Source organism: Blastococcus sp. SYSU DS0828 (genome assembly GCF_054050975.1).
Map to the genome: position 1 here is coordinate 110,876 of NZ_JBJHAK010000009.1, position 52,253 is coordinate 163,128.

At 73.0% G+C, this 52,253-nt stretch carries 38 protein-coding genes and 1 pseudogene (1 of these 39 cut by a window edge); 12 read left to right on the forward strand and 27 right to left on the reverse strand.

All coding sequences use genetic code 11. From position 1 onward, the window contains the following. Positions 1-1,101: the 5' portion of an Asp-tRNA(Asn)/Glu-tRNA(Gln) amidotransferase subunit GatA gene (gatA, locus tag ACI79Q_RS09790; protein WP_456597980.1), read on the reverse strand. Its footprint begins 408 nt before the window's first position; the window shows 1,101 of its 1,509 coding nt (coding positions 1-1,101); its start codon is at positions 1,099-1,101; the stop codon falls past the left edge of the window. Then, complete coding sequence (gene gatC / locus ACI79Q_RS09795) at positions 1,098-1,415, reverse strand: Asp-tRNA(Asn)/Glu-tRNA(Gln) amidotransferase subunit GatC (RefSeq protein WP_456588867.1); 318 nt, start codon at positions 1,413-1,415, stop codon at positions 1,098-1,100. The genes gatA and gatC overlap by 4 nt, the downstream gene beginning before the upstream one ends. 220 nt (positions 1,416-1,635) lie before the next feature. On the opposite strand from gatC, the gene ACI79Q_RS09800 reads away from it, so the two are divergent. After that, on the forward strand, positions 1,636-2,310 hold the full coding sequence (locus ACI79Q_RS09800) for an ACT domain-containing protein (protein WP_456588868.1): 675 nt from the start codon (positions 1,636-1,638) through the stop codon (positions 2,308-2,310). A gap of 66 nt (positions 2,311-2,376) precedes the next feature. Here the strand turns inward: ACI79Q_RS09800 and ACI79Q_RS09805 are convergent, their stop codons facing one another. Beyond that, positions 2,377-3,021, reverse strand: a complete 645-nt coding sequence (locus ACI79Q_RS09805; protein ID WP_456599665.1) for a glyoxalase superfamily protein — start codon at positions 3,019-3,021, stop codon at positions 2,377-2,379. A 515-nt stretch (positions 3,022-3,536) separates the two neighbouring features. Between ACI79Q_RS09805 and ACI79Q_RS09810 the strand changes: the two are divergent. Further along, positions 3,537-4,187: pseudogene (locus ACI79Q_RS09810) on the forward strand (DUF222 domain-containing protein); the annotation flags it as partial. A 512-nt stretch (positions 4,188-4,699) separates the two neighbouring features. Further along, the gene (locus ACI79Q_RS09815; protein WP_456614618.1) at positions 4,700-5,455 is read left to right on the forward strand and encodes an HNH endonuclease signature motif containing protein; all 756 of its coding nucleotides are present in this window, start codon (positions 4,700-4,702) and stop codon (positions 5,453-5,455) included. 33 nt (positions 5,456-5,488) lie between these two features. On the opposite strand, the gene ligA is transcribed toward ACI79Q_RS09815, so the two are convergent. The 15 genes from ligA to ACI79Q_RS09890 all read right to left on the reverse strand — a co-directional run bounded on the left by ligA (position 5,489) and on the right by ACI79Q_RS09890 (position 26,082). After that, positions 5,489-7,627 (reverse strand): NAD-dependent DNA ligase LigA, encoded by a 2,139-nt coding sequence (gene ligA, locus ACI79Q_RS09820; RefSeq protein WP_456614619.1) that lies wholly within the window; start codon positions 7,625-7,627, stop codon positions 5,489-5,491. Between the two features lie 84 nt (positions 7,628-7,711). After that, on the reverse strand, positions 7,712-8,752 hold the full coding sequence (locus ACI79Q_RS09825; protein WP_456588872.1) for a methionine synthase: 1,041 nt from the start codon (positions 8,750-8,752) through the stop codon (positions 7,712-7,714). A 35-nt stretch (positions 8,753-8,787) separates the two neighbouring features. Further along, positions 8,788-10,650 (reverse strand): bifunctional metallophosphatase/5'-nucleotidase, encoded by a 1,863-nt coding sequence (locus tag ACI79Q_RS09830; protein ID WP_456614620.1) that lies wholly within the window; start codon positions 10,648-10,650, stop codon positions 8,788-8,790. 167 nt (positions 10,651-10,817) lie between these two features. After that, positions 10,818-13,067, reverse strand: a complete 2,250-nt coding sequence (locus tag ACI79Q_RS09835) for a 5'-nucleotidase C-terminal domain-containing protein (RefSeq protein ID WP_456613433.1) — start codon at positions 13,065-13,067, stop codon at positions 10,818-10,820. Between the two features lie 131 nt (positions 13,068-13,198). Further along, complete coding sequence (mnmA, locus tag ACI79Q_RS09840; RefSeq protein ID WP_456588875.1) at positions 13,199-14,308, reverse strand: tRNA 2-thiouridine(34) synthase MnmA; 1,110 nt, start codon at positions 14,306-14,308, stop codon at positions 13,199-13,201. Then, positions 14,305-15,510, reverse strand: a complete 1,206-nt coding sequence (locus tag ACI79Q_RS09845) for a cysteine desulfurase family protein (protein WP_456588876.1) — start codon at positions 15,508-15,510, stop codon at positions 14,305-14,307. Before ACI79Q_RS09845 ends, mnmA begins: the two co-directional genes overlap by 4 nt. Further along, entirely contained in the window at positions 15,507-16,907 is a 1,401-nt protein-coding gene (locus tag ACI79Q_RS09850; protein WP_456599660.1) for an MFS transporter, read from the reverse strand. The genes ACI79Q_RS09845 and ACI79Q_RS09850 overlap by 4 nt, the downstream gene beginning before the upstream one ends. 179 nt (positions 16,908-17,086) lie before the next feature. Beyond that, positions 17,087-18,049 (reverse strand): electron transfer flavoprotein subunit alpha/FixB family protein, encoded by a 963-nt coding sequence (locus tag ACI79Q_RS09855; protein ID WP_456588878.1) that lies wholly within the window; start codon positions 18,047-18,049, stop codon positions 17,087-17,089. 33 nt (positions 18,050-18,082) lie between these two features. Next, a complete protein-coding gene (locus ACI79Q_RS09860; protein ID WP_456614621.1) occupies positions 18,083-18,862 on the reverse strand; it encodes an electron transfer flavoprotein subunit beta/FixA family protein in 780 nt (259 codons plus the stop codon). A 171-nt stretch (positions 18,863-19,033) separates the two neighbouring features. Continuing rightward, the gene (locus ACI79Q_RS09865; protein ID WP_456599659.1) at positions 19,034-20,053 is read right to left on the reverse strand and encodes a CNNM domain-containing protein; all 1,020 of its coding nucleotides are present in this window, start codon (positions 20,051-20,053) and stop codon (positions 19,034-19,036) included. Then, complete coding sequence (locus ACI79Q_RS09870) at positions 20,050-21,438, reverse strand: hemolysin family protein (protein ID WP_456614622.1); 1,389 nt, start codon at positions 21,436-21,438, stop codon at positions 20,050-20,052. The genes ACI79Q_RS09865 and ACI79Q_RS09870 overlap by 4 nt, the downstream gene beginning before the upstream one ends. A gap of 150 nt (positions 21,439-21,588) precedes the next feature. Continuing rightward, positions 21,589-22,686: an L-cysteine desulfhydrase Cds1 gene (gene cds1, locus ACI79Q_RS09875; RefSeq protein WP_456588882.1), complete on the reverse strand. Its 1,098-nt coding sequence runs from the start codon at positions 22,684-22,686 to the stop codon at positions 21,589-21,591. Positions 22,687-22,691: 5 nt separating this feature from the next. Continuing rightward, positions 22,692-23,477, reverse strand: coding sequence for an enoyl-CoA hydratase/isomerase family protein (locus ACI79Q_RS09880; RefSeq protein WP_456614623.1), 786 nt, complete (start codon positions 23,475-23,477; stop codon positions 22,692-22,694). Positions 23,478-23,574: 97 nt separating this feature from the next. Continuing rightward, positions 23,575-25,134 (reverse strand): ATP-dependent nuclease, encoded by a 1,560-nt coding sequence (locus tag ACI79Q_RS09885; protein ID WP_456614624.1) that lies wholly within the window; start codon positions 25,132-25,134, stop codon positions 23,575-23,577. Positions 25,135-25,275: 141 nt separating this feature from the next. Then, positions 25,276-26,082 carry an ABC transporter ATP-binding protein gene (locus tag ACI79Q_RS09890; RefSeq protein WP_456614625.1) on the reverse strand — a complete coding sequence of 269 codons (807 nt, stop codon included), beginning with the start codon at positions 26,080-26,082 and terminating at the stop codon, positions 25,276-25,278. A gap of 70 nt (positions 26,083-26,152) precedes the next feature. Here ACI79Q_RS09890 and glgX point away from each other — a divergent pair, with 70 nt between their 5' ends. Continuing rightward, on the forward strand, positions 26,153-28,303 hold the full coding sequence (gene glgX, locus ACI79Q_RS09895) for a glycogen debranching protein GlgX (RefSeq protein ID WP_456588885.1): 2,151 nt from the start codon (positions 26,153-26,155) through the stop codon (positions 28,301-28,303). 142 nt (positions 28,304-28,445) lie between these two features. Here glgX and ACI79Q_RS09900 read toward each other — a convergent pair whose 3' ends face one another. Continuing rightward, positions 28,446-29,402: an FHA domain-containing protein gene (locus tag ACI79Q_RS09900; RefSeq protein WP_456588886.1), complete on the reverse strand. Its 957-nt coding sequence runs from the start codon at positions 29,400-29,402 to the stop codon at positions 28,446-28,448. A gap of 121 nt (positions 29,403-29,523) precedes the next feature. Beyond that, positions 29,524-32,073, reverse strand: a complete 2,550-nt coding sequence (glgP, locus tag ACI79Q_RS09905; RefSeq protein WP_456588887.1) for an alpha-glucan family phosphorylase — start codon at positions 32,071-32,073, stop codon at positions 29,524-29,526. A 159-nt stretch (positions 32,074-32,232) separates the two neighbouring features. Here glgP and ACI79Q_RS09910 point away from each other — a divergent pair, with 159 nt between their 5' ends. From ACI79Q_RS09910 to ACI79Q_RS09930, 5 genes are all read left to right on the forward strand, one after another. Further along, complete coding sequence (locus ACI79Q_RS09910; protein WP_456588888.1) at positions 32,233-34,266, forward strand: alpha-1,4-glucan--maltose-1-phosphate maltosyltransferase; 2,034 nt, start codon at positions 32,233-32,235, stop codon at positions 34,264-34,266. A 111-nt stretch (positions 34,267-34,377) separates the two neighbouring features. Next, positions 34,378-36,195 (forward strand): maltose alpha-D-glucosyltransferase, encoded by a 1,818-nt coding sequence (treS, locus tag ACI79Q_RS09915; protein WP_456599656.1) that lies wholly within the window; start codon positions 34,378-34,380, stop codon positions 36,193-36,195. Next, positions 36,192-37,559 (forward strand): maltokinase N-terminal cap-like domain-containing protein, encoded by a 1,368-nt coding sequence (locus ACI79Q_RS09920; RefSeq protein WP_456614626.1) that lies wholly within the window; start codon positions 36,192-36,194, stop codon positions 37,557-37,559. The genes treS and ACI79Q_RS09920 overlap by 4 nt, the downstream gene beginning before the upstream one ends. 52 nt (positions 37,560-37,611) lie before the next feature. Then, positions 37,612-40,488, forward strand: a complete 2,877-nt coding sequence (glgB, locus tag ACI79Q_RS09925) for a 1,4-alpha-glucan branching protein GlgB (protein ID WP_456614627.1) — start codon at positions 37,612-37,614, stop codon at positions 40,486-40,488. Between the two features lie 133 nt (positions 40,489-40,621). Further along, entirely contained in the window at positions 40,622-42,007 is a 1,386-nt protein-coding gene (locus ACI79Q_RS09930) for a neutral zinc metallopeptidase (RefSeq protein ID WP_456614628.1), read from the forward strand. A gap of 52 nt (positions 42,008-42,059) precedes the next feature. On the opposite strand, the gene ACI79Q_RS09935 is transcribed toward ACI79Q_RS09930, so the two are convergent. The 4 genes from ACI79Q_RS09935 to ACI79Q_RS09950 form a co-directional block, all read right to left on the reverse strand. After that, the gene (locus ACI79Q_RS09935) at positions 42,060-43,019 is read right to left on the reverse strand and encodes a tetratricopeptide repeat protein (protein ID WP_456614629.1); all 960 of its coding nucleotides are present in this window, start codon (positions 43,017-43,019) and stop codon (positions 42,060-42,062) included. Between the two features lie 92 nt (positions 43,020-43,111). Beyond that, on the reverse strand, positions 43,112-43,471 hold the full coding sequence (locus tag ACI79Q_RS09940; protein WP_456588894.1) for a VOC family protein: 360 nt from the start codon (positions 43,469-43,471) through the stop codon (positions 43,112-43,114). Between the two features lie 26 nt (positions 43,472-43,497). Beyond that, the gene (locus tag ACI79Q_RS09945; RefSeq protein ID WP_456588895.1) at positions 43,498-45,177 is read right to left on the reverse strand and encodes an acyl-CoA mutase large subunit family protein; all 1,680 of its coding nucleotides are present in this window, start codon (positions 45,175-45,177) and stop codon (positions 43,498-43,500) included. Between the two features lie 39 nt (positions 45,178-45,216). Continuing rightward, a complete protein-coding gene (locus tag ACI79Q_RS09950; RefSeq protein ID WP_456588896.1) occupies positions 45,217-45,723 on the reverse strand; it encodes a MarR family winged helix-turn-helix transcriptional regulator in 507 nt (168 codons plus the stop codon). A gap of 194 nt (positions 45,724-45,917) precedes the next feature. On the opposite strand from ACI79Q_RS09950, the gene ACI79Q_RS09955 reads away from it, so the two are divergent. Then, complete coding sequence (locus tag ACI79Q_RS09955; RefSeq protein ID WP_456588897.1) at positions 45,918-46,064, forward strand: hypothetical protein; 147 nt, start codon at positions 45,918-45,920, stop codon at positions 46,062-46,064. A gap of 64 nt (positions 46,065-46,128) precedes the next feature. On the opposite strand, the gene ACI79Q_RS09960 is transcribed toward ACI79Q_RS09955, so the two are convergent. The 3 genes from ACI79Q_RS09960 to ACI79Q_RS09970 form a co-directional block, all read right to left on the reverse strand. Continuing rightward, positions 46,129-47,598, reverse strand: coding sequence for a phytoene desaturase family protein (locus ACI79Q_RS09960; protein WP_456613444.1), 1,470 nt, complete (start codon positions 47,596-47,598; stop codon positions 46,129-46,131). A gap of 61 nt (positions 47,599-47,659) precedes the next feature. Continuing rightward, entirely contained in the window at positions 47,660-48,682 is a 1,023-nt protein-coding gene (meaB, locus tag ACI79Q_RS09965) for a methylmalonyl Co-A mutase-associated GTPase MeaB (RefSeq protein WP_456597957.1), read from the reverse strand. Between the two features lie 73 nt (positions 48,683-48,755). Then, positions 48,756-49,946, reverse strand: a complete 1,191-nt coding sequence (locus ACI79Q_RS09970) for an acetyl-CoA C-acetyltransferase (RefSeq protein ID WP_456614630.1) — start codon at positions 49,944-49,946, stop codon at positions 48,756-48,758. A 203-nt stretch (positions 49,947-50,149) separates the two neighbouring features. Here ACI79Q_RS09970 and mce point away from each other — a divergent pair, with 203 nt between their 5' ends. Then, positions 50,150-50,608 carry a methylmalonyl-CoA epimerase gene (gene mce, locus ACI79Q_RS09975; RefSeq protein WP_456588901.1) on the forward strand — a complete coding sequence of 153 codons (459 nt, stop codon included), beginning with the start codon at positions 50,150-50,152 and terminating at the stop codon, positions 50,606-50,608. 99 nt (positions 50,609-50,707) lie between these two features. Then, positions 50,708-52,039, forward strand: coding sequence for a crotonyl-CoA carboxylase/reductase (ccrA, locus tag ACI79Q_RS09980; protein WP_456588902.1), 1,332 nt, complete (start codon positions 50,708-50,710; stop codon positions 52,037-52,039). Positions 52,040-52,253 lie beyond the last annotated feature (214 nt).

Here is a 52,253-nt window from a genome sequence, read left to right on the forward strand (position 1 = left end):
GCGCTTCACCTCCGGGCCGAAGCCCTGCTCGCGGGTCAGCGCCATGACCTCGTCGAGGTCGCGGCTGCCGTCGTCACCGACCCGCAGGCCGTACCGGACGCCGTCGAAGCGGGCCAGGTTGGACGACGCCTCGCTGGGCGCGATCAGGTAGTACGCCGGCAGGGCGAGGTCGAACGCCGGGCAGGAGACCTCGCGGACCTCCGCGCCCATGCTCTCCAGCAGGGCCACCGTCTCGCGGAAGCGAGCGAGGACGCCGTCCTCGTAGCCGTCGGTGTGCCCCTCCCCGCCCAGCTCGCGGACGACGCCGACCTTCAGCCCGGCCAGCTCCCCCTGGGCGCCGCGGCGCGCGGCCTCGGCCAGCACGGGCACCGGCGCGTCGATGCTCGTGGAGTCCAGCGGGTCGTGCCCGGCGATGGCCTCGTGCAGCAGTGCGGCGTCCAGCACCGTCCGCGTCATGGGGCCGGCCTGGTCGAGGCTCGAGGAGAAGGCGATCAGCCCGTAGCGGGAGACCGAGCCGTAGGTGGGCTTGTGGCCGACCAGCCCGGTGACGGCGGCCGGCTGGCGGATGGACCCGCCGGTGTCGGTGCCGATGGCCCACGGGGCCAGCCCCGCGGCGACCGCGGCCGAGGAGCCACCCGAGGAGCCACCCGGGATGCGGTCGGTGTCCCAGGGGTTGCGGGTGACCTGGTAGGCGGAGTTCTCGGTGGACGAGCCCATCGCGAACTCGTCCATGTTGGTCTTGCCGAGCAGCACCGTGCCGGCGGCCTTCAGCCGTGCGGCGACGGTCGCGTCGTAGGGCGGCCGCCAGCCCTCGAGGATCCTGGAGCCGCTGGTGGTGGGCACGCCCTCGGTGACGACGACGTCCTTGAGGGCGAGAGGAACGCCGGCCAGCGGGCCGAGCTCGGCCCCGGCGGCGCGGGCGGCGTCGACCTCGCCGGCGGCCTGGAGCGCGGCCTCGGCGTCGACGTGCAGGTAGGCGCCGATGACGGCGTCCTGGTCGCTGATCCGGTCGAGGTACGCGCGCGTCACCTCGACCGCGCTCACCTCGCCGGCCTGCAGCGCCTCGCTGAGCGCGGCGGCGCTCGTGGTCGGGATGGTCACGCCTCCTCCCCGAGGATTCGCGGGACCCGGAAGCGGTCGTCCTCCGCGGCCGGGGCGCCGGCGAGGACGACGTCGCGGGGCAGGCTCGGGCGGGCGGCGTCGGGGCGCATGACGTTGGTCATGGGCACGGCGTGCGTGGTCGGGGCGACCTCGGCGACGTCGGCCTTGCCGACCTGCGCCACGGCGTCCAGCACGGCGGCGAGCTGGCCGGCGAAGAGATCCAGCTCTTCGTCGCTCACGGCGAGCCGGGACAGGTGTGCCAGGTGGGCCACCTCGTCACGGGTCAGTCGACCCTTCGGGGAGGGGGTGCTCATGCTGCGGCGGAACTCCACTTCGGCGGTGCCCGGCGGCCCGCTCTCGGCCCGGGGCGTGACCGGGCCACTCTACGTGGGGCCCTCCGGACGCCGGTCAGCGTGAGAGGCTCACCCCGATCGCGATCGACGGAGATCGAACGAGGCCCCCCTCCTCCCCACCGCTCGCAGGCTCGCGGCGGGCCCCGGAAGGGGGCCATGGGGCCCATGACCCGGAGGAACCGTGTCCTATCTCCTGCGCCTGGTGCTGCCCGACCGCCCGGGCATCCTCGGTGCGGTGGCGACCGCACTGGGCACCGCAGGCATCGACATCGTCTCGGTGGACGTGCTCGAGCGGGGCAACGGGATCGCGGTCGACGACGTCGTCGTGGACCTGCCGGGCGACCGGCTGCCCGACAGCCTCATCACGGTGGCGCAGGCGGTCGACGGCGTGCGGGTGGAGTCGCTGCGCCCCTTCGCCGGCCCGCTGGACACCCACCGCGAACTGGACCTGCTGGATGCGCTCGCCCGCGGCGATCGCCCGCCGACCGAGCTGCTGACCGCGTCGTTGCCGCGGGTCTTCCACAGCGGCTGGGCGGTGATCCTCGACGACTCGGGGCAACCGGCCCCGCTGACCGAGGGCGCGGTGCTCGCGGCCTCGGACGCGGCGCCGGCCTTTCCCGGCCTCACCTTGCCGTGGCTGCCGCTGAGCGGCCCGCGGCTGCTGCCCAGCGACGACCCCTGGCTGCCGGAGCGGTGGCAGGAGATGGCCATCGAGATGATGGCCGTGCCCTACGGCGCCGGCCGGGCCATCGTGCTCGGCCGCTCCGGCGGCCCGGCATTCCGCCGGTCGGAGCTCCTCCGCCTGGCCCACTTCACCGGGATCGCGACGACGGTCGCCCACCTGCCGCCGCCCTGACCGGCATTCGGCGACCGCCACCAGCGGCCGGCACCCCGCTCGGGCGCCACCAGGACCGCTCGCCGCTCAACCGGAGGAACCCACCGCTCCCCACGCGGGCAGCAAGCGCCGAGCCTCCGCATCGGTGGGCTCGTTGAGGTGGAGATGGTTGCCGAACGGGTCGGCAAGGGTCAGCACGCGAGCTCCCCACGGCGCCTCCTCGATCTCGGGCACCCAGACCGCCGGGCCCCATACCGGCACCTCCGCCCGGCGGGCGTTCAGCTCCTCCCGGAGGGAGTCCAACCCCGCGATCCAGACCAGCACCGTGGCTCCGGCGCCGGGCGTGTAGGCGACCTCGGTCAGGTGCAACGTGGTGGACGCCTGGGTGACCTGCCCGTAGAAGGGCGTCCCCTCTCCGCCCGACGGGCCCCCGAAATCCAGGCGGAACCCGAGGAAGTCGACGTAGAACTGCAGCGCGACGTCGACGGAGAAGATTCGCAACACCGGGATGGTGGTGCCCGACCCACCCCACGGCACCCGCACCGGGGACGGCGCGAGCCTGGCGTTGAGGGTGTTCCAGTCCGCCGCGCCCAACTGGCGCGCCACCAGCTCCAGGCACTGGCCGTGCGTCAGCTCGAGCCCCTGCCGCTCGCGCAGCGCGGCGCGGAGCCGCCTGGCCATCTGCTTGGCGGACCGGCTGTCCGGATCGCGCCTCGACTCGGCGTCCGACATGGATCCTCCGATCGGCGAACCCGTCGATGCACGCCAGTGCTCGCGTTGCTGACTGGTTCGCCGTGGTGGACCGGTGGACAGGTCAGTGAAGTCACGATGCGTTCACCACACCCCCGGGGGCGCGAGCGGCCGGCCGCATCAGCCGAGCAGGAACCTAGGCAGCCGCAGCAGGTCGGTCAACCCCCTTCCGGACGCCTCGAGGCCTGGTCGCTGAGCCCCTGACCTGCGCCTTCTTCGTGCTTCGCTTGCACCGACGTTCCTTCGAACACATGATCGAAGGCATGACCGGGACGACGTCAGGGACGACGCTCCCTCCGTCCGCGTCGGGTCGTCCGGCATCGGGCGCCTCCGCTGCCTCGGCGCCCGCCGCCGGCTGGGCCACCGGTCCGCTGGGTGCTGTGCAGGCGGCGGACCGGGAGATCGCCCGGCAGACCGCGCTGCGCGCCCGGGCGGTCGCCGAGTTCGCCGCCACCCGTCCCGCCTCGGCCGATCGCCCGGCGGGCCAGCCGGGGGCCATGAGCGAGGAGCGCCGCGCCGCCCGGCCGGAGGTGCTGGCCGACGTCAGCGAGTGGGCAGCGCAGGAGCTGGTGGTGGCCCTGTCGATCTCCACCCAGGCGGCCGAGCAGCTGCTGACGCGATCGCTGACGCTGGTGCACCGTCTCCCGGGAACGCTGGCCGCACTGGAACGCGGAGATCTCCACCCGGGACACCTCTGGCCGATGCTCGAGCGGGTGGCGCCGATCGCCGACGCGGCGAAGCGGGCCGCCGTCGAACGGGAGCTGCTCCGGTGGATGTCCGGCCGGGTGACCACACCTGCGCAGCTCGGCGCCAAGGCGCGCCGGCTCGGCCTGGCCCGTGACGCACGCGACGAAGCCGCCCGGCTGGCTGCGGCCCTCCGCGAGCGAGGCGTCTCCGTCCGGCCCGATCGCCGCGAGGGCATGGCGGTCCTCGGCGCGCTGCTCACGGTGCCCGAAGCGCAGGCGCTGCTGGATGCGCTGGGGCGCTACGCCGACAATCTGGACGACCCGGACGACCGCAGGACGCGCGGCCAGAAGATGGCCGACTGCCTGCTCGACCTGGTGCTCCGGCCGGAGCAGAACGAACTGCCCGCCGTGCAGGCGCAGCTGACCGTGGTCGCGGGGGTGCGAACCCTGCTCGGCGGCGACCAGCCGGGTGAGATCGGCGGTGAACCCGTACCGGCCGAGGTCGTCCGCGCGCTCGCCCGCGCCCTGGGCCTGCTGCCCGGGCCGGCGCCGGATCCCTGCGAGGAGGGCGCCACGACGGCCGCGGACGGCCACTCGCCGACAGGAGATGGCCGGGCCGACAGCCGGCCGGAGGACGCCCACGGCACCGACTCCTCGCCCGACGACGTCTGCCCCACCGATGCCTGGCCGCTGCACACCCGGGCCACGGAGTGGCGGGAGGCCGACGAGCGGTGGTGGGCGGAGGTCGAGGCCCGCGCTCTCCGGGGCGAATGGGGCGGCGCGGACTACACCCCGGAGGACGAGCTCCTCCGGGGTGGGCCGAGGAGGCCCGCTTCGAGGCCTGGCTCGAAGCAGCCGGGGCGTTCTCCGAGCCGGCGCCGGACCCCGAAGCGGAAGGATCCCCCGATCCCGGGCTGGAACCGCAACACGGCCCCGGCCCTGACCCGGAACCCGACCCCGGGTCCGGCACCGAGGTGGAACCAGGGACAGACGACGGCGACAGCTCCTCTCACTGGGCCAACGCGCACGGGTCGCTGCAGGCCGCCGCAGACGCCCTGCTCGGCCTGGACCGGGCGATCGGTCGCGCCCGGAAGATGGTGGCCGACGCCCAGCGCGCCGACCGCCAGGACGAGAGCGCGTGGCTGCGCAGCGCCGCCGGCCGGGTCACTCGTGCGCCGAGCGATCTCGACGCCTGCGCCGACGCCGGGGAGTCCCGCCGGGCAGCCCTCGCCGCGCTGCTCGATGCGAGCAGCGGCGGGACGCTGGTCGACCGACCGCGGATCGCGGTGGTCGACGAACTCACCGGCGCGCTGCTCGCGCTCACCGACAGCCGCGAACTCCGCCGCCTGGCCCACTGCGGCGACGCCGCCTGCCGCCGCGCGCCGACCCGGTGCAGGCACGACCTCACCGGCCGTCCGGGGCTCGACCCGCCCGGCCCGACCGACGGGTATCGACCCGGGGCCGCGCTCGACCGGTACATCCGCGCCCGCGACCGCCGCTGCCGCTTCCCGAGCTGCCGCCGGCGCGTCCCGCTGGGCGGGGAGCTCGACCACGACCGCCCCTACCCCGAGGGACCGACGAGTGCGGAGAACCTCACCGGCTTCTGCACCCGCCACCACCGGGGCAAGCACCAGGCGCCCGGCTGGGCCTACGACCTCGCGCCCGACGGCACGCTCACCGTCACCACACCGACCGGCATGGTGGCGAGCACGACTCCCCCGCCCTACTGACCCAGGTGATCGTTGGCGCACCCGGCCGCGGGGCTACTCGCTGCCGTCGCCGATCGACGCGACCTCGCGGGCGGCGTCCGGCCCCTGCTCCAGCAGCACCCGGAAGCCGTCGTCGTCCAGGATCGGTGCCTTCACCTGCACCGCCTTGTCGTACTTGCTGCCCGGGTCGGCGCCCACGACGACGAAGCCGGTCTTCTTCGACACCGAACCGGTCACCTTGCCGCCCCGCTCCTGGATCGCCGCGATCGCCTGGTCGCGGCTGAAGTCGCGCAGCGACCCGGTGACGACCACGGTGACGCCGGTCAGCGGTCCCGGGGGTGCGTCCTCGGCCGCGTCGGCCATGCGCACCCCGGCCTGCCGCCACTTCTCCACGACGTCGCGGTGCCAGTCGACGGCGAACCAGTCGCGCACCGACCTCGCGATCGTCGGACCCACGCCGTCCGCGGCGGCCAGCTCATCCTCCGTGGCGGCGATGATGCGGTCCATCGACCGGAAGTCGCGAGCCAGCGCCTGCGCGGCGGTCGGCCCCACGTGCCGGATCGACAGCGCGACGAGCACCCGCCACAGCGGCACGTCCTTGCGGGCCTGCAGGTTGGTCAGCAGCTTGGCGCCGTTGGCCGACAGGGTGCCGTTCTTCCGCGTGAAGAACGGTGAGCGCTGCAGCTGCTCCTCGTCGAGGAAGAACAGATCGCCCTCGTCGGTGAGCAGCCGGCTCTGCAGCAGTGCGACCGCAGCCTCGTAGCCGAGGTTCTCGATGTCGAAGGCGCCACGCCCCGCCACGTGGAAGACCCGTTCCCGCAGCTGCGCCGGGCAGGACCGGGCGTTGGGGCAGCGGATGTCGGCGTCCCCCTCCTTCTCCGGCCGCAGCTCCGTGCCGCACTCGGGGCAGTGGGTCGGCATGACGAACTCGCGCTCGTCGCCGGTCCGGGCCGCGACGACCGGGCCCAGCACCTCGGGGATCACGTCACCGGCCTTGCGGATGACGACCGTGTCGCCGATCAGCACGCCCTTGCGCTTCACCTCGCTGGCGTTGTGCAGGGTGGCCAGCTGCACCGTCGACCCGGCCACCTTCACCGGCTCCATGAAGGCGAACGGCGTCACCCGGCCGGTGCGCCCGACGTTGACCCGGATGTCCAGGAGCTTCGTCGTCGCCTCCTCCGGCGGGTACTTGAACGCGATCGCCCACCGCGGCGCCCGGGAGGTCGACCCCAGCCGACGCTGCAGCGCGACCTGGTCCACCTTCACCACGACACCGTCGATCTCGTGCTCCACCGCGTGGCGCTGCTCGCGGTAGCGCTCGATGTAGGCCCACACGCCCTCGAGATCGGGGACGATCTCGAAGCGGTCGCTCACCGGCAGCCCCAGCGCCCGCAGGCCCTCGTAGGCCGCCGACTGCCGCTCCGGCTCGAAGCCCGTGCGGGCGCCCAGCCCGTGGACGACCATCCGCAGCGGGCGGGACGCGGTGACCTTCGGGTCCTTCTGCCGCAGCGAGCCGGCCGCGGCGTTGCGCGGGTTGGCGAACGGCGGCTTGCCCTGCTCCACCATGGCGGCGTTCACGTCGGCGAACGCGGCGACGGGGAAGTAGATCTCGCCGCGGACCTCCAGCAACTCCGGGACGTCGTCGCCGGTGAGCTGCTGGGGGACGTCGTCCATCGTGCGCACGTTGGCGGTGACGTCCTCGCCGGTCACCCCGTCGCCCCGGGTGGCGGCCCGGACCAGGCGGCCCCGCTCGTAGACCAGGTCGACGGCCACCCCGTCGACCTTCAGCTCGCACAGGTAGCTGGCCTCCGCCGCGCCCTCCCGCTCGGCGCGCGCCGCCCAGGCCGACAGCTCGTCGCTGCTGAAGGCGTTGTCCAGGCTCTGCATGCGCTCCAGGTGCTGCACGGGGGCGAAGGTCGCGGTGAAGCCACCGTTGACCTTCTGGCTGGGCGAGTCCGGGGTGACCAGGGCCGGGTGCGCGGACTCGATCGCCTTCAGCTCGGCCATCAGCTCGTCGTACTGGCCGTCGCTGATCAGCGGCTCGTCGCGCACGTAGTACGCGAAGGCGTACCGGTCCAGCTCCTCGGAGAGGTCGCGGTGGCGCGTGCGGACGTCGTCGGGGACCTCGGTGAGGTCCTCCCGGTCGGCCACCGGGGTGACGGACGGTTCGACGAGGTCGGCGTCGGTGCTCACGGGCGAACGGTATCCGGCGGGTACGACGGTCAACCGGGGCTCACCCGCTCGTGGCGCGGTGCTCCCGGCGGCAGGTCCCTCGCGCTACCCGGGCAGCAGGTACTTCGCGGCCTCGCGCACCTGGCGCATCGCGGCGCGGGCGTAGGACGGCGTCGCCCCCGCGAGTCCACAGGCGGGGGTGAGCGTCACCGCCCCGGGCAGCCGTTCAGCGGCGAACCCCAGCTCGCTCCACCAGGCCTGCACCCGCGACGCCGTCGCCTTCGGAGCCGGCAGTGCGGTGTCGGTGCCCGGCACGACGCCCGGCAGCAGGTGCACCCCGGCGTCGACCGCCTCACCCACCGCGTCGAGGTCCTGGACCAGGCCCAGGTCGAACGAGAGTCCGGCCGCGCCGGCTGCACGGAACAGGGTGAGCGGCATGCGCGGCGCGCAGCAGTGCACCACCACGGGGCCGGGCAGCGCCCGCAGGACGGCGGCCAGCTCCTGCTCGACGACGTCGGCGGCGACCGCCGGCAGCTTCCCGAAACCGCTGATCGTCGGCAGCCCGCCCTGGAGCACCGCGGGAACCGACGGCTCGTCGAGCTGGACCACGATCCGCGCGCCGGGGAGCCGGTTCTGCACGGCCGCCACGTGCGCGGAGAGCCCCTCGGCCAGCGACTGACCCAGATCGCGCCGCGCCCCGGGATCGACCACCGCCCGGTCCCCCCGGGTGCGCTCCAGCCCCGCGGCGAGGGTCCACGGCCCGGTGGCCTGCACCTTGAACGGCCCCGTCCAGTCCTCGGCCACGTCGTGCAGCGCGTCGAGGTCCCGGGCGAGGAACTCCTCGGCCCGCTGCTGGTCCATCCCGGGCCGCGGCACCAGCCGCCAGCCCGAGGGGGTGAGGTCGACCGCGAGGCCGACCAGCAGCGCCGCGGTGCGCCCGAGCATGTCGGCCCCGGGGCCCCGGCCGGGCAGCTCGGGGAGGTGGGCGAACCCCGGCAGCTCCCCCACCACCGTGCGCGCCGCCTCGGCCGGGTCGCTGCCCGGCAGGGATCCCACACCGGTGGCGGGGCCCCAGGGCGGACCGGCCGGCTGGGCGCCGTCGGCAGCCCCCGGGGCGGGATGGGCGGGGTCGAGCGGGGAGACCACGGCGGCGACGGTAGCCCGTCGCCCGGAGCACAGGTTCAGCAGGCCAGCCGCTGGTCGGTCGGGACGGCGAGCCCCAGCGCCGGCGGACCCACCGGGGAGCGCGACCCGAGATACGCCACCAGGGCCCGGCGGTCCGAGGGCCCGCGCACGACGTCGTCGCCCTCGGCGAAGGAGGTGTACCCCTCGCCCCCCTCGCGCAGGTAGCTCGTCATCGCCACCCGGTAACGCCCCTCCGGCTCGACGCGCGCGCCGTCGATCTCCAGGGAGCAGGGGTCCACGCGGTCGCCCAGCGGCCGGGCCGGGTCGTAGCGGTAGGTCAGGCTGCTGGAGGTGCTCAGCACGAGGACGTCCGCGTGGGTGAACTGGTGTTCCAGCGCCTCCCGGATCGCCGCACCGGAGACGGTGAGGGTCTCGACGCGGAACCCGAACGGCAGGGCGCGGAATGCGTCCCGGTAGGTCACGACGCCGTCGGCGCCCGGCGGGTCGCCGTCGTCCCGGAGCAGGCCGGCCCGCAGCATGGGCACGGTCGTGAAGGCGAGGACGGGACGGCCGTGCCGCTCGTCCTGCACGGCGGCGAGGAACGCATCCGCCACCAGCACGCCCATGGGCGACTCCGGCGCCGGCCCGGCCGGGACGTCCTCGGCCACCTCGCCCACCACCCGGTCGCCCTCGGGCTCGGCACGGGCCACCCAGTGCCCGACGATCCGCTCCACCTCCGCGTCCGCGGCGGTGCGCAGGACCGGCACGGCCGTGGCGGTCGTGCGCTCCCGGTCCACGTCGCCGTCGGCGCGGACGACCAGCCGCAGGTCGGTGACCGTCCGCCCGTAGGTGGCCGCCTGCGTCACCGGCCGCGGAGCGCCGTCGGGGTCGGCCAGCGAGCAGGTGTACGGCGCGTGCGTGTGCCCGCCGATGATCACGTCGACAGCGGGTGACACCTCGGCGTTCAGCGCACCCGCCGGGGTGCCCGCGAGCTCCCCGACGCAGGTGTCCGGCGTCGTGCCCGGCGGCTGGCCGCCACCCTCGTGCGCCAGCAGGACGATCGCCTCCACCCCGCGCTCCTGCAGCTCGGCGGCGTACCGGTTCGCCGCTGCGGCCGGGGGCTCGATCGTCAGCCCCGCGAGCGCCGAACCGGGGACGTAGTCGAGGGTCTCGCGGGTGACGACCCCGATGATCCCGACCTGCGTGCCTCCGCTGGTGCGCACCACCGCGTACGGGGGGAGCGCCGGCTCGCCGGTGTCGGTGTCCCGGACGTTGGCGGCGAGGTAGCCGAACCCCGAGCCGGAGAACTCCTCGCCGGTGCTGTCGCGGAAGCAGCCCTCCGTCCGCCGCGCCACGCCGTCGCAGGCGCCGATGTCGTCGGAGAACTGCCCGTCGGTCGCACCGGACAGCCGGAACAGCTCCTCCTTGCCGCGGTCGAACTCGTGGTTGCCGACCGCGGCGAAGTCCAGACCCAGGGCGTCGAGGACCTCGATGGCCGGTTCGTCCTGGTACAGCGTGGAGGCGAGCGTCGAAGCGCCCACCAGGTCACCCGCGGCCAGGGTGAGGGAGTCCTGCTCGGCGCCGCCGAAGTCCGCCCGCCGGTCGGCGAGCGTCGCGGCCAGGTACGCGGCCCCGCCGACGGGCCAGGGGCCGTCGTCGGGCGTGTCCGGGACCCCGTCGGCCCCGGGCCCCGGCTCACCGGTGTCGAGGAGACCGTCCACGCCCGCCGGCACGTCCAGCCTGCCGTGGAAGTCGTTGAGGGCGAGCACCTGCACCGTGGTCTCGGTGACCGGGGTGGCGGTCCTCTCCGTCGCGGCGGGCTCGCCGTCCGCCGTCGGCGCGACCGTGCTCCGGCAGGCGGTCAGGAGCAGCAGCGAGAGCGCGACGGCCGGCGCTCCGACGCGGTGGGACAGGAGCACAGGACCTCCTCGTCGAGCCGGGCAGGACCACCAAGATGATCACGCCCCCGGCGGACCTGCCACCCGGGAACGCACAGGTCGCCGGTGGCTCCGTCGGTGACGCCGGAGGCCGGCCCCCGCGGTGCGGGAACCGGCCTCCGGTCAGCGTGCTCGGTCGGCGCGGCGGCTCAGCCGAGCGTGAAGGTGGTCGTCGCCCACTCACCCGAGGTGCCGGTCACCGTCACCGTGTACTCGCCGGCCGGAGCCCGCTTGGGCACCGGGAAGCGCATCGTGGCGGTGCCCTGCGCATCGGTCCGGCCCTCGGCCAGGCGGCGCCCGTCGGACAGCACCGCGGTCACCTTCTCGCGGGGGCCGAAGTCCGCCACGGTCACCGAGATCACGTCGCCGAGGTCCGGGGTGGCCGTGGAGAGGGTGGCCGTGGCGTCGCACGGGCCGGCCACGGCGCTGGTGCCGTCGGCGACCGCCGGCGGCTGCGCCGGGGCGTCGGTGCCGCTGAGACCGGTGGCCACCGGCGGGAGGGGGAAGCTGCCCGGCTGGCCGTGGTCGGCCGCCGGCGGGGCGACCGGGCCGGACGCCGCCTCGAAGTAGGCGACGGCGGTCTCGACGTCGACCGGACCGGTGGCGGGATCCGTCCCGTTGGTGAAGGCGGTGAAGGAGTCGCCGCCGGCGATCAGGAAGGAGTTCGCCGCCACCCGGTAGCTGGCCGCGGGGTCGACGACCTCGGCCGGCAGCGGGCCCGAGCCGTCGGGGTCCAGGGTGATCGACGCCGGGTCGACCCGCTGCCCGTAGGGGTTGGCGGTGTCGAAGCGGTAGGAGAAGCCCTCCGAGGTGCCCAGCCGCAGGGTGCTCGCACGCGGCTGGTCGGACTGGAACTGCTGCTCCAGCACCGCGCGGATGTCAGCGCCGGTCAGGGTGATCGCGTTGACCGTGTTCCCGAACGGCTGCACGGTGAACAGCTCGGCGTAGGTGACCTCGCCGGCCTCGATGTCGGCGCGGAGGCCACCGGGGTTCATGAACGCCAGCACGGGGTCGCCGTAGGCGGGGTCGACCTGCAGCGCCTCCAGCTGCATCTGCGCCACCAGGTTGCCCAGGCTGGACTCGCCGTCCCGGACGGGGCGGAACACCGGCTGCCCCGTCGTCGGGTCGGTGGTCCAGGTGCCGGCGCGGCGGATGTCCTCGCTGGCGGTGCCGACGACGCGGTCACCCGCCTCGGCGGACCGCTCGTCCCAGTACTCCACGATCCCCGCGATCTCGGCGTCCGGGTTGTCGCGCAGCACCGGGACGTTCGCCGCCCGGTAGTCGCACCCTCGCTGCACGTCACCGGTGCGGCCGTCCAGCGTCAGCCGGATGTCGCTGACCAGGCGGCCGTAGGAGCCGGCCTGGGTGATCAGCCGCGGCTGGCCGGCGGGGTCGGCCACCAGGCAGGAGTAGCTCGCGTGGCTGTGCGAGCTGACGATCAGGTCGACGGCCGGGGAGACCCGGTCGTTGATGTCGACGACCGGGCCGGTCAGCTCGTCGCAGCCGTTGAAGTCGGCCGCGTCCTCGCCGGTGTTCTCCCCGCCCTCGTGCAGGAGCACGCCGATGGCCTCGATGCCCTGCTCCCGCAGCTCGGGGACCCAGCGGTTGACCGCCTCGGCCTCGTCGCCGAAGTCGACGTCGGCGATGCCGGTCGGGGAGACGATGGTCGGGGTGGTGTCGGTGACCACACCGATGAGGGCGATCTTCTTGCCGCCGGCCACGTCGAAGACCTGGTACGGGGGCAGGATCGGCTGGTCCGTGCCCTTGGCGTAGACGTTGGCCGCCAGGTAGGGGAAGTCGGCGCCGCGGAACGCGTTCCCGGTGCTGTCCTCGAAGCAACCGGTCACCCCGACCTCGACGCCCTCGCAGGCCTCGACGTCGTCGGTGAACGTGCCGTCGGTGGCCGCCGAGATGCGGCGCAGCTCGTCGGTGCCGCGGTCGAACTCGTGGTTGCCCACGACCGAGACGTCCAGACCCAGGGCGTTGAAGACCTCGATCGTCGGCTCGTCCTGGAAGACGCTGGAGTCGAACGGCGAGGCGCCGATCAGGTCGCCGGTGCTGACGAAGAGCGACGAGTCGGCGTTCCCGCCGGACTGCACGAACGCGGCCCGGGTCTCCTCGACGGTGCTCGCCAGGCTCGCGGCGCCGCCGACCAGGACGGTGCCGTCGTCGGCGGTGCCGGCGACGCCGTCGGGGCCGGGGCCCTCACCGGTGACCAGCGTCGCGTCGCTGCCCGTGGTCTCGGAGATCCGGCCGTGGAAGTCGTTGATCGCGAGGAGCTGGACCGGGACGTCGGCGTAGCGGTCCGGAACGGGGGCGGCCGAGGCCACGGCCGGCAGGCCCACCACCACGGCCGACGCCGCCAGGGTGGCGGTCAGGGAGAGGCGCGTTCTGCGCACGGGAGGTCCTCCAGAAGGGCGTGCGGGACCAGACCGCCGGGAGGGACGGCCTGCGGGTTCGGTGCACGGAGTCGAGCTGCGCGCTCGCGCTCGGGGAGACGGTTCGCGTGAAAGCTAGCGGGCGGCCCGGCTCATGCCAAGGCCCCGTGACGAACCGTCCCTCCTCGTTCACCGGCGGTTCGGATCGCGGCCTGTCCCAGGACCCGGTCACCACGTTCGGCGTCGGGTTCGTAGAGCACCGCCGACTGCCCGGCGGCCACCCCGCGCTGCTCGGCGTCGAGCAGGATCCGCAGCCCGCCGGTCTCGTCGGCGGTCACCGTGCAGGGCACGGGCGTGCCGTGCGCGCGCAGCTGCACCTCCGCCCGGAACGGCGGCACCGGCGGCTCCCCGGTCCACGTCGGAGCGCCGGTGACGACCAGTTCCACGCCGGCGAGGTCGGCGGTGCCGATGGTCACCGTCCGGGTGACCGGCTCGATCCCGAGCACGTAGCGGGGGCGCGAGTCACCGGCGCTCACCCCGAGGCCGCGCCGCTGGCCGACGGTGAAGCCGTAGGTGCCGTCGTGCTCGCCGACGGTCGCGCCGGTGGCGGCGTCGACGACGGGGCCGGGGCGGCTGCCCAGCCGGCGGGCGAGGAAGCCGCGGGTGTCGCCGTCCGGGATGAAGCAGATGTCGTGCGAGTCCGCCTTGGTGGCGACGGCGAAGCCCCGCTCCGCCGCGATCTCCCGCACGCGGTCCTTCGTCATGCCCCCCAGCGGGAACATCGCCGCGGCCAGCTGCTCCGCGGTCAGCACCCCGAGCACGTAGGACTGGTCCTTCGCGGCGTCGACCGACCGCCGCAGCTCGCCGTCGGCCAGCCGCGCGTGGTGGCCGGTGACGACGGCGTCGAAACCGAGCGCCCGCGCCCGGTCCAGGACGGCGGAGAACTTGATCTTCTCGTTGCAGCGCAGGCAGGGGTTCGGCGTGCGACCGGCGGCGTACTCGGCCACGAAGTCCTCGACCACGTCCTCGGTGAACCGCTCGGCCATGTCCCAGACGTAGAACGGGATGCCGAGCTCGTCGGCGACCCGCCGCGCGTCGTGGGAGTCCTCGACGCTGCAGCACCCCCGCGCCCCGCTGCGCAGCGTCTGCCGGTCCGGGGAGAGCGCGAGGTGCACCCCGGTGACGTCGTGGCCGGCATCGACGGCGAGCGCCGCGGCGACGGCGGAGTCCACTCCCCCGCTCATCGCGGCGAGCACCCTCACCGGCGCCCCGTCCCGGCCCGCCGGGCGCGCTCGACCACCGGGGCGATCACCTCGAGCAGGGCGTCGACGTCGTCGTCGGTGCTGGTGTGCCCGAGGCTGAACCGCAGCGAGCTGCGCGCCCGGTCGGGGTCGGCGCCCACGGCCAGCAGGACGTGGCTCGGACGGGCCACCCCGGCGCTGCACGCCGACCCGGTCGAGCACTCGATGCCGCGGGCGTCCAGCAGCATGAGGAGCGCGTCGCCCTCGGCGCCGGGGAACGACAGGTGGGCGTTGCCGGGCAACCTGCCGGGGCCGGAGCGCACCACGTCGTCGAGCGGCGCACCGTTGAGCTGCGCGTCGGGCACCTGCGCGGCGACGCCGGCCACCAGCCGGTCGCGCAGCCGGGCCAGGTCCGCGGCCCGCTCGACGCGGCCCTGCACCGCCGTGTGCGCGGCCACCGCCAGCCCGACGATGGCGGCGACGTCGAGGGTGCCGGAGCGGACGTCGCGCTCCTGGCCTCCTCCGTGCAGCAGCGGCGTGCACTCGGCGTCGCGGCGCAGCAGGAGGGCGCCGGCGCCCATGGGCCCGCCCAGCTTGTGCCCGGTCATCGTGAGCGCGTCGACGCCGCTGGCGCCGAAGTCGACCAGCACCTGCCCGACGGCCTGCACCGCGTCGGTGTGGAAGGGGACGCCGACGTCGTGCGCGGTGGCCGCGAGCGCGGCGACGTCGCTGACGGTGCCGATCTCGTTGTTGGCCCACATGACGCTGGCGACCGCGACGTCGCTGCCATCACCGAGCGCCTCGGCGAGCGCCTGCGGGGTGACCCGGCCCGTCGGCTCGACCGGCAGCCAGGTGACCTCGGCGCCCTCGTGCTTGGCCAGCCACTCGACGCTGTCCAGGACGGCGTGGTGCTCGGCCGGGCTGACCACGATCCGGCGACGGCGGGAGTCGGCCTCGCGCCGGGCCCAGAACAGTCCCTTGATCGCGAGGTTGTCGCTCTCCGTGCCACCGCCGGTGAACAGCACCTCCGAGGGCCGGGCACCCAGCGCCTCGGCCAGCCGCTCGCGGGCCTGCTCGGCGGCGCGGCGCGCGGCCCTGCCGCTCGCGTGCAGCGACGAGGCGTTGCCCACGCGGCCGAGCTGCTCGGTCATCGCGGCGAGCACCTCGGGCAGCATCGGCGTGGTCGCCGCGTGGTCGAGGTAGACCGGCTCGGAGTACGTCATGACGCGCTCAGGGTAGTCGCGGGAACGGCCGCAGCCGCTGTCGCCGTCGGGGAACCACCCGCACGCGGGGCGAGCACCGCGCCGGTGACCGCGACGGCCGACAGCACGACCACCCCGGCCACGACCGCCAGCGGCAGCGTCAGCGCCCCGGTGACCGCAACGGCGACGAGGACCCCGACCACGCCGACGCAGAGCGCGGCTCCGGTGACGTCGGCGATCTGGAAGGCCGCGGAGTCCGCGCCGCGGGTGGCGTCGGACGAGCGGTCCAGCAGCAGGACGCTGAGGCTGGGCATGCCCAGCCCCATGCCGAGCCCCGCCACCGCCCAGCTCGCGTACGCCGGCCAGCCGCCGATACCCGGGACGGCGATGGCCGCGGTGGCCAGCAGCCCTGCGGTCAGGACCACGAACCCGAGCCGCAGCAGGCGCACCCGCGACCAGTGCGCGTTGCGCCCCTGCAGCTGCGAGGCGGTGGCCCAGCCCAGGGCGCCGGCGGTGAGCGGGATCCCCGCGGCGGTGGCGGAGTACCCGTGCAGCTCGGTGAGGGCCAGCGGGAGCAGGGCGTCCATGCCGAAGAAGGCGCCGGCCAGCAGGCCGCGCCCGGCGACCACCGCGGGCAGCCCCGGTCGGGCGACGGCGGTGCCCGCGGGCAGCAGCGGGCGGAGGCCAACGACCAGGGCCAGCAGCCCGGCGACGGCCAGCCCGGCCGCCAGGAGGTCCAGGCGCTGCCCGGCGTACTGCAGCGCCCCGATGCCCACGCCGGCCAGCAGCGCCCACCAGCGGCGGGCGGACGCGGGGGCGGCGGCCGCGGCCGGCCGGGGCAGCGCGCGGACTGCGGGCAGCACCAGCCCGAGGCCGAGGAGGATGAGCGGCAGCAGCCCGAGGAAGACCAGCCGCCAGGTGAGGTGGGTGGTGAGCAGCCCGGCGACGACCGGGCCGATCAGCGCCGGCAGCACCCAGGCCGCGGCGAACGCGCCGAACAGCCGGGGCCGCAGGCCGGGGGCGAACGCCTGACCGGCCACCACGTACAGCGAGACGGCGATGACGCCCCCGCCGACGCCCTGCAGCGCCCGCGCCGCGACGAACACCGCCATGTGCCCCGAGACGCCGGCGGCGAGCAGCCCCGCCGCGAAGACCGCCACACCGGTCAGCAGCGCGACCCGGGACCCGCGGCGGTCACCCAGGTCACCGCCGAGCACCATCCCGACGACGGAGGCGACGAGGAAGGCGCTGAACGGCCACGCGTACCAGGCGAGCCCGTCGAGCTCCCGCACCGCGGTCGGCATCGCGGTCGCCACCGCCATCGCCTCGAAGGCGACGAAGGTGACCAGCATCAGCAGCCCGGCGGTGGTCAGCCGGTGCACCCGGTCGAACAGCGTCGGGGGCGCTCCGGTCTCCACGCCGTGGCCAACCACGCGCGCCCCCGGCTGCTTCCCGTCCCCCGACACGAGTCGAGCGCCGACCCCCGGAGGGATCGGCGCTCGACCGGTTGTTCAAGCCTTGCGGGTTCAGTCCGCGCGGCCGGCCCCGTCCAGAGGCTCACGCCGAGCGGAGCGAGGCATGAGGAGGACGGGGTCCTTCACTTGCGGGCGTTGATCTGCTCGGTGGCCTGCGGCACGACCGTGTTCAGGTCGCCGATGACACCGAAGTCGGCCAGCTCGAAGATCGGGGCCTCGGGGTCCTTGTTGATGGCCACGATGGTCTTCGAGGTCTGCATGCCGGCGCGGTGCTGGATCGCACCCGAGATGCCGACGGCCACGTACAGCTGCGGCGAGACGGTCTTGCCGGTCTGCCCCACCTGGAAGCTGTGCGGGTAGAAGCCGGAGTCCACCGCGGCGCGGGAGGCGCCGACGGCGCCGCCCAGCGAGTCGGCCAGGGCCTCGATGATCGAGAAGTTCTCGGCGCTGGCCACACCGCGACCACCGGAGACGACGATCGAGGCCTCGGTGAGCTCGGGGCGGTTGCTCTTCTGCTCGACGACGCGCTCGACGACCCGGACCTGCTTGGCCGCGTCGCTGATCGACACCGACACGGGCTGCTCGGCGCCGGCGGCCGGAGCCGGCTCGGGGGTGACCGAGTTGCCGCGCAGCGTGTAGATCGGGGTGCCGGTGGTGACCTTCGAGTGGACGATCGTCGCCCCGGCGAACGCGGCCTGGGCCGCGGTGCCGTCGGCGGCGATCTCGGTGACGTCGGTCAGGAAGCCGCTGCCGGTCTTGACGGCCAGGCGCGCGGCGATCTCCTTGCCCTCCGGGGAGGACGGGATGACGACGGCGGCCGGCGACTTCTCGCCCACCAGCTGGGCCAGCACCTCGGCCTTGGGGGCCACGAGGTAGTCGTCGATGTCGGCCGACTCGGCCACGTAGACGGTGGCCGCGCCGTACTCGGCGAGCTGGTCGCGCACGCCGGCCGCGGTGCCGGGGGCGCCGAGGACGACGGCCGAGGGCTCACCGAGCGCGCGGGCCGCGGTGAGGGCCTCCAGGGTGGTCTTGCGGACGCCGCCGCCGGCCGGGTTCAGCTCGGCCAGGACCAGGACCTCTGCCATGATTTTCTCCTCTTCCTTCGATCCGGGCCGGGCTCAGACGATCTTCTGGCTGGCGAGGAAGTCGACGAACTTCTGCGCGCCGTCGCCCTCGTCGGGAACCTTGACGCCCTCGCCCTTGGGCGGGCGGCCGGCGAAGTCGAGCACCTGGGTGGTGGCGTTGGCCAGGCCCACCGTGGAGGCGTCGACGCCGAGGTCGGCCAGGGTCTTGGTCTCGACCGGCTTCTTCTTCGCGGCCATGATCCCCTTGAACGAGGGGTAGCGAGGCTCGTTGATGGTGTCCCAGGTGGAGATGATCGCCGGCAGCGGAGCCTCGAGGGCCCAGTAGCCGCCGTCGGTCTGCCGCTCGACCTTGGCGGTGCCGCCGTCGATGGTGACCTTGCGGGCCCCGGAGAGCTGCGGGATGCCCAGGCGCTCGGCCAGCAGGGCGGGCATGACGCTCATCTGGCTGTCGGTGGCCTCGGCCCCGCACATCACCAGGTCGTACTCGAGCTGCTGCAGGGCGGCGGCCAGGACGGCGCTGATCTGCGAGGCGTCCGAGCCGTGGATCGCCTCGTCGCTGACGTGGACGGCCTTGTCGGCGCCCATGGACAGCGCCTTGCGGATGGCGTCCGTGGCGTCGTCGGGGCCGACGGTGAGGACGGTGACCTCCCCGCCCTGCGCCTCCTTGATGGTGAGCGCCTCCTCGATGGCGTACTCGTCCATCTCGTTGATCACGTTGTCCGCGGACGCCCGGGCGACGGTGTTGTCGGCCGGGTCCAGCTTCCGCTCACTTCCCGAGTCCGGGACCTGCTTGACAAGAACGACGATGTTCATCGCGCTGAACCTTCCTCAGGACGCGTTCAAGACGCGGGCACGGTGACCCGCCTGGCTCCGATCATGGAGGCTACTGCGCAGTAACGCTGCTGCGGCACGAGGGGCCGGTGAGGCACGTCACGCCGACCTCCCCCGCGTCCCGCGGGCCGGCAGGACGCAGGCAAGGTCAGGTCAGGTCGCCGCCCCCGACGGCTCCGGCAGCAACCGGCGCAGCACGTCGGCCAGCGTGATGACGCCGATCACGGCGCCGGCGTGAGTCACCAGCGCGAGGTGGTTCCTGGTCTCCCGCATCGCGGTCAACGCCGCGTGGACGGTGGTGTCCGCGTCGAGGCGGAAGACGGGGCGCGCGAACTGCTCGGCGGGAGCGTCGTCCGGTGCCGAGAGGGTGTCGCGGACGTGCACGACGCCGGCGATCCCCGCTCCGTCGTCGAGCAGGATCCGCAGGTGCCCGGTCGTCCGGGTGGCTTCGCGCACCTCACCGGCGGTCCCGTGCACCCCCACGGCCACCAGCGGGGCGCCGGGACGGACGAGCTCGCCGACGGTGAGGCGCTCGAGCTCCAGGGCGCTGGAGAGCTGGCCCGAGAACCGTGCGTCGAGGGCGCCGACGTCCACCGAGTGCTCCACCAGGTGCCGCAACGCTGCGGAGCCGTGACCGGCTGCGACCCCGTTCGCCGGTTCGACGCCGACGCTGCGCACCAGGACGTTCGCCGCCGAGTTGAGGACGCGCAGCAGCGGACGGAACACCGCCATGAACGCCCGCATGGGCAGCGCGAGCATGGTCGCGGAGCGCTCCGGGTGGGCGATCGCCCACGACTTCGGGGCCATCTCCCCCACCACCAGGTGCACGAACGTGACCACGACCAGCGCCAGGACGAAGCCCACGACGTCTGCGGCGACAGGCGGCAGTCCCCAGGCCTCGAACACCGGGGTCAGCCAGTGGTGCACGGCGGGCTTGCTGATCGCACCGAGCGCGAGGGTCGCGGCGGTGATGCCCAGCTGCGAGCCGGCCAGCAGCAGCGTCAGCTCCGAGGAGCTCCGCAGCGCGGCCCGGGCGGAGCGGCTGCCGGCGGCCGCGTCCTCCAGGCGGTGCCGCTTGGCCGCCAGGGCGGCGAACTCGACCGCCACGAAGAAGGCGCTGAGCGCGACGATGACCACCGTCGCGGGCAGCACGACCCAGGGGCTGCCGCTCACCGGCCGGCCTCCTCGGTCGCGGTGGGGGCCTCGACCCGGCGGGGCAGCTCGAGGCGTACCCGCGACGGGACGTGGCGTTCGACCGCCAGCACCTCGAGGCGCAGCTGCCGGGGGGCGGGGGCGCCGTCGGCGACCAGATCGGCGAGGTCGGGCGGCAGCTGGACCTCCAGCCGGGTGCCGGGTTCGGGAAAGGCTCCGTGGACGGCGATGACCAGGCCGGCGATCGTCTCGAAGTCGCCCCGCGGCAGGTCGGCGCCCAGCGCCCGCTCCACCTCGTCGACGTGCACGTCGCCCGGCATCTCCCACACGCCGTCGCCCTCGACCGGGACGTACCCCGAGTGCTCGGCGTCGTGCTCGTCGGTGATCTCACCGACGAGCTCCTCGGCCAGGTCCTCGACGGTGATGACACCGGCGAAGCCGCCGTACTCGTCGATGACGCAGGCCAGCCGGTCGTCGGTCTGCCCGAGCAGGAGCAGCGTGTCGGGCAGCGGGCTGAACGTGGAGACGGTCAGCGGGGGCCGGGCGATCGTGGTGACGGGCGCGCTGTCGGACGCCGTGGTGGTCAGCAGGTCGACCAGGTGCACCACGCCGACGACGTCGTAGGTGTCGCCCGCCAGCACCGGGTACCGGGAATGCCCCTGCGCCATGAGCGTGCGCAACTGGCCGATGGTGTCGGCATCGGTCACCGTGTCCACCCGCGGGCGGGGGGTCATCGCGTGCCCGGCGTCCCGGCCGGGGAAGTCGAGGATGCGGTCGAGCATCATCGACAGCTCCGCCGGCAGGTCCCCGCTCTCCCGTGAGTCCTCCACGATGTGCTCGAGGTCGCGCGCGGTCGCGGCCTGCTCGACGTCGTGCACCGGCTCGATGCGCAGCGCCTTCAGCAGCAGGTTCGATGCGGCGTCGAAGACCCGGATCAGCCAGCCGAAGACGGTCAGGTAGAGGACGGTCGACCGGGCCAGCCACCGGGCGACGGGCTGGGGCCGGGCGATGGCGAGGTTCTTCGGGAAGAGCTCGCCGAACAGCATCTGCACGACCGTGGAGAACAGCAGCGCGAGCACCGCGCCGATGCCCACCGACACCGCGGCGGGGATGCCGATGCCGCCGAGCAGCGTGCCGAGGGACCGCCCGATCAGGGGCTCGGCGACGTAGCCGACGAGGAGCCCGGTCACGGTGATGCCCAGCTGGGCGCCCGAGAGCATGAAGGAGGTGCGACGGGTCACGGTCAGCGCCTGCTCGGCGGCGGAGTCACCGTCCGCCGCCAGGGCGGTGAGCTCCGACCGGTCGACCGCCATGTAGGCGAATTCCTGCGCCACGAAGTACCCCGTGACGACGGTGATGCCGAAGACGACGAGCACGCCGGTCAGGAGGGTGAGGACCTCGGTCACCGGCCGCGAACCCCCTCGTCGGATCCGGGGGGCGCGGCCGGGCGTCTGTGACTCGTACTCATGTCTCTCTTCGTGGGCCGGTGGGGGCGGGCGACGCCTCCGCGACCGACCAACGGTGCGTGGGCCCCGAGCGTTCCGCGACCGAGCGGCTCAGGCCGGTGGCCACTCCCCCGTCGTGGCGAACCGCCGGAGGATCTCGGTGTACGGGGCGAGGTCCAGCCCCTGCGCCGCGACCCAGTCGTCGGAGTAGTAGGTGCGCGCGTACCGCTCCCCGCCGTCGCACAGCAGGGTCACCACGCTCCCCTGCCGCCCGGCGGCGACCATCTCGGCGACCAGCCCGAAGGCGCCCCACAGGTTGGTGCCCGTCGAACCCCCCGCCCGGCGTCCGGTGACCTGCTCCAGGTGCCGCATCGCGGCCAGCGACGCCGCGTCGGGCACCGCGATCATCCGGTCGACGATGGTCGGCACGAACGAGGGCTCCACGCGCGGCCGCCCGATGCCCTCGATGCGCGACGGCGTCCCCGTCGTCCAGCCCGGCTCGCCGGCCGCGTACCCGGGGAAGAAGGCGGAGTTCTCCGGGTCGACCACGGCCAGCCGGGTCGGGTGCCGCCGGAACCGGAGGTACCGGCCGATGGTGGCGCTGGTCCCGCCGGTGCCGGCCCCGACCACGACCCACTCCGGCACCGGGTGCCGCTCGGCGGCGAGCTGCTCGAAGATCGACTCGGCGATGTTGTTGTTGCCGCGCCAGTCGGTGGCGCGTTCGGCGTAGGTGAACTGGTCGAGGTAGTGCCCCCCGCACTCGTCGGCGAGCCGGCGGGCCTCGTCGTACATCTCCGGGGCCCGGTCGACGAAGTGGCACCGCCCTCCGTGGAACTCGATGAGCGCCACCTTCTCCGGGCTGGTGGACCGCGGCATCACCGCGATGAAGGGCAGGCCGAGCATCCGGGCGAAGTAGGCCTCGCTCACCGCCGTCGACCCGCTGGAGGCCTCCACCACCGTGCTGCCCTCGGTGATCTGCCCCGAGCACAGCCCGTAGAGGAACAGCGACCGGGCCAGCCGGTGCTTGAGGCTGCCGGTCGGGTGGGTGGACTCGTCCTTGAGGTAGAGGTCGACCCCCCACTCGGGCGGCAGCGGGTAGACCAGCAGGTGGGTGTCCGCGCTGCGCCGCGCGTCGGCCTCGACGGCCGAGACGGCGCGGTCGACCCACGCCCGGCCGCCTGGGTCGGACCGGTCGACGACGGCGTCCACGGGGGTCAGCGGCCGGTGAATTCGGCCTTGCCCGGACCGTTCTCCAGGAAGGAGCGCATCCCGGACTTCTGGTCCTCGGTGTCGAACAGCTCGGCGAACAGCCGGCTCTCCAGGTCCAGCCCCTGCTCGATCGGCAGCTCGAGGCCCTCGTCGATCGCCCGCTTGGCCGCCGCCAGGGCCAGCGGCGGGCCGGCGGCGAGCTTGCGGGCCATGGCGAGTGCGGTGTCGTACACCTCGGCGTCGGGGACGACGGCGTCGGCGAGCCCCATCTCCAGGGCCTCCTCCGCACCGACGTGGCGGCCGGTGAACACCAGGTCCTTGGCCCGCGCCGGGCCGACCAGCCGGGCCAGGCGCTGGGTGCCGCCGGCGCCCGGGATGACGCCGAGCAGGATCTCGGGCTGGCCGATCTTCGCCCCCGCCCCCAGCACGCGGAAGTCGGCGCACAGCGCCAGCTCGTAGCCGCCGCCGAGCGCGTAGCCGGTGACGGCGGCGATGACGGGGCGCGGGATCCGCGCCACCGCGCGGAACGAGTCCTGCAGCTCCTTGCCCCACGCGGTCATGCCGGTGGCGTCGAGCTGCGACATCGCCTTGATGTCGGCGCCGGCGGCGAAGACCCGCTCCCCGCCGTAGATGACCACGGCACGCACGTCGTCGCGCTGCCCGGCCTCCAGCGCCGCGGCCCGCACCTCCAGGTGCAGCTGCTCGTCGATCGCGTTCATCTTCGGCCGGTCGAGCCGAATCGTGCCGACACCGTCGGCCACCTGCAAGGTCACGAACTCGGGCTCAGCCACGAAACCTCCCGCCACATTTGACCGTCGCGGTCGACGGTCCCTGAGAACTTTAGCCAGACGCCAGCGCCATCACTAACGACTGGCCTACGCATCCCCGCTAGACGCCGCTTACTACGGCTGGTCCTAAGTCCTCAAAGAGCGCCGCGTCCACGCCCCTCAAGAAGTCGACAACTTCCTGAGCGGATTCACTAAACGCGTGGCGCAGGTCGTCATCAGTTTGGGAGTCGCACCACGCTATTACCTGAAGCAGCAAATCGCGCTTCGCGGCGCGCTTAGCCGAGCCCGAGAGGCTCAAAGCTGCGTCGATTTCTTTCTCGAATCGGCGGGGGTAGTACCGCTCAAACTCGGCTTCGCGCCAGGTGTCAAATCGAGACGGATCCCATCCTGAGTATGTCTCTCGCAGCTTGGAGACGATCGCAACACTGTCTGGATCGCCGTCGATCTTAACCCAAGCACGGTTCCGATACCGGCCCTCCAAGTGGGCGAACAAGAATATTCGCCGAAAGTCTTCGAAGACTGGTTCCGTCTTTGCGTTTCCGCCAGTGGCCAGCGTTCGCACCCTCGACAAGCGCGGAACGAAAAGGCGGACAAGATAGTCGCGGATTATCCTCTCTGCGGAGGACTCCTCTAGGAAGAGCCAGCCGTCCCAAAGATCGAAGTCGCCTAACTCATATCCCAGTTCCGCCAGGAGCTGCGATCTCGACTCCACGTCGTTTCCCACCGCCTCTATCGTCGAGACGGGAGGTTTTCCATACGAGTAGCTGGACCTGACTGCGTAGATGCGTGTACTCGGGTCCGCACCAAGCCAACGCACAACGACATTGCTGTGCGTAGAGATCAGGAACTGGTTGGACTTGGAGGTCTCCAAGATGACTTCGAGAATTGCCTTCAGACCCTCTGGGTGTATATCGTTCTCGAGCTCCTCGATGATGTAGAGGTTGGAGTTGTTCATACAGAGGTCGACGATGAGGCCTAGAAGGTTCCCTACACCCTCACCCATCGCCTCGAGGGGAAGGTACTCGAACTGGCCGATACTTATTCCGGCGCGCTTACCCTCCGGGACCTGATAAGTCGATATTCGGAAGCCAAATACACGCTCACAGGTACTTCGAAACATTTTGGCGCGATTGTCTTCAATGTCGAGCGATGCCAGGCGATCAATCTTGGCGACCAGATTTCGAAGATCCCCACTGATAGCTGTTGCCCGGGATGAGTCGATCGCCGTCTCGTAGGCTGCAACCTTTCGCCGCGACAGGTAGGGATAAAAAAAGTTGTGAGGCTCGACCGCTGCGATCCGGGTTAGAGAGCGTCCGAGCGCCGTCGTGTCAATGAAGTGAACGTCCATGGGCGCAAAGTTCGCCTCGCGTCGAACGGTCATACGCAGCGTGCCCGACGGCGCGCTAAGCTCTTGCACCAACCCGCCCCAATAGCGAGCCAGGTTCGCATCCTCCAGCTGCATTGTTACGGTAGCTTGGCTTGCGCCAGACCTGACGTCAACCTCTTGAGGGTCGCCCGACTGCAGGAGGTAGACAGCGCGCAAAAATGCAGACTTTCCAGCATTATTCCGACCCACCAGGATGTTGATCGCATCCAGGGCGATGGGCCCGGTGCTGGCGAAACTTTTCCAGTCCTTGAGGTTTACACTCGTAATTCGCACCAGTCCATCCTCTCAGCTGGCCAGCTCTACGCTATAGAACGCCACGGAGAAAGCGCATCGGATGCGAGCCTGGACGCCCGTTCACGGCCCTCAGAAGCGGCCCGCCCTCCCTCCAACCGAAAAGCTGCCATTCTCGCCCGCTCAGCCGACCCGCCGGGCGGTGAAGCGGCCGTCGGTGCGGGTCAGCTCGAGCGGGAGCCCGAAGGTGTCCGACAGGTGCCCGGCGGTGAGGACGTCGTCGGCCGCACCGGAGGCCACCACCTCGCCCTCCCGCAGCAGCAGCGCGTGGGTGTAGCCCGGCGGGATCTCCTCGACGTGGTGCGTGACCAGCACCTGCGCGGGCGCGTAGTGGTACTTCGCGAGGTCCGTCAGCCGGGCCACCAGGTCCTCGCGCCCGCCGAGGTCGAGGCCGGCGCCGGGCTCGTCCAGCAGCAGCAGCTCGGGGTCGGGCATCAGCGCGCGGGCGATCTGGGTCCGCTTGCGCTCACCTTCGCTGAGCGTGCCGAAGGGCCGGTGGGCGTACTGGGCCACCCCCCACTGCTGCATGAGCATCCCGGCCCGGGTCAGGTCGTGGACGTCGTAGCGCTCCCGCCAGCGGCCGACGACGGCGTAGCCGGCCGACACGACGATGTCGCCGGTCCTCTCCGACGGGGCGATCCGCTGGGCGAGCGAGGCGCTGGTCAGCCCGATGCGGGGCCGCAGCTCGAACACGTCGACGGCCCCGAGCGTCTCGCCCAGCAGCCGCACCTCTCCGCGGGTCGGGTGCAGCTGCGCGGCCGCCAGCTGCAGGAGCGTCGTCTTCCCCGCCCCGTTGGGGCCGAGCACCACCCAGCGCTGGTCCTCCTCCACCACCCAGTCGATGCCGCGGAGCAGGTGGTTCTGGCCCCGGACGACGTCGACCCCGGTCATCCGTACGACCGCCCCCTCGGGGGCGTCAGGGTTCGCCACGCCCCCATCCAACCAAGCGGCGCGGCGGTCGGTGCGCCCGCTCCGGGCGAGGACTTGGCACGATCGCCCGGTGACCGATCTCCCGGCCGCCGGCCACCCGCTCCTCGACGTGCTGCCCGGCGCGCCCGCCCCCCTGGGCGCGGTGTGGGACGGCCGCGGGACGAACTTCGCGCTGTGGTCGGCCGGCGCCTCCGCCGTCGACCTGTGCCTGTTCGACCCCGACGGCGCCGAGCACCGGCACCGCCTCGAGGAGACCACCCACCAGGTCTGGCACGGCCGGCTCCCGGGCATCGGCCCCGGGCAGCGCTACGGCTACCGCGTGCACGGCGGCTACGACCCGTTCTCGGGGCAGCGGTTCAACCCGGCCAAGCTGCTGCTCGACCCCTACGCGCGGGCCGTCGACGGCGAGCTCCGGCTGCACACCGCGCTCTTCGGCCACCCGTTCGGCGCCCCCGACTCCGCCGTCCCCGACGACCAGGACTCCGCGCCGTACGTGCCGCGCGGCGTCGTCGTGCACGACCCGTTCCCCTGGGACGGGGACCGCCCGCTGCGGCGCTCGTGGTCCGACACGGTCATCTACGAGGTGCACGTCAAGGGCGCGACCGCCCGTCATCCCGGGGTCCCGCCGCACCTGCGCGGCACGTACGCCGGGCTCGCCCACCCGGCGTTCGTCGAGCACCTGCTGGCCCTCGGCGTGACGGCGGTGGAGCTGCTGCCGGTGCACCAGTTCGTCAGCGAGCCGCACCTGCTGCGCCGCGGGCTGACCAACTACTGGGGTTACAACACCCTCGGCTACTTCGCACCGCACGCCGCCTACAGCTCCTCCGGCAGCGGCGGCGGGCAGGTGACCGAGTTCAAGACGATGGTGAAGGAGCTCCACGCCGCCGGTATCGAGGTGATCCTCGACGTGGTCTACAACCACACCGCCGAGGGTGACCACACCGGGCCGACCCTGTCGTTCAAGGGCATCGACAACCCCGGCTACTACCGGCTCGACGGCGGCAACCCGGCCCGTTACACCGACTACACCGGCTGCGGGAACACCCTCGACGTGCGCCGGCCGGCGGTCCTGGGGCTGCTCATGGACTCGCTGCGCTACTGGGTGACCGAGATGCACGTCGACGGCTTCCGCTTCGACCTCGCCTCCGCGCTTGCGCGCTCCATGCACGACGTCGACCGGCTGTCGGCGTTCTTCGACGTCGTGCACCAGGACCCCGTGGTCAGCCAGGTCAAGCTGATCGCCGAGCCGTGGGACATCGGCCCCGGCGGCTACCAGGTCGGCAACTTCCCGCCCCCGTGGACGGAGTGGAACGGCAAGTACCGCGACACCGTGCGGGACGTGTGGGCGGGCGCCCACGTCGGAGTGCGGGACCTCGCCTACCGGCTGACCGGCTCCTCGGACCTCTACCGCTCCGACGGCCGCCGTCCGTTCGCCAGCATCAACTTCGTCACCGCGCACGACGGCTTCCCCCTCGCCGACCTGGTGAGCTACGAGCACAAGCGCAACGAGGCCAACGGCGAGGAGAACCGGGACGGCGAGAGCCACAACCGGAACTGGAACTGCGGCGTCGAGGGGCCCACCGACGACCCGGAGGTGCTCGCCCTGCGCGCGCGCCAGGTGCGCAACCTCCTGGCCACGCTGCTGCTGTCCACCGGGGTGCCGATGCTCACCGCCGGTGACGAGCTGGGCCGCACCCAGGGGGGCAACAACAACGCCTACTGCCAGGACAACGAGATCTCCTGGCTGGACTGGGACAACGCCGACGAGGACCTGCTCGCCTTCGTCACCCGGCTGGTCCGGCTCCGGCGCGGCGCCCCGGTGCTGCGGCAGGAGGCGTTCTTCGAGGGGCACGAGCTGGCCGGCACCGGCGGCACCCGCGACCTGGCGTGGTTCGCCCCGGGTGGAGGTCAGCTCACCACCGGGCACTGGTTCGACACCGGGCTGCAGACGGTGGGCATGTACCTCGACGGCCGCGGCATCCGGCACCGCGACGAGCACGGCCACCCGGTGGTCGACGATTCCTACCTGGTGCAGGTGCACGCCGGGCCCGACCCGGTGACCGTCGAGCTCCCCGGCCCGCCGTGGGCCGACGGCTACGAGCTGGTGCTCTCCACCGAGTACGCCCGCGGCACCCCGCCGGAGCCGACCTTCGTGGCCCCGGGGCCGCTGGTGATGCCCGGCCGCTGCGTCTGGCTGCTCCGCGTCGAACGCCGCCCCTGAGACGTCGACTGCGCAGTTGTTGCCGCCGACACGCGGCGGCACGCCGTCCTGAGCTGCATCAACTGCGCAGTCGGGCGGCCCCCACGACGCACGAGAGCCCCCGGTCCTGGTGACCGGGGGCTCTCGGTGGTTCGCGCTGCAGTTACTCCTGCGGCTGCTCGAAGGTGATGACGGTCCAGCCCAGCAGCAGGCGGTCGCCGTCGGAGAGCGGGTGGGCCACACCCGGCTCCAGCTGGGTCCACTCGGTGGCCTCGGGGCCGGCGACGTGGGTGCCGTTGAGCGAGCCGAGGTCGACCAGCGAGACCTCGCGGCCGTTGCGGGTCAGCGCGGCGTGGGCGGAGGAGAGCACGTTCTGGGTGTCGGCTATCGGCACCGCACGCGCCGAGCCGCTGGAGACCATCTCGTGGTTGTCGGGACGCCGGCCGAGCACGAGGTCCTCGTCGATGGTGACCACCATGCCGTCGTCGAACCGCAGGATCGGGGTGGCCTCGGCGGGGTCCGGCCGCCAGAAGGCGGTCTGCTCGCCCGAGTCGGGGCGGGCCGACGCCGCCGAGGAGCCCCGGCCGGCGCCGAAGCCCGCGTCCGTGCCTGCAGAGAACGACGACTGCGCCGCCGCCACCGGTGCCGCGGCGGCGACCGGCGCCGCACCGGCCAGGTGCAGCGTGGCGCCACCGCCGGGCACGGTGCCCTCGACCAGGTCGTAGCTCACCCCCGGCGGGGTGCGCGGCGCCGACTGCCCCGGGCCCACGTAGAGCGACTGCCCCAGCGAGAAGCCGGCCGCGAGCGTGCCGCCCTCGACCGACGACCCGGAGACCGGGACGCCGTCGACGGCCGGCTGCCCCTTGCCCGCCCACAGCGCGACACCGGTTCCGGCGTCGGCGGTGACGACGAGGGCGAAGGACACGCTGCCGGAGGCGAGGGAGCTCAGCTGACCGGCGACGGCGGCGAGGACGCGGTCGGCCCCGGGACCCGTCACGCCCAAGCAGGCGTGCAGGGCCGACACGAGGGCGGGCGAGCCGGGAGCGTCGACCCACAGCAGGCCGCCGCCACGGCGGGCGACGACGGCATCTCCGGGGAGGACTTCACAGCGGTCGGGCATGGCGTCCAGCCTAGTGATCCGCGAGCGGTCTGGCTGGGCGCGGGCCGACGCCACGCCGGGGCGTCACGACGTCACACGGTGTCGCTGGGGCCGACGTGGTGGATGAGCCGGCTGAGCCCGGCTACGCCGTGCTCACCACGCCGAGCTCCGCCGGATCGGCGAGGTGCTCCGAGTGCGGGAGGACGCGCACCGTGTAGCCGAAGGCGCCCGTCCGCTCCAGCGGCACGGTGGCGGTGAACCAGTGGCGCGTCCCGTCCGCGTGCTCGTGGGCCATGGGCACGGTGGTCACCTCGTGCAGCCCGTCGGCGTCGTCGACCCGGCCGTAGGCGGCCTGCACCTGGACGTCGCCGGGCTGCAGCCCCGGCAGCTCGACCTCGGCCCGCAGCGCGAGGGTCGAGCCGATCTCCGGGGTGTCGCCGGCGCCGGTCGCCTCGACGTGGGCGACGCGCACGTCGTGCCACTGGGACAGCAGGTGCGCCCGCCACGAGGCCTCGGTGCGCGCCGGTGCGTAGCCGTCGGCGGCCATCGCACGGGCCGAGCCGGCCGCCGGCACGTACAGCCCGCGGACGTAGTCGCGGACCATCCGGGTGGCCAGGACCTTGGGGCCGGTCTCGCGCAGGGTGTGCCGCACCATCTCCACCCAGCGGCCCGGCACGCCGTCGCTGTCCCGCTCGTAGAAGCGCGGCAGCACCTGGGTGCTCAGCAGGTCGTAGATCGCCCGGGCCTCCACCTCGTCGCGGCGGTCGGAATCGGCGACGCCGTCGGCGGTGGGGATCGCCCAGCCGTTCTGCCCGTCGAACCACTCGTCCCACCAGCCGTCGCGGATGGAGAGGTTCAGGCCGCCGTTGAGCGCGGCCTTCATGCCCGAGGTGCCACAGGCCTCGAGCGGGCGCAGCGGGTTGTTCAGCCAGACGTCGCAGCCCCAGTAGAGGTAGCGCGCCATCCCGATGTCGTAGCCGGGCAGGAACGCGATCCGGTGGCGGATCTCCGGGTCGTCGGCGAACTCCACCATCTGCTGAATGAGCCGCTTGCCGCCGTCGTCCGCGGGGTGGCTCTTCCCGGCGATGACCAGCTGCAGGGGTCGCTCGGGGTCCAGGAGGAGGGCCTTGAGCCGCTCCGGGTCGCGCAGCATCAGCGTCAGCCGCTTGTACGAGGGCACCCGGCGGGCGAAGCCGATGGTGAGCACGTCGGGGTCGAAGGCGGTGTCGGTCCACCCGACCTCCGTCTCGGTGGCACCGCGGGACAGCGCGGTCTCCCGGATCCGCCGGCGCACCTCCTCGACGAGGCGGCCCCGCAGCGCCCGGCGGACGCCCCACAGGACGTCGGCGGGGATCTTGTCGACGCCGTCGAAGTGCACCGGCCCGTCGACCGTGACCGGATCGCCCTGGCTGGAGGTCTGGGTGCCCATCTCCACCAGCTCGCGCGCGGTCCAGGTGGGGGCGTGCACGCCGTTGGTGATGGAGCTGATGGGCACGTCACTCTCGTCGAAGCCCGGCCACAGGTCGTTGAACATCCCCCGGCTGACGTGCCCGTGCAGCGCGCTCACCCCGTTGGCCCGCTGGCCCAGGCGCAGGCCCATGTGCGCCATGTTGAACTTCGTCGGGTCGTCCTCGGCGCCCAGCGGGAGCAACTGGTCCATCGGCACGCCGAAGCCGGTGAAGTAACGCTCGATGAGCGCCTTCGGGAACCGGTCGATGCCGGCCGGCACGGGGGTGTGGGTGGTGAAGACGGTGCCCGCGCGCACGGCCTGGAGCGCCTCGGCGAAGGTGAGACCGTGCGCCTCGGTGAGCTCCCGGATGCGCTCGACGCCCTGGAAGCCGGCGTGGCCCTCGTTGGCGTGGAACACCTCCGGCTGCGGGGTGCCGGTCAGCGAGCAGTAGGCGCGCAGCGCCCGCACCCCGCCGATGCCCAGCAGCATCTCCTGCCGGAGGCGGTGGTCCTCGTCGCCGCCGTAGAGCCGGTCGGTGACCAGCCGCTCGCCCGGGGCGTTCTCCTCGATGTCGCTGTCCAGCAGCAGCAGCGAGACCCGCCCGACCTGCGCGCGCCAGACGTGCGCGTGCAGGGTCCGCCCCTCCGGCAGCGGCACGGTGATGACCACGGCCGAGCCGTCGGCCTGGCGGAGCAGCTTGATCGGCAGGCCGTGCGGGTCCAGCGAGGGGTAGTGCTCGAGCTGCCACCCGTCGGCGGACAGCCCCTGGCTGAAGTAGCCGGCCCGGTACAGCAGGCCCACGCCGATCAGCGGTACGCCGAGGTCGGAGGCGGCCTTCAGGTGGTCGCCGGCGAGGATGCCCAGGCCGCCGGAGTACTGCGGGAGCACCTCGCTGATGCCGAACTCGGCGGAGAAGTAGGCGATGCTCCGCGGCGCCTCGTCGCCCAGCGACTGGTACCAGCGCGGGGTGGCGAGGTACTCCTCCAGGTCGTCGACGGCGTCGGTCAGCCGGCGGACGAACCGCCGGTCCTTGGCCAGGGTGGCCAGGCGTTCGGCCGACACCTCCCCCAGCACGCGCACCGGGTCGCCGCCGCAGCGGCCCCACAGATCGGGGTCGAGGGCCTCGAACAGATCGCGGGTCTCGACGTGCCAGGACCAGCGCAGGTTCGTCACCAGCTGGGAGAGCGGCAGGAGCGGCTCCGGCAGAGCCGCGCGGACGGTGAACCGACGAAGAGCTCGCACCCGGCGAGCCTAACGAGTCGCGGGCCCTCCGTCGCGTCCGTCGCGCGGTGCCCCGCGGAGCCCGCCGGAGCAGGCCACCGACCCCGGACGGGTGAGGTGGGAGCTGCGGACGAGCGGCCGAGATGCTGGTGAGGCGGCAGCTCAGTAGCGTGGTCGGCGATGACTGGCCGCGCTGATCTCCGCCTCGGCATCACCGATGTCGCCCCCGTCGTGTCCTGCGGGTCCTTCTCGGCCCGCGCGGTGGTCGGTGAACACCTGCCGATCACCGCCACCGTCTTCCGCGAGGGCCACGACGCCGTCGCGGCTAACGTCGTGTGGATCCCACCCGGCGCCGAGGACGACCCCGGCCCGCTGCGCCGCCTGGCGAAGCACGGGCAGGAGCCCGACCGCTGGCTCACCACCGTGGTCCCCGACCGCGAGGGCTCCTGGTCCTTCCGCATCGAGGCCTGGAGCGACCCCCTGGCCACCTGGCGGCACGCCGTCGAGGTCAAGGTCGAGGCCGGCCAGGGCGCCGACGAGCTGGCCAACGACCTGGAGGAGGGCGCCCGGCTGCTCGACCGGGTGGCCGCGGACGCCGAGGAGGACTGGCGCGGCCGGGTGGAGGCCGCCGCCGCCGCGCTCCGCGACACCTCGCAGGAGCTGACCGTGCGCATCGCCCCGGCGCTGGCCGCCGGGCTCCAGCGCTACCTCTACGAGCACCCGGTGCGCGAGCTGGTCACCCGCTCCCCCCGGTACGAGGTGTGGGTCGACCGTCGCGAGGCCCTCTACGGCTCCTGGTACGAGTTCTTCCCGCGGTCGGAGGGGCCCGTCGTCGGCGGTGTCCCGACGCACGGCACCTTCACCACCGCCGCCGACCGGCTGCCGGCGATCGCGGACATGGGCTTCGACGTCGTCTACCTGCCCCCGATCCACCCGATCGGCAAGGTCAACCGCAAGGGCCCGAACTCCAGCCAGTTCCCCGGCGGCAACCCGCACGACGTGGGCCCCGACGACGTGGGCTCCCCGTGGGCCATCGGCAGCGACGAGGGCGGGCACGACGCCGTCCACCCGCAGCTGGGCACCATGGACGACTTCAAGGCCTTCGTCGCCCGCACCCGGGAGCTGGGCATGGAGGTCGCGCTCGACTTCGCGCTGCAGGCCGCGCCGGACCACCCGTGGGTCGAGACCCATCCGGAGTGGTTCACGACCAAGCCCGACGGCACGATCGCCTACGCGGAGAACCCGCCGAAGAAGTACCAGGACATCTACCCGATCAACTTCGACAACGACCCCGAGGGCATCTACGCGGAGTGCCGCCGGGTGATCCAGGTGTGGATCGACGCCGGGGTGACGATCTTCCGCGTCGACAACCCGCACACGAAGCCGCTGAACTTCTGGCACTGGCTGATCTGGGACGTCAAGCAGAGCCACCCCGACGTGCTCTTCCTCGCCGAGGCGTTCACCCGGCCGGCGATGATGCACCAGCTGGCGCGCATCGGCTTCACGCAGTCCTACACGTACTTCACGTGGCGCACCGGGCGCGAGGAGCTGGAGGAGTACGGCCGGGAGCTGGCCGCGAACAGCCACTACATGCGGCCCAACTTCTTCGTGAACACCCCGGACATCCTCCACGAGTCGCTGCAGTTCGGTGGCCCGCCGATGTTCAAGATCCGCGCCGTGCTCGCGGCGATGATGAGCCCCACCTGGGGCGTCTACTCCGGGTTCGAGCTCTTCGAGCACGTGGCGGTGAAGCCGGGCAGCGAGGAGTACCTGGACAGCGAGAAGTACCGGCTGCGCCCGCGCGACTGGGCCGGCGCGGAGGCGTCCGGCCGGAGCCTCGCCCCGTACCTGCGACGGCTCAACGAGGTCCGGCGCGCCCACCCGGCGCTGCAGCAGCTGCGCACGCTGCGCTTCCACCAGGTCGACAACCCCAGCCTGCTCTGCTTCTCCAAGACCGACCCGGGCTCGGACGACGCCGTCATCGTCGTCGTGAACCTGTCCAGCCGCGACACCCAGATCGGGACGACGGCGCTGGACCTGCCGGCGCTGGGCCTGGACTGGCACGAGCGATTCGGGGTCACCGACGAGCTGACCGGCGCCCGCTACGACTGGGGCCAGTTCAACTACGTGGAGCTCGACCCCTACCGGGAGCCCGCCCACGTCTTCGCGGTCACCTTCCCGCGGCCCGTGCAGTTCCCCCCGCCGGTCGACTGAAAGAGGACCCGCCTGCCCCCACCCCCACCGCTCGCGCGCTCGCGGCGGGCCCCGGCAGGCGGGCCGCGCACTTCCACCCCAGGCACGACAGGAGAGGGGCACCCGCTCCCGATGAACGTTCCCGTCCCCGACTCCCCCTCGCACCGGTCCGCGCTCCCGCCGCCGGGCACCGACCCCGAGTGGTACAAGCGCGCGGTCTTCTACGAGGTGCTCGTCCGCGGCTTCGCCGACAGCAACGCCGACGGCGTCGGCGACCTGCGCGGCATGAAGGACAAGCTGGACTACCTGCAGTGGCTCGGCGTCGACTGCCTGTGGCTGCCACCGTTCTTCGCCTCCCCGCTGCGCGACGGCGGCTACGACGTCAGCGACTACACGGCGGTGCTGCCCGAGTTCGGCACCATCGAGGACTTCAAGGAGTTCCTCGACGAGGCCCACGCCCGGGGCATGCGCGTGATCATCGACTTCGTCATGAACCACACCTCGGACCAGCACCCGTGGTTCCAGGCCAGCCGCAGCGACCCCGACGGCCCGTACGGCGACTTCTACGTCTGGGCCGACGACGACACCGGCTACGCCGACGCCCGGATCATCTTCGTCGACACCGAGAGCTCCAACTGGACGTTCGACCCGGTGCGCAAGCAGTACTTCTGGCACCGGTTCTTCTCCCACCAGCCCGACCTGAACTTCGAGAACCCGAAGGTGCAGGAGGCGATCATCGACGCCCTGCGCTTCTGGCTGGACCTCGGCATCGACGGCTTCCGGCTCGACGCCGTGCCCTACCTCTTCGAAGAGGAGGGCACCAACTGCGAGAACCTCCCGCGCACCCACGAGTTCCTCAAGGAGGTGCGCAAGGTCGTCGACGCCAACTACCCGGACACGGTGCTGCTGTGCGAGGCCAACCAGTGGCCGGCCGACGTCGTCGAGTACTTCGGCGAGAACGGCGACGAGTGCCAGATGGCGTTCCACTTCCCCGTCATGCCGCGCCTGTTCATGGCGGTGCGCCGGGAGCAGCGCTTCCCCATCTCGGAGATCATGGCGCAGACGCCGGACATCCCGGACAACTGCCAGTGGGGCGTCTTCCTCCGCAACCACGACGAGCTGACCCTCGAGATGGTCACCGACGAGGAACGCGACTACATGTGGGACGAGTACGCCAAGGACCCCCGCATGAAGGCCAACATCGGCATCCGCCGGCGGCTGGCCCCGCTGCTGGACAACGACATCAACACCCTCGAGCTGTTCAACGCGCTCCTGCTGAGCCTGCCGGGCTCCCCGGTCCTCTACTACGGGGACGAGATCGGCATGGGCGACAACATCTGGCTCGGTGACCGCGACGGCGTCCGGACGCCGATGCAGTGGACCCCGGACCGCAACGGCGGGTTCTCCACCGCCGACCCCCAGCGCATGTACCTGCCGCTCAACGCCGACCCGGTGTACGGCTACCAGGTCACCAACGTCGAGGCCCAGCTGCGCAACACCAACTCGCTGCTGCAGTGGGTCCGGCGGATGATCCAGGTCCGCGGCCAGCACCCCACCTTCGGGCTGGGCAGCTACGCCGAGATCGGCTCGCGCAACCCCACGGTGCTCTCGTTCGTGCGCGAGTTCGGCGACGACGTCGTGCTCTGCGTCAACAACCTGTCGCGCTTCCCGCAGCCGGTCGAGCTGGACCTGCGCCGCTTCGAGGGCTACACGCCGATCGAGCTCACCGGGCGGGTGGAGTTCCCGCAGATCGGCGTCCTGCCGTACATGCTCACCCTCGCCGGCCACGGCTTCTACTGGTTCGAGCTCTCCAAGCCGACCGAGCCCGCCGCCGACGAGCACGAGGACTGGGCCAGCGCCACCTCCAGCGCCGTGGCCGACTCCCTGCTGGCCGCGGGCGTGGTGAGCGCCGCCGACGAGCCGTCCGACGAGTCCGGAGATGCCCGATGAGCGCACTGATCGACCTGTTCCGCGAGTGGATCCCGCAGCAGCGGTGGTTCGGCGGCAAGGGCCGCGAGTGGGCCGGGGTCACCGAGGACGGCTTCTTCCTCGACCGCGGCAACCCGGTGCTGTCGGTGCACCGGGTGCGGATCGAGTACACCGACGGCGCCCGCGACACCTACCTGGTGCCGATCTCCTGGCGCGACCAGCAGGCCGAGGAGCTGGGAGCGGCCTACATCGGCGCGGTCGTGGGCGAGGGGCAGGAGACCTACGCCTACGACGCGATGCGCGATCGGGAGGCCACCGCGCCGTGGCTGATCCACCTGGCCAACGGCTCCTCGGTGGGCCCGATGAACTTCTCCCCCGCCGGCGAGGGCGACATCCCCGCTGGCCTGCCGGGCGACATCGTCTCGACCGAGCAGAGCAACACCTCGCTGGTGTACGGCCAGGAGGCGATCCTCAAGCTCTTCCGGCGGCTGGAGCCCGGGCTCAACCCCGACGTCGAGATCCACGGCGCCCTGCGCCGGACCGACAACGAGCACATCGCCCCGCTGCTGGGTCACGTGGAGATCGACGACCCGGCGGGCGGCGAACCGGCCACCGTGGCCATGCTCCAGACGTTCGTGCCCAACGCCAGCGACGGCTGGCGGCTGGCGACCGCGAGCGTCCGCGACCTGTACGCCGAGGGTGACCTGCACGCCGACGAGGTGGGTGGGGACTTCGCGGCCGACAGCGAGCGGCTGGGTGCGGCGACCGCCTCGGTGCACGCCGACATGGCTGCGGTCCTCCCCACGGAGGAGGCCGCGCCGGACTGGTACCCGACCGTGGCCCGGCAGATGTCCGAGCGGCTCGACGCCGCGATCGAGATCGTGCCGCAGCTGGAGGAGCACGCGGACGCGCTGCGCCAGGTCTACGCCGCCGTCGCCGAGAGCGGCGAGCAGGTCGTCCGCCAGCGGGTGCACGGCGACCTCCACCTGGGCCAGGTGCTGCGCACCGCCACCGGCTGGATCATCCTCGACTTCGAGGGTGAGCCGGCCCGCCCGCTCGTGTCCCGCCGGGAGCTCGACAGCCCGCTGCGCGACGTCGCCGGCATGCTGCGCAGCTTCGACTACGCGGCCCGGCACCTGCTCGTCGAGCAGCCGGAGGACCCGCAGCGCGAGTACCGCGCCCAGGAGTGGGCGGCACGGAACCGGGCCGCCTTCTGCGCCGGCTACTCCGAGGCCAGCGGCCTGGACCCGTGCGGGGAGTCACCACTCCTTCGGGCGTTCGAGGCCGACAAGGCGGTTTACGAATGCGTCTACGAGGCGAGGAACCGTCCGCACTGGCTGATGATCCCGCTCCAGTCGATCGCCCGGCTCGCCGGCCGCGACTGAGCTCCCGAACCGACGGACCAGAGCACCGAGAACGGACGAGGACGGCGAGACGATGACGACCGACGACCGAGGCGAGAGCCACGTGGCCGACAAGGACGATCTGCAGCGCGCCGTGGACCGGAAGGTGGCCGAGGCCGAGGCAGCTGCCGGCGGCCCGGTCGTGAACGCCGAACCGGCGAAGAAGACGACCCGCCGCGCCGCGGCGAAGAAGGCGCCCGCCGAGAAGGCCACCCCCGCCGAGAAGGCGCCCGCGAAGAAGGCCCCGGCCGCGAAGAAGGCGGCGCCGGCCAAGAAGGCGACCCCGGCCAAGAAGGCGGCCGCCGCCGACGCGGCGACGCCCACCACGAGGGCGACGGCAACCAAGCGGGCGACGGCGAAGAAGGTCGCCGCCGCGCCCACGGCCACCGAGGCCACGCCGGAGCCCGGCAGCGAGGACACCGAGATCACCGCCAACCCGGTGGTGGCCCCCGCCCCCGTCGCCGAGCCCGGCTCCCCCAGCGGCGCCCCGGCCGGGCAGCCGGAAGCCCCCGACCCCGACCCGGCCCAGCCCGACACCCCGCAAGCGCCGACCGAGGACCGGGCGGCCACCGGGGGCTCGGCGGAGCCGGCTGCGCCGGTCCTGCCGGCCGGCGCTCCGTCCCCCGCCGGCGGTACGACCGCCGGCGCCGCCGAGGACAGCGGGATCGAGGAGTTCGGCGAGGAGGACCTCCGGGCGATCGTCGAAGGCTGGTCGCACGACCCGCACCGCATCCTCGGCGCGCACCGCACGGCCGAGGGCTGGGCGGTGCGCACGCTGCGGCCCGATGCGGTCAGCGTCGCCGTTCTCGACGAGGACGGCAGCCGGTACGAGGCCGAGCGCCTGCACGACGGGGGCATCCACGCGGCGCGCCTCCCCCGCCAGCCCGGGGACTACCGGATCGAGGTGGTCTACGGGGACGGGCAGGGCGGCACGACCACGCACACGGTCGACGACCCCTTCCGCTGGCTGCCCACGCTCGGACCGGTCGACGAGCACCTGATCCGCGAGGGGCGCCACGAGCGGCTGTGGGAGGTGCTCGGCGCGCACGTCCGGCGGTACGAGACGCCGCGCGGCACGGTCGAGGGCGTCTCCTTCGCCGTCTGGGCGCCCAGCGCGCGCGGCGTGAAGGTCACCGGCGACTTCGACTACTGGGAGGCCCGCGCCTACCCGATGCGGGTGCTCGGGTCCTCCGGTGTCTGGGAGATCTTCATCCCCGGGGTGCAGGTCGGCACCCGCTACCGCTACCACGTCCTGGGTGCCGACGGGACCTGGCGCGAGAAGTCCGACCCGCTCGCGTTCGCCACCGAGGTGCCGCCCCTGAACGCGTCCGTGGTGACGGAGTCCACCTACGAGTGGCGCGACGACGCCTGGCTGACCGAGCGCGCCGAGGCCGGGTGGCACCAGCGCCCGATGAGCGTCTACGAGGTCCACGCCGGCTCGTGGCGCGAGGGGCTGTCCTACCGCGAGATGGCCGACGAACTGGTCGACTACGTCCGAGAGGCCGGCTTCACCCACATCGAGTTCATGCCGCTGGCCGAGCACCCCTTCGGCGGCTCCTGGGGCTACCAGGTCACCTCCTACTACGCGCCCACCTCCCGTTTCGGCACCCCGGACGACCTGCGGTACCTGATCGACCGGGCACACCAGGCCGGTATCGGGATCATCGTCGACTGGGTGCCCGCCCACTTCCCCAAGGACGAGTGGGCGCTGGCCCGCTTCGACGGGACGCCGCTCTACGAGCACGGTGACCCGCGCCGGGGCGAGCAGTTGGACTGGGGCACCTACGTCTTCGACTTCGGCCGGTCGGAGGTCCGCAACTTCCTGGTCGCGAACGCGCTGTACTGGTGCAAGGAGTTCCACATCGACGGCATCCGCGTCGATGCGGTCGCCTCGATGCTCTACCTGGACTACTCCCGCAGCGAGTGGGAGCCCAACAAGTACGGCGGCCGGGAGAACCTGGAGGCGGTGGCCTTCCTCCAGGAGTTCAACGCGACCGTCTACCGCGAGGTCCCCGGCGTCATGACGATCGCCGAGGAGTCGACCGCCTGGCCCGGCGTCACCCGGCCGACCCACCTGGGCGGGCTGGGTTTCGGCTTCAAGTGGAACATGGGCTGGATGCACGACTCGCTCGCCTACGTCGAGCGGGAGCCGGTCTACCGCAGCTACCACCACGGCCAGCTGACGTTCTCGATGCACTACGCGTACAGCGAGAACTACGTGCTGCCGATCAGCCACGACGAGGTCGTGTACGGCAAGGGCTCCATGCTGCGGAAGATGCCAGGGGACCGGTGGCAGCAGCTGGCCAACCTGCGCGCCTACCTGGCCTACATGTGGGCCCACCCCGGCAAGCAGCTGCTGTTCATGGGATCGGAGTTCGCCCAGGACTCCGAGTGGGCGGAGAGCCGCTCGCTGGACTGGTGGCACCTCGACGACCCCGCGCACCGCGGCATCCTCCAGCTGGTCACCGACCTCAACGGCCGGTACAAGGAGCTCGACGCCCTCTGGTCGCTGGACGTCGACCCGGCCGGCTTCCAGTGGATCGACGCCAACGACGCCTCGGGCAACGTGCTGTCCTTCCTGCGCTACGGGGCCGCCCCGCAGGGAGCCGGAGCCGCGGCGGACCCCGCGGAGGGCAGCGAAGAGGGCACCGCCGAGGAGACGGTCGCGGGCTCCGCGCTGGCCTGCGTCGTCAACTTCTCCGGCGCCCCGCACCACGAGTACCGCATCGGGCTGCCCCGCCCCGGGCACTGGCGCGAGGTGCTCAACACCGACGCCGAGGGCTACGGCGGCTCCGGCGTCGGCAACTACGGCGGGATCGAGGCCGAGGCGGAGCCCTGGCACGGCCAGCCGTACTCGGCGACGATCTCGGCACCGCCGCTGGGCACCGTCTGGTTCCTGCACGAGGGCTGATCCAGCGTTCCACCACCCGGCCGCGCCGCTCCGGCGCTGCCGGGTGGTGGCCGGGTCCTGCGCCACCGGGCATGCTGTGCGGCGCGCGACCTCCCGGACGCGCGCCCCGCACCGCCTGGAGGAGCCCCACCGGATGAGAGAGCTGCTGCGCCGGGTGGCCCCCCTGGTGGCCGCGGGACTGGTGCTCTCCGGCTGCGCCACCGGCACGGTCCGCGGGGAGGCCACTCCCCCCGACGGGGCGCCGACCGATGTGCCGGCCGAGCAGTTCCCGATCACCGGCGTGAGCGACGAGCCGATCGACCAGTTCGCCCGCAACGCCCTGGCCGACCTCGAGACCTTCTGGACACAGGCCTACCCCGAGTACTTCGGGGAGGAGTACACCCCGCTGGAGGGCTACTTCTCCGTGGACTCCGAGGACCTGGACGGGAACGCCTACCCCGAGACCGGGATCGGCTGCGCGGGCTCCCCCACCGCGCCGGAGGACGTGGCCGGCAACGCGTTCTACGACCCGGCCTGCGACGTCATCGCCTACGACCGGGCGCTGCTGGAGGAGCTCTCCGACGACTACGGACGCTTCCTCGTGCCGGTGATCATGGCGCACGAGTCCGGGCACGCCATGCAGGGCCGGTTCGGCTTCGCCGAGTCCGGGCGCAGCATCCAGGACGAAACCCAGGCCGACTGCCTCGCCGGCGCCTGGACCCGCTGGGTCGCCGACGGGGAGGCCGCGCACGTGTCCCTGCGCGAGCCGGAGCTCGACGACGTCGTCCGGGGGTTCCTCCTGCTCCGTGACGACGTGGGCAGCGACCCGGACGACGTCGAGGCGCACGGCTCTTACTTCGACCGCGTCTCGGCCTTCTACGACGGCTTCGAGAGCGGTCTGGGCACCTGCCGCGACGCGTTCGGCGAGGACCGGCTGTTCACCGCCGCGGAGTTCACTCCGACCGACCTCAACCAGGGGAACGCCTACTTCGCCGACATCGTCGACTGGGTGGGCGCCACCCTGCCCGCCTTCTGGGGCGACGTCTTCCCCGCGGCCTTCGGCGGTCGGTTCGAGGAACCCGAGATCGCCGGGTTCGACGGCAGCGCCCCGGCCTGCGACGGGCTCGACGGCCGGGATCTGGGCTACTGCCCCGACGAGCTGACCGTCTACATCGACGAGACCGACCTCGCGGTACCGGCCTACGACGAGATCGGCGACTTCGCGCTGGCCACGGCCATGGCCCTCCCCTACGCGCTCGCGGTGCGCGACCAGGCCGGCCTGTCGGTGGACGACGGCGAGGCGACCCGGTCGGCGGTCTGCCTCACCGGCTGGTATCAGGCGCAGTGGTACAACGCCGAGTTCGTCGACGTGGTCGAGGCCGAGATCAGCCCGGGCGACCTCGACGAGGCCGTGCAGTTCCTGCTGCGCTACGGCGTCGACGAGCAGGTGTTCCCCGACACCGACGCCTCGGGCTTCGAGCTGGTCGGCGCCTTCCGCAGCGGCTTCCTCGACGGCGGCGAGGCCTGCGACATCCGGTGAAGGCCCGCTCCTCTCCCCGCTCGCATGCGCGCGGGAAGAGGAGCGGGCCGGCTCAGAACAGCGCGGCGGTGAGCTGACGGCGGGCCGCGGCGACGCGCGGGTCGTGGTCGCCGACGACCGAGAAGAGCTCCACCAGGTGCTTGCGCGCCTGGTCGCGGTCCTCGCCCCCGGTGCGGCGGACGACGTCGAGCAGCCGGTCGAAGGCGGCCTCGATGTCGCCGGTGCCCAGCAGGAAGTCCGCGGCCCGTGTCTGCGCGGCGACGTCGTCGGGCGCGGCGTCCGCGGCGGCCAGCGCCTCCGGCCCCGCCTCCTCCGCCCGGCGGAACAGCCGCACCTGGCGCAGGGCGATGCTCGCGTCGGGGTGGTCGGGCTCCTCGGCGAGGATCGCCTCGTAGGCGGCCTCGGCCGCGGCGAGGTCACCACGCTCGAGCGCGGCCTCGGCGGCGTCCAGCCGCGGATCCTCCACCTCCTGGGGCTGGGCGCCGGGGACCGCGCCGCCGGTGGTGGCCTGCACCAGCTCGGTGACGAACTGGCGGGCCTGCTCCTCGGGGATGGCCCCGGTGAACTCGGCGACCAGCTGCCCCTGCCACACCGCCTTGACGGCGGGGATGCCCTGGACGCGCAGCCCCTGGGCCAGCGCCGGGTTGGCCTCGACGTCGACCTTCGCCAGCACCCAGGAGCCGCCGCCCTCGACGGCCAGCCGCTCAAGCACCGGGGAGAGCTGCTTGCACGGACCGCACCACTCGGCCCACAGGTCGAGCACCACCGGCACCTGGAACGAACGGTCCAGCACCTCGGCCTGGAACGTGGCCTCGGTGACGTCGACGACGGCGCCGCCCGCCGCGCCCGCCGGCGCGGAGGCGCTGGGCGGCGGGGCGGTCTGGGCGCGTGCTGCGGCCTCCGAGCGGGCCTTGACGGCGGCGAGGTCGACGGCGCCGGCCATGGCGGCGGCCATCTGGGCCTGCTGTGCCTGCGCGCGCGGGTCGGGGCGTCCGGGACGGGTCGGCTGCATGACCTCGATCATCCCACCCCGCGCACGCCGGTCCTACCGGCCGCCCCTGCTCGTGCTACCCGCGCCCCCCGTGGCGCATCGAGCGGCCCCGGTCAGGCCTCCGACCAGACACCCAGCTCGTTGCCGTCCGGGTCCGCGAAGTGGAACCGCCGACCGCCGGGGAACGGGTAGGGGCCCTCGGTCACCCGACCGCCGGCGGCCGCCACGGCGGCGACCGTGCGGTCGAGGTCGGCCGAGAAGAGCAGGACGAGCGGGCCGCCGGGCCGAGGCGGCTGCTCGTCGACCCGCAGGCCGCCGGCCTCCGGGCCGCCCGCGCCGCGGATCCCGGCGTAGGCCGGCCCGTAGTCGGTGAAGTCCCAGCCGAACGCCTCGGCGTAGAAGCGCTTCGCCCGCTCCAGGTCGGTGACGGTCAGCTCGACGTAGTCGATGGCGTGGTGCACGTGGTCGGTCATGCCCGGCATCGTGCCGGGCGGGTACGTCAGAACCGCGCGGGCTCGGTGTAGCCGCCCCACTCGGTGCGGAGCGCGTCGCAGATCTCGCCGAGGGTGGCCTCGGCGCGGACCGCGTCGAGCATGGCCGGCACCATGTTCTGCTCGGTCCGGGCCACCTCCACCATGCGGGCGACGGCCGCCCGCGCGGCGTCGTCGTCCCGCTGCCGCCGGCGCTCGGCGAGCTCGGCCTTCTGGTCCCGCTCCACCTCGTGGCTGACCCGGAGGATCTCCAGCTTGTCGTGGGCGTCGACCGAGCCGACCAGGGTGTTGACCCCGACCACCTTCTTGTCGCCCTTCTCCAGCGCCCGCTGGTAGACGAACGCCGCCTCGGCGATCTCCCCGGTGAACCAGCCGTCCTCGATGCCCCGCAGGATGCCCGAGGTCATCGTGCCGTCGGTGCCCATGTCGCGGATGCGGGCGAAGATCTCCTCGGCCTGCCGCTCGATCTCGTCGGTGAGCGCCTCGACGTACCAGGAGCCGCCGAGCGGGTCGGCGACGTTCATGACGCCGGTCTCCTCGGCGATGACCTGCTGCGTGCGCAGCGCGATCTGCGCTGCCTTGGCGCTGGGCAGGGCGAGCACCTCGTCGAGCGCGTTGGTGTGCAGGCTCTGCGTGCCGCCGAGCACGGCCGACAGCGCCTCGACCGCCGTCCGGACGATGTTGTTGTCCGGCTGCTGGGCGGTCAGGGAGACGCCGGCGGTCTGGGTGTGGAACCGCAGCTGCTGGGCCTTCTCCGTCGTCGCTCCGTAGACGTCGCGCAGCCAGCGGGCCCAGATGCGGCGCGCGGCGCGGAACTTCGCGATCTCCTCGAAGAAGTCGATGTGCGCGTCGAAGAAGAACGAGAGGCCGGGCGCGAACTGCTCGATGTCCAGGCCGCGGGACAGGCCCAGCTCCACGTAGGCGAAGCCGTCGGCCAGCGTGTAGGCCAGCTCCTGCGCGGCGGTCGAGCCGGCCTCGCGGATGTGGTAGCCCGAGACGCTGATCGGCTTGTACGCCGGGATCTTCTCGGCGCAGTACTCCATCAGGTCGCCGATCAGGCGCAGGTGCGGCTCGGGCGGGAAGAGCCACTCCTTCTGCGCGATGTACTCCTTGAAGATGTCGGTCTGCAGGGTGCCGTTCAGCTTCCCGATGTCGGCGCCCTGGCGTTCGGCGGCGACCAGGTACATGCAGAAGACCGGGACGGCGGGGCCGCTGATGGTCATCGACGTCGTCGTCCCCGCGAGGTCGATGCCGTCGAAGAGCTCGTCCATGTCCACGGCGGTGTCGATGGCGACGCCGCAGTGGCCGACCTCGCCGAGGCTGCGCGGGTCGTCCGAGTCCCGGCCCATGAGCGTGGGCATGTCGAAGGCCACCGAGAGCCCGCCGCCGCCCTCGGCCAGGATCATCTTGTAGCGCTCGTTCGTCTGCTTCGCGTTGCCGAAGCCGGCGAACTGCCGGATGGTCCAGGCCCGACCGCGGTAACCGGTGGCGTGCAGGCCCCGGGTGAAGGGGAACTCACCCGGGTAACCGATCCGCTCGAAGCCCTCCACCGCGCTCTCGTCGGCCGGCCCGTACACCGGGTCGACCTCGACGCCCGAGAGCGTCGTGAAGTCCGCGTCCCGCACCCGACCTGCGGCCAGTGCCGCGTCGTACCGCTGCTGCCACCGCTGCCGCGCGTCCTGGGTCATGCCGAGATGCTAGGACGTCCAACTATCCTGTGTCGAGGGTCACCCGGCGACGTCGCCGGCGCCCAGCCGGACCCGGCGCAGCGTGGCGAACAGGATCTCGTGCTCGTCGACCGAGAGGTCCTCCAGGCCGAAACCGATGCCGGTGAGCGCCCGGGTGCCCTCCTCCACCACGGCGCGACCGCGCTCGGTGATCGAGGCGAGGACACCCCGACCGTCGGCGGGGTTGGGGCGGCGGTCGACGTAGCCCGCCGCGACCAGGCGGTCGATCGCGTTCGTGACGCTCGTCGGGTGCACCATCAGCCGGCTGCCGATCACCTTCAGCGGCAACTCCCCCGACCGGCTGAAGGTGAGCAGCACGAGCACCTCGTACCGGGCGAACGTCAGCTCCAGGGGGCGCAGCACCTCGTCGAAGCGGGCGAGCAGGATCTGCTGGACCCGGAAGACCGACGTCGCCGCCCGCATCGCCGAGGACGGCCCGAAGTGCTTCTCCCACGTCTCCCCGGCGCGCTCGATCGGGTCGAACGGCAACCCCAGCGGTCGGACCATGCGCGGCACGGTACCTGCGCCACGTTCCCCCGCCGCCACCCTCGCTCGGTGCCGACCTGTCGTGGTGTCGACCCCGACCGTCACCACGTCGGGTCGACACCGGGGGTGCCTGGGAAAGGGGCCACGGCACTCCGGTGCGACCGGGCACGCTGCCACGGTGCCGCCGACAACTGACCGCCGTCCGCGGGGTGCGCATGCAGCGGCGATCCCTTGTTCCCTCCTGCCCGGCGGCCCCCTGCAGGGCGGCCGGGTGGACCGTCGTCCTCGTGACCGCGGAGGACCTCACCGACCCGGTCCAGCTGCTCGCCCGCATCGCCGCGGCCCTGCGGCTCGTGCACTGACCCTCGACGCCGCGTGAGGTCCGGGCCGCTCGACCCCCCGCCCACTCGACGACGGCCGGGCGGCTCAGTGCAGCGGTGGCCGCAGCGGCGGGACCTCCCGCACGCCGAACACCTCGGCCAGGGCGACGCGCGCGGCCTGGTCGCCGCAGGCCCCGTGAACGGCGGGACCGGGCGGGGTGGCCGACGACGCGAGGTAGACCCCGCGCACCGGCGTCTTGTAGGTGTTCCAGCGCGGGACCGGGCGGGCCAGCATCTGCCAGAGCGTCGTCTGGCCGTTGGAGATGTCCCCGCCCCGGTAGGTGGGGTTCCACTGCTCCATCGCGACGGCGTTCTTCGTGTGGCGGTCGACGACCGTGTCGCGGAAGCCGGGCGCGAACCGCTCGATCTGCGTCTCGATCGCCTGCGTCATGTCGACGTCGGACCCGTGCGGCACGTGCACGTAGGCCCAGAAGATGTGCCCGCCGTCCGGGGCGCGGCTGGGATCGGGCACGGTCGGCTGGACGGCGAGCACGTAGGGGCGGTCGGTGAGCCGCCCCTCGTTCGGCGCCTGCTCCCCCGCGATCGTCTCCGCCAAAGTGCCGGCGACGTGGATCGTCCCGGCGCTGCGTACGTCGGGGTTGGCCCACGGCACCGGCTCGGAGAGGATCCAGTCGATCTTGAACACTCCGGCGCCGTGCCGGTAGCGCTGCACCCAGCGGCGGTAACCCTCGTGCACCCGGTCCCCGGCCATCGACACGAAGGCGTCCGGCGTGGTGTCGAGCAGGACCGCCGGCACGCCCTCGAACTCGCGCAGGTCGGTGATCAGGCGCCCGGTGACGACCTCGCCCCCCTGCTCCTCGAGCGCGGTGACCATGGCATCGGCCAGCTTCTGCGACCCACCCTCGACGAGTGGCCACCCGACGTGGTGGGACAGCATCGTCAGCAGCATGCCCAGCGCCGAGGTCAGCGGCTGGCGCAGGTCGAGCATTCCGTGCGCGGCAGCGCCGGCGATGAGGGCCTGCCCCTCCGGGGTGTCGAAGTACCGCTGCGCCAGCCAGCGCACGTTGGGCAGGCCGGTGAGCCCGAACCTGGCGATCTGCACCGGGCTGCGCGTCGGCAAGCTGCGCAGCCGGCTGGTGAGGAAGAAGTCGACGATGTCGGCGCCGTGCTCCACCAGCGGCGCGAACAGGCGACGGTAGGCGGCCGCGTCCGCGCCGAGCCCCTCCGCGGTCCGCTCCAGGGAGCGGTGGGAGACCGCCGCCCGGCCGCCGTCCAGCGGGTGGGCGAAGTTGATCCGGGGCTGCACGAGGCGCACACCCCGCGCCGGCAGGTCGAACTCGCGGAAGAAGGGCGCGGCGGCGGCCAGCGGCTGGACGGTCGAGCAGACGTCGTGGTGGTAGCCGGGGCGCATGAGCTCCTCGGTGCGCATCCCGCCGCCGGGCCGCTCTCCGGCGTCGACGACCTGCACCCGCAGGCCGGCAGCCGCGAGGCGGAGCGCCGCCGCCAGCCCGTTGGGTCCCGCTCCGACCACGACGGCGTCCGCCTTGCCGTTCAATGCCGTAGTCCGTTCACCCGTCCATCCTGGCCGTACCGGGCGCGCCCTGCCCGGTCAGCGCCTACAGCTGGCCGAGCAGCTCGTCGGCGGCGCGGTAGGGGTCGGTCCCGCCGCCGACGACCGCGTCGGCCAGGGCCCCGAGCGCGGCGGACCCGCGCACGTCACCCATCCGTTCGCGCAGCGTGGCCAGCGCGATCGCCTCGATCTCGCGGGCGGCCCGCTCGCTGCGGCGACGGTGCCCCTCCCCCGAGGACTCCAGCCACTGCCGGTGCTCCTCGATCCTCGCCAGGACCTCCTCGACCCCGTTGTCGGTGTCGCGGGCGGCCACCGTGCGGCAGATCGGCGGGCGCCAGTGCCCGGCCTCGGAGTGCCGGCCGCCGAGCGAGAGCATGTAGCGCAGGTCGCGCACGGTCTGGTCGGCACCGTCCCGGTCGGCCTTGTTCACCACGAAGACGTCGGCGACCTCGAGGATCCCGGCCTTGGCGGCCTGGATGCCGTCGCCCATGCCGGGGGCCACCAGCACCAGCGTGGTGTCGGCGAGCGACGCGATCTCGAGCTCGGACTGCCCGACGCCGACGGTCTCGATCAGCACCACGTCGCACCCGGCGGCGTCCAGCACGCGCAGGGCCTGCGGCGTGGCCCAGGACAGCCCACCGAGGTGCCCGCGCGAGGCCATGGACCGGATGAAGACGCCGCTGTCGCCGGCGTGGTCCTGCATGCGCACACGGTCGCCGAGCAGGGCTCCGCCGGAGAAGGGCGACGACGGGTCCACGGCCAGGACCCCGACCCGCTTGCCGGCCTGCCGCAGCGCCCGCACGAGCGCGGTCGTCGACGTCGACTTGCCCACGCCCGGCGAGCCGGTCAGGCCGATGACCTGGGCGTGACCGGTGTGCGGGGCGAGCGCCGCCGCCACCTCGCGCAGCGCCGGGCTCGCGTCCTCGACCAGGGAGATCAACCGGGCCACCGACCGGGCATCGCCCTCGCGGGCCCCCGCCACCAGCGTCGGGACGTCGGCGGCCCGACGGCTCCGCCGCCCGCGAGGGGCGCCCGGAGCCGCCGGCTGGACCGCGGTCCCCTCCGTCACGCGGCCTCCTCGCTGGCGCTCGTCAGCCACGTGCCGGGGGTGCTCCGCTCCCCGGTCGAGCTCGCGAGCTCGCTCAACTCTTCGCGGGCACGTGCAGGATCAGCGCGTCACCCTGGCCGCCGCCACCGCACAGCGCGGCGGCGCCGACACCGCCACCGCGGCGGCGCAGCTCGAGCGCCAGGTCCAGCACGATACGAGCGCCGCTCATGCCGATCGGGTGCCCGAGGGCGATGGCCCCGCCGTTCGGGTTCACCTTCTCCGGGTCGATGCCCAGCTCACGGGTGGAGACGATGCCGACCGCCGCGAACGCCTCGTTCAGCTCGACCAGGTCGAGCGACGTCGGGTCGATGCCCTCGCGCTCGCAGGCCTTCTGGATCGCCCGGGACGGCTGGCTCTGCAGGGTGGCGTCCGGGCCGGCGACGACGCCGTGCGCGCCGATCTCGGCGAGCACGGTGCACCCGAGCTCGGCGGCCTTCTCGGCGCTCATGACCACGACGGCACAGGCGCCGTCGGAGATCTGCGAGGCGGTGCCGGCGGTGATCGTGCCGTCCTTGGCGAAGGCCGGCTTGAGCTTCGAGAGGCTCTCGGCGGTCGTGTCGGGGCGGATCCCCTCGTCCTCGCGGAACTCGACCGGGTCGCCCTTGCGCTGCGGGATGAGGACGGGGGTGATCTCCTCGTCGAAGATCCCGTCCTTGGCGGCGCGCGCGGCCTTCTGGTGGCTGGCCGCGGCGAACTCGTCCTGCTCCTCGCGGGTCAGGTCGTAGCGGCTGTTGGCCTGCTCGGTGAGCGCCCCCATGGCCACCTGGTCGAAGGTGTCCGACAGCCCGTCGTGGGCCATCGCGTCGATGAGCTTCGTGTCGCCGTACTTCGTGCCGGTCCGCGAGCTGGCCAGCAGGTGCGGCGCCTGGGTCATCGACTCCATGCCCCCGGCGACGACGACGTCGTACTCGCCGGCGCGGATGAGCTGGTCGGCCAGCGCGATGGCGTTCATGCCGGAGAGGCAGACCTTGTTGATGGTCAGCGAGGGCACCGACATCGGGATGCCACCGGCCACCGCGGCCGGGCGGGCGGGGTTCTGGCCGGCGCCGGCCTGGATGACCTGACCCATGATCACGTAGTCGACCTGGCCGCCGGAGATGCCGGCCCGCTCGAGCGCGGCCTTGATGGCGATGCCGCCGAGGTCGGCCGCCGAGAAGTCCTTGAGCGAGCCGAGGAGCCGGCCCATCGGGGTACGGGCGCCGCTGACGATGACCGAGCGGGACATGCTGCCTCCAGTGGCGGGCCGCCGCCGGTGGCGACCTCGTTGTCGGGACGCACCGCGACGGCGTTACCGGCGCGGCGTCGGGCCTTCCGGGAAGGATAGGACGGGCATCCGACGCGCGGCAGGGCGGATTTCGTGGCCGCCGTCACGCCCGGGGAGTGAGGCCCACCACAACGACCTGTCGTCTCAGACGTCTTGACGGCAGGATGCCTCGCGTGAGCAACGACGCCGCCCGCCCCGGCCTGCCCGAGGGCCTGCTGACGACCATCGACCACGTGGGCATCGCCGTCCCCGACCTGGACGAGGCGATCGCCTTCTACGCCCGGACCTTCGGCGTGCACTCGGTGCACGAGGAGACCAACGAGGAGCAGGGCGTCCGCGAGGCCATGCTCGCCGTCGGCACCGGGGAGACCCGCATCCAGCTGCTGGCGCCGCTGACGCCGGAGTCCACCATCGCGAAGTTCATCGGCCGCTCCGGTCCCGGTCTGCAGCAGCTGGCCTTCCGGGTCGACGACGTCGAGGCGGTGAGCGCGACGCTGCGCGAGCGCGGCCTGCGACTGCTCTACGACACCCCCCGGCGCGGGACGTCGGACAGCCGGGTCAACTTCGTCCACCCGAAGGATGCCGGCGGCGTCCTGGTCGAGCTCGTGGAGCCGGCCCGCTGAACCCGCCCCGTCCTGCCGGTTACCCACCGGTAACCTCACCGCACCCGCACCGCCCTCCGAGCCCGGCCGACCACGGCCACCGATGACCCGGGAGTACGCGTGAACGAGATCAGGGACGCCATCCTCGCCGACCAGCTGGACGCGCTGGGGGGCCTGGCCGTGCCGGAGTCCTACCGCGCCGTGCTCGTCCGCAAGGACGAGCAGCACATGTTCGAAGGCCAGGCCACGAAGGACAAGGACCCGCGCAAGTCCCTCCACGTGGACGAAGTGCCAACCCCCGAGCTCGGCCCGGGCGAGGCGATCGTGGCCGTCATGGCGTCCTCGGTGAACTACAACACCGTCTGGACGTCGATCTTCGAGCCGGTCTCCACCTTCGGCTTCCTCGAGCGCTACGGCCGGGTCTCCGAGCTCACCAAGCGGCACGACCTGCCCTACCACGTGGTGGGCTCCGACCTCGCCGGCGTCGTGCTGCGCGTGGGCCCGGGCGTGAACAAGTGGAAGCCGGGCGACGAGGTGGTCGCGCACTGCCTCTCGGTCGAGCTGGAGGACCCGGCCGGCCACGACGACACGATGATGGACCCGCAGCAGCGGATCTGGGGCTTCGAGACCAACTTCGGCGGCCTGGCCGAGCTGGCGCTGGTCAAGAGCAACCAGCTGATGCCCAAGCCGGCCCACCTCACGTGGGAGGAGGCGGCCAGCCCCGGGCTGGTCAACTCCACCGCCTACCGCCAGCTGGTCAGCAAGAACGGCGCCAACATGAAGCAGGGCGACACCGTCCTGATCTGGGGCGCGTCCGGGGGCCTGGGCTCCTACGCCACGCAGATGGCCCTCAACGGCGGCGCGATCCCCGTGTGCGTGGTCAGCAGCCCGGAGAAGGCCGAGATCGTCCGCAAGATGGGCGCCGAGCTGGTCATCGACCGGTCCGCGGAGGGCTACAAGTTCTGGAAGGACGAGGAGACCCAGGACCCGAAGGAGTGGCAGCGCTTCGGGAAGCGGATCCGCGAGCTGACCGGCGGCGAGGACGTCGACATCGTCTTCGAGCACCCCGGCCGGGAGACCTTCGGCGCGAGCGTCTACGTCGCCAAGAAGGGCGGGACGATCATCACCTGCGCCTCCACCACCGGTTACCTGCACCAGTACGACAACCGGTACCTGTGGATGAACCTCAAGAAGATCCTGAGCTCGCACTTCGCCAACTACAAGGAGGCGTGGGAGGCCAACCGCCTCATCGACAAGGGCCTCATCCACCCGACCCTGTCGAAGGTCTACCCGATGGAGGAGGTCGGCCAGGCCGCCCTCGACGTCCACCGCAACGCCCACCAGGGCAAGGTCGGCGTCCTGACCCTCTCCCCCCAGGAGGGCCTGGGGGTCAAGGACGCCGAGAAGCGCGAGAAGCACATCGACGCGATCAACCGCTTCCGCGGCGTGTAGCAGGACCCCGTCCTCCTCACCCCTCGCGCGCTCGGGGTGAGCCTCTGGACGGGGCCGTTCCAGCGACTCACCGGGGGGGGGGGGGGGGGGGGGGGCCCGGCCCCGCCCCCCCCCCCCGTGCGGGTCAGCGGCTGCCGCCCCCGATCATGGGGTCGTCGTCGGAATCCCTGGTTCCCCGCTCCACGCCCTCGGTGGAGGTGCCAGCGGTGAAGCC

Bases quoted from the DNA above. Each gene is read 5' to 3' on its own strand.
- gatC (WP_456588867.1), bottom strand. From the start codon at position 1,415: ATGAGCACCCCCTCCCCGAAGGGTCGACTGACCCGTGACGAGGTGGCC.
- ACI79Q_RS09805 (WP_456599665.1), bottom strand. From the start codon at position 3,021: ATGTCGGACGCCGAGTCGAGGCGCGATCCGGACAGCCGGTCCGCCAAG.
- ACI79Q_RS09845 (WP_456588876.1), bottom strand. From the start codon at position 15,510: ATGACGTACTCCGAGCCGGTCTACCTCGACCACGCGGCGACCACGCCG.
- ACI79Q_RS09855 (WP_456588878.1), bottom strand. From the start codon at position 18,049: ATGGCAGAGGTCCTGGTCCTGGCCGAGCTGAACCCGGCCGGCGGCGGC.
- ACI79Q_RS09860 (WP_456614621.1), bottom strand. From the start codon at position 18,862: ATGAACATCGTCGTTCTTGTCAAGCAGGTCCCGGACTCGGGAAGTGAG.
- ACI79Q_RS09900 (WP_456588886.1), bottom strand. From the start codon at position 29,402: ATGCCCGACCGCTGTGAAGTCCTCCCCGGAGATGCCGTCGTCGCCCGC.
- ACI79Q_RS09910 (WP_456588888.1), top strand. From the start codon at position 32,233: ATGACTGGCCGCGCTGATCTCCGCCTCGGCATCACCGATGTCGCCCCC.
- treS (WP_456599656.1), top strand. From the start codon at position 34,378: ATGAACGTTCCCGTCCCCGACTCCCCCTCGCACCGGTCCGCGCTCCCG.
- ACI79Q_RS09920 (WP_456614626.1), top strand. From the start codon at position 36,192: ATGAGCGCACTGATCGACCTGTTCCGCGAGTGGATCCCGCAGCAGCGG.
- glgB (WP_456614627.1), top strand. From the start codon at position 37,612: ATGACGACCGACGACCGAGGCGAGAGCCACGTGGCCGACAAGGACGAT.
- ACI79Q_RS09930 (WP_456614628.1), top strand. From the start codon at position 40,622: ATGAGAGAGCTGCTGCGCCGGGTGGCCCCCCTGGTGGCCGCGGGACTG.
- ACI79Q_RS09935 (WP_456614629.1), bottom strand. From the start codon at position 43,019: ATGCAGCCGACCCGTCCCGGACGCCCCGACCCGCGCGCGCAGGCACAG.
- ACI79Q_RS09940 (WP_456588894.1), bottom strand. From the start codon at position 43,471: ATGACCGACCACGTGCACCACGCCATCGACTACGTCGAGCTGACCGTC.
- ACI79Q_RS09945 (WP_456588895.1), bottom strand. From the start codon at position 45,177: ATGACCCAGGACGCGCGGCAGCGGTGGCAGCAGCGGTACGACGCGGCA.
- ACI79Q_RS09950 (WP_456588896.1), bottom strand. From the start codon at position 45,723: ATGGTCCGACCGCTGGGGTTGCCGTTCGACCCGATCGAGCGCGCCGGG.
- ACI79Q_RS09955 (WP_456588897.1), top strand. From the start codon at position 45,918: ATGCAGCGGCGATCCCTTGTTCCCTCCTGCCCGGCGGCCCCCTGCAGG.
- ACI79Q_RS09970 (WP_456614630.1), bottom strand. From the start codon at position 49,946: ATGTCCCGCTCGGTCATCGTCAGCGGCGCCCGTACCCCGATGGGCCGG.
- mce (WP_456588901.1), top strand. From the start codon at position 50,150: ATGCCTCGCGTGAGCAACGACGCCGCCCGCCCCGGCCTGCCCGAGGGC.